Source organism: Desulfobacter curvatus DSM 3379, assembly GCF_000373985.1.
GTDB lineage: Bacteria > Desulfobacterota > Desulfobacteria > Desulfobacterales > Desulfobacteraceae > Desulfobacter > Desulfobacter curvatus.
The window spans coordinates 57,672-115,342 of record NZ_KB892901.1 but is presented as its reverse complement, the minus strand read 5'-3'; the positions used below and the strand labels follow the sequence as shown (position 1 = coordinate 115,342).

The following is a 57,671-nucleotide window of genomic DNA, read 5'->3' as shown; positions in this document are numbered from 1 at the left end:
CCCAAGAAATTGATTCATACCATATCAGAAAACCTGCTGTCTGCCTACTGTGCACACCCCCTAATAGACAAGTACGATGTATATCAGTATTTGATGAACTACTGGTTCAACATTATGCAGGATGATTGCTACTTGATTGCTGCTCCCATTGACTTCGGTGGCGGGTGGCAGGCCTCAACGTACCGAATACTGGTGAAAAATAATAAGGGTAATGAAGTTGATAAAGGCTGGACCTGCGATCTTATCCCCAAATATTTGGTTATCAACCGCTATTTTGCTCAAGAACAGCAGGTAATAGATGAGCTTAAAGATGAACTCGAAAATTTTCAAGGTAAATTGACCGAACTGGAAGAGGAACACAGTAGTGAAGACGGCCCTTTGAATGGTGTGGGCAACAAGTCAGAAGCAACGATGTCCTTACAAGAATATATTGATTTGGCCTGGGAAGCGTTAGATCCTACAAGTTCATCAGCATATAAAACCCTTAACAAAAGCTTGATTCGGGAAATAGAACATCTGGCCGACCTGGCAGAAAAGGACGGTATTTCATCCCTGAAAAATGCCAAAGGAAATGTCACATTAACAGCTGTAAAAAACCGGTTGAAAAAGGCCTTTGACGAAGAAAAGCCTCTTTTAAACAACTATCTTGAATGCGATAAAGCCATTAAAGACAGTAAGAAAAAAATAATAAAGCTACAGCAGAAAGCATTGGAGCAAATTGATAAAGCACTCACTAAACACAGCGACGGTGAATTCCTGGCTGAAATAAGAGTACTCAAACAGTACCTGAGCCTATTTGAAGATATTGCTGCTCTCAAAAAACAGATCAAAGAAAAAGAGGCTGAGCTGGATGAAACCCTGTTAGCTTTTTACCCAACACTCACTGAAGAGCAAATCAAACAATTGGTGGTGGACGATAAGTGGTTGGGAACCATTGAAAAAGATATTCATTCTGAACTCGATCGAATTAGTCAGCGACTGACATCCAGGATTAAAGACCTGGCAGAACGTTATGAGATGCCATTGCCTGAACAGACTCAAAGAGTTAGCATGCTGGAAGATGCTGTAGCAGTTCATTTGAAAAAGATGGGGTTCCTATGGAGCTAATAGATGGTTACAAACAGACTGAGGTGGGTGTGATTCCCGATGATTGGGATGTATGTGAATTACAGGACGCTGTCGAATTTTTAGATAGTCAGCGTCGGCCTATAAAATCTTCAGAGCGAGCAAAAATGAAGGGAGAATACCCCTATTATGGAGCATCTGGAATTGTTGATTTTGTTAACAGCTATATTTTCGATGAGGAATTAATTTTACTTGGTGAAGATGGAGAAAATATTTTAAGCCGCACTCTTCCTTTAGCGTTTAAAGTGAGTGGTAAAATTTGGGTAAACAATCACGCACATGTATTAAGGCCAAATACTAATTTTGATATCAAATATTTGACAGAGTTTTTAGAAAGTCGGGATTATACTTTGCTAAACTCTGGTACAGCTCAACCAAAATTAAATAAGCAGGCTTGTAGTGGTTTAAAAATAGCTAGACCATCTAAAAAGGAACAATCCACAATCGCAAAGGCCTTAAGCGATGCCGATGCGCTGATATCCCAACTTGAAAAACTCATCATAAAAAAACGTCTTATCAAACAAGGGGCAATGCAAAAGCTACTCGATCCTTTTGATGAAAATGAAAAACTGAAAAACGGATGGGTTGAAAAACGTTTGGGCGATACTGCTGTTCTAAAAGCAAGAATCGGCTGGCAGGGTTTAACCACAGCCGAATATAAAACATCAGGGGATTATTGTCTGATCACCGGTACTGAATTTAAGGATGGGTTTATTGATTGGGACAAATGTTTTTTTGTGGAATACGAGAGATACAAACAGGATAGAAATATCCAGGTTAAACAGTTCGATGTGCTGGTAACAAAAGATGGAACAATTGGGAAAGTAGCGTTTATTCGTGATGTGCCAAAACTTGCAACGTTGAATAGTGGTGTTTTCGTTATAAGGCCCATTGATGATGCTTTTGACCCTGAATTTTTCTTTTACGTGCTCAAGTCAAATATATTTTCAGAGTTTTTGGCTCAATTGAGTGCAGGATCAACCATTAACCACCTATATCAAAAAGACTTTGTTCATTTTAAGTATTATGTGCCTTCAGATAACCAGGTTCAAAAAGAACTGGCAAAAATATTTTCTGATATGGATAAAGATATTGATCACTTAACAATCAAACTTTCCAAAATCAAACAACTTAAACAAGGTATGATGCAGTCTCTCCTAACCGGAAAAATTCGTTTAGTTGAAAAACAAAGGTCGAAGCCATGAGCATTCAGATAGATCAAGTTCGTATCGCAAATTTTAGAGGCATATCAAATATAGAACTGGTTCTGCCGAGAGTGACGCTGTTGATAGGTCAAAACAATTCCGGCAAGACATCAGTGATTAAGGCACTTCAACTGGCCCTTGGTGATTATGGCCGTTTCTTATCTGATGAGGATTTCCACATTAACAGTGATGAAAAACGGCAGAATAAAATTCTTGTGGATCTGCGATTTATTTCTATTGATGACCAAGGTATACGGGAGCAGGAATTTTCTGAAGAGTGGCAACAGGAATTCGGTGACAAGATTCAGCAGGAAGCGGATGGGTATCAATTTGTTGCGTTGAGGGCAATGGCGACCCCAGATAAAATAAAGGGAGGATATCTTCTTGAAAGGTTTTCTCTGGATTACTGGCCTGAATTTAATAACTGGCAAAATGAAAGCCCGAAGAAGAAAAACAAGCTGAAGGGCCGAATTGAATCGGTCCCCTTTATTTCTATAGATGCTCAACGGGATATACATAATGAGTTGAAAGAAAAATCGTCTTTTATTGGCAGGGTATTATCAAGCGTTGAATACGATGAGAAAGATGTAACCGTACTGGAAAAAATGGTGGCCGATGTTAATAAGGAAGCCATCGATAAAAGTGAGCCGTTAAAGAAACTCAAACAGCATTTAGACTATCTCAACCAATCCTTTGAAGGCTCCGGACAAACAGAACTAACTCCCTTCCCCAAAAAAATACGGGATCTGTCTAAGCGATTTAGTGTAAATTTTGGAGAATCAGAGAAAAGCTCATTTTCAATGGAATATCATGGAATGGGTACACGAAGTTGGGCCTCAATGCTTACTGTAAAAGCATTCACTGAATTAATGGCTAAAAACCATGAAGAAGAAGCTCAACCGTTTTTCCCGATTATGGCTGCTGAAGAACCGGAAGCGCATTTACATCCTAATGCCCAGCGGACATTATACAGACAGCTGATAGATTCATCCGGCCAAATAATTATCAGCACCCATTCACCTTACTTGGCTGGACTGGCTGAAATTCATGAAATCAGTGTGCTCAGTAAAGCAGGAAATGAGGTTCAGGCAAACAGGTTGAGGGAAACATTTGAAAATGATGATTTGCGCAAAATTCAAAGAGAGGTTGTACATTCCAGGGGAGAACTTTTGTTTGCAAAGGCGATTGTTCTTTCTGAAGGTGAAACTGAAGAGCAGGCACTTCCAGCGTTGTTTCAGGCATTCACTGGCTGTTCCCCTTTCTCCATAGGAGTTAATTTTGTAGGTGTGAATGGGTCAGGCGCAAAATATCGTCCCTTCCTGATATTTGGAAAGGATTTAAATATCCCCGTGTTTATATTCAGCGATGGAGAAGAAAAAATAGTCGAACAGCTTAAAAAGAATTACGAGAAGGTTTTCGGTGAAACAGATATACATTCATCAGAGCAAGTTACCATTCTGGATGGGACCGATTTTGAAGGCTACCTTTTAGCCAATGGATATAAAGACATTATTGAGCAGACAATAGATGAAATAAATGGTGCAGGATATATTGATTCTCAGATATCAAAGAAAGACGGCACACCTTTGAAGTCAAAAAAGACTGACAAACCGCCTTGTGAGACCTGTAACCAGCCTATATTTGAATCTGAATTGAGAGATTACAGCGGAGATGAAGGTAGGAAAAGAGCAATTTCTGAGATCTTAGACTCACAGAAACCGATGTATGCAAAAGCACTGACTGATAAATTTGTTAAACTTGATAAAGAGAAACTGCCTCCAAAAATCATTGAATTTATTAAAAAAATAATAGCGGGAGTCTGATATGAGATTGTCCAAAGCCCAGGAAGATATAGTTCGGTCACCAATTGATAAGGCTATTCAGGTATTGGCCTCAGCAGGGTCCGGTAAAACAAGAGTTTTAACTGAACGGGTTCGATATATTCTCAGTTCAACAAAAAAAAATGGGATTATTGCTCTAACCTTTACAAATAAGGCTGCAGAAGAAATGCAAACAAGGTTAGAAGACTCCGATGAAGTCGAAGACCGTGCCTGGATTGCCACGATACACTCAGTAGCGCAGCGAATTCTTGAAAAGTACGGACATACTATCGGACTTCCCTCCGAGTTGCATATTTATGACAGAGATCAGGACAGGATGGAGGTGTTTCTTCAATCTCTTCGAGAAGATGGTGTCGATATAGACGAGTATCTCAATATAAAAAATCAAAGGGAGCAAAAAAATAGAGAACGAAATCTCCAAAATTATATGGATGGTTTTTCACTGATTAAACGAGAGCTATTAACATCTGATGGTATAGAAGAAAAGTTCCCGGACAACGAAGGCCTGTGGAAAATCTATGAGGATTATCAGCAGGCATTGATTAATAGCGGTGGAATTGATTATGACGACATTTTGGTTTACGCTCATAAGATTTTATTGACACATGATTGGATAGCAAAAATATATCGTGCACAGTATAAACATGTATGTGTTGATGAAGCCCAAGATTTAAATAAAGCACAATATGAGTTTATTAGGGTTCTTTGCGGTGATGCCATTAAAAGTGTTCTGATGGTTGGAGATCCCAATCAGATGATTTATGGATTTAATGGTTCCTCTACGCAATATCTTTGTAATGATTTTCTTTCAGACTTTTCTCCTATTCAGTTTTCACTGAAAGAAAATTATAGAAGTACGAAAGCCGTTATCCGTACTGCCAACAAACTGAAACCACATTCACAAAAAGAGCATGAATATGCTTTAGAAGGATTTATTAAAATAGAGTCCTTTGATAATGAACAGTCGGAAGCTAACTGGATCGTTTCAACCATAAATGATCTTCTTAAACTGAAAAATCACGATGATATTGAAAATGAAATTTCCCTGGTAAAAATGGTGGTTATCGCCAGAACTCGCTTCGTGTTTTCTTCCCTTGAAAAAGAACTTGAATCGGCAGGGATTCCATACACTATCAGAAAAGGCGAGCGACAGGCAGAACCAAATTCTTTTTTTGGTAAAATCCTTGATTATGGGATTAGGTTAAGACTGAACCCAAAAGATTGGGTAGATGGGAAAAAGCTCTGTTCTTTGCTTAAAATCGATGCACCTCTGTCATGGGGAAATGACGATTTACTGACTGTATGGGCAGAAAAGGTCAAGGGGGGGGCATTACCGAACGCCTTTTTATTTTCAGACCTTTTAAAGCATATTGATCAGTTGGAATTGTCAAACCCCAATATGCCTAAGCTTGTCCGAGATTTTAAGAAAAAGCTTAATGATTTAGCGAGCGGTTCTTTAGCTGATGGTGTAAATAATGATGAATTTTTAGAAGAAATCAAACTCAGCTTAGATGAACTTAATGAATTTTCCACTTGCTGGACCAAATTTAAACGAAAAGGGCTGGGGGAGTCCCTATCGACGTTCAGAAACGCAATGGCCTTAGGACAGCTAACGGAACAATCTGTTGAAAATGGATTAACCCTGAGTACAGTTCACACCATGAAAGGATTGGAAAAAGATATCGTTTTTTTAATGGGTATGTGTGAAGGAGTGTTCCCTGATTACAGAGCTAATTCTAAGAAAAAAATCAGTGAGGAGCGAAATAATGCTTTTGTAGCTGTGACAAGGGCAAAAAGGTGGCTTTATATATCTTACCCAAAACAAAGAATGATGCCATGGGGGGATTTGAGGTTTCAGCAAAAATCAAGATTTATAGAGGAAATTGAGAAATGAGCGGAGCCATCAATAAACCAGAACGTGCCACCCAAGATCGGGTGATTAAATTATTTCAGAATACGCTGGATTACAAATATCTGGGTAACTATAAGGATCAAGATGGCAACAGTAATATTGAAGAAGGGTTGCTCAGAAAGTTCTTAATGGACCAGTCTTTCAGTACTGAACAGATTAATAGAGTTGTCTATGAATTGACCAATGCTGCAAATAATCACGGGCAGAGCCTTTATCAGAACAATAAGACGGTTTACGAGTTTTTACGCTTTGGAGTGCCGGTTAAAGTCGAGGCAGGAGTGCCAACAGAAACCATTCAGATAATTAACTGGCAGGAACCTCTAAAAAACGATTTTTATATTGCGGAAGAAGTTACTATTCATGGAGAAAAAGAGAAACGTCCCGATATCGTCCTCTATGTAAACGGTATTGCAGTAGCTGTATTGGAACTCAAAAACAGCCGTAAGGATTTGTCTGAAGGCATTCGTCAGAATATTACAAATCAGCAGGAAACATTTATTGAACAATTTTTTACAACCATACAATTTATATTCGCAGGAAACGATACTCAGGGGCTTCGATACGGTACTATCAAAACCGGTGAAAAGTATTATTTGAGTTGGAAAGAAGATGAAGCGGACAATGAAGGGTACAAACTTGACAAGTATCTAATTAAGATGTGTTGCAAAGAACGTTTGATCGAGTTGATGTTTGATTTTGTTGTGTTTGACGGTGGAATCAAGAAACTCCCCCGTGTCCACCAGTACTTCGGTGTTAAGGCCGCACAAAGGCATATCCAAAAAAGAGAGGGTGGTATTATCTGGCACACCCAGGGCAGTGGAAAAAGTATCACCATGGTCATATTGGCTAAATGGATTCTTGAAAACAACCCTAATGCCAGAGTGCTGGTGATAACAGATCGAGATGAGCTGGATAAACAGATAGAAAGGGTTTTCAAGGAATCGGGAGAGTCTATTTACAGGACCAGAAGTGGACGGGATCTAATGACCCAGTTGGGGGAAGCCAAACCCCGGCTATTGTGTTCTCTTGTTCACAAATTTGGCCCCAAAGATACCGGCCTAAAAAGCAAAAAACAGTTTGAAGCGTTCATCAGACAGCTTGAAAATTCCCCCAGTCATGCAGTCGGTGAATTGTTTGTATTTGTTGATGAATGTCACAGAACCCAGAGCGGCAAACTACACAAAGTGATGAAAGCAATACTTCCCGGGGCGTTGTTCATCGGTTTTACCGGGACTCCACTGCTTAAAAGGGATAAAGCAACCAGTCTGGAGGTATTTGGAAAGTATATCCATACATATAAGTTTAATGAAGCCGTGAATGATGGTGTTGTTCTGGATCTGGTCTACGAGGCCAGAGATATTGATCAACGTCTTAGTTCCCAGACAAAAATTGATGAGTGGTTTGAAGCAAAAACAAAGGGGTTGAATGAATTCCAGCAGGCAGAATTGAAGAAAAAATGGGGGACAATGCAACGTGTGTTAAGCTCGCGTTCCAGAATGAACAATGTTGCAGCCGACATTATCTTTGATTTCAGTGTCAAACCTCGGTTAAATTCCCAATCCGGTAATGCTATTCTGGTTGCATCCAGTATATATGAAGCCTGCCGGTACTTTGAAATTTTTCAAGATACCGAGTTCAAAGGGAAATGTGCCGTTGTAACATCATATAATCCTCAAACAAAAGATATCACAACCGAAGATACAGGAGCCAATACAGAAACCGACAAGGAATATATTTATAAAATATATAATGATTTATTGTCAGATATTAGTCCGAGACCTGGTATGAGCAAAACAGAGACTTATGAAGAAAAGGTCAAACAGAAGTTTACCGATGAACCGGCTAATATGAAGTTGTTGATAGTTGTGGATAAGCTGCTAACCGGTTTTGATGCTCCAAGTTGCACATACCTGTATATTGACAAATCCATGCAGGATCATGGTTTGTTTCAGGCAATTTGTCGTGTCAACCGTTTGGATGGAGATGATAAAGAGTTCGGCTATATTATTGATTATATGGATTTGTTTAAGAAGGTCGAAAATGCAGTGGCTGTCTACACAAGCGAGCTTGATTATGATGAGTTTAATGCTGAAGATTGTGATGTCCTTTTAAAGGATCGCTTGGAAGCAGGCCGGGAAAAACTTGATACCGCGCTTGAGGAATTGGAGTTGTTGTGTGAACCGGTTGAACCACCAAAAGGTGATTTGGAGCATATTCATTATTTTTGCGGTAATACGGAGGTTCCTGAAGAGATTAAGGTCAGGGAAATTGTCAGAAATACCCTGTACAAAATGACGATAGCATTTGTCAGAGCCTATGCCAATATTGCAGATGAAATGGCAGAAGCAGGATATAGCGAGTCGAGTATTGAACATATCAAAAAACGCATGGATCATTTCCTTAAGTTGCGTGATATCATTAAAAATGCCAGTGGCGAAACCATTGATTTAAAAGCATATGAAGCGGATATGCGACACCTGATCGACAATTATATTCAGGCTGACGATTCGAAGGTAATTTCACCATTTGGCGATATGTCGCTGATTGATGTTATTGTTAAAAGCGGAATTAGTGAGGCGATTAATAGTCTGCCTGGCGGTATAAAGAAAAATCGAGACGCTGTGGCAGAGACAATTGAGAATAACGTTCGAAGCAAAATCATTAAAGACCATCTGCTTGACCCTGCTTATTTCGATGCAATGTCAAAATTGCTGGATGAAATTATCAAACAGCGCAAACAAAATGCCATTGATTATGAAGTATATCTTAAAAAAGTCGCAGCATTGGCCCAAAAGGTGGCCGAAGGCAAGGAGGAGAATACTCCGGATAGCTTAGATACTCCGGCAAAACGTGCTCTATGGAATAATCTTAATAGAAATGAGACTCTTGCGAATCAAGTTGATGCTGCTGTCTTGGTTAGCAGGAGTGATGGTTGGCGGGGTAATCCTGCAAAAGAAAATTTGATAAAACAGGCAATTTATAAAGTTTTAGATGACGTCGATGAGTCCAACAGAGTGGATGAAGCAATAAGAGTTTTTAATATCGTAAAACAGCAGCAAAGTTATTAAGTATGGCAACTTTCCAATTAGGTGATCTACCAGTTGAGGTGGTTCATAAAAATATAAAGAATGTTCATTTAAGTGTATATCCACCCAGTGGTAAGGTAAAAGTATCTGCACCGCTGCACATGGAATTGGAGACGATCCGTGTGTTTGTTATTTCCAAGTTATCTTGGATAAAAAAACAACAAAAAAAGTTAAAGAACCAAAAACGGGAAGCCCCGAGAGACTATATCGAAAGAGAAAGTCATTATTATCAGGGCAAACGATATCAGCTCAAAGTGATCGAAAACCAGAACAAATCTCGTGTCGAGCTGAATCACAAATATTTAACTTTGTATGTCCGCCCTGAAAGTGATCTGCAAAAACGTCAGGACATTTTAAATCAGTGGTACAGAGAACAACTGAAGCAGCAAATTCCCAAATTGATAGATCAATACGAAAAATTGATGGATGTTGACGTGGCAGAATTCGGTGTGAAGCGGATGAAAACCAAATGGGGGACCTGCAATCCAGAAGCCAGACGAATCTGGGTAAATCTTGAGTTAGCCAAAAAACCTCCAGAATGTCTTGAATATATTGTAGTCCATGAAATGCTTCATCTGCTCGAAGCCAGTCATAACAATCGTTTTACAAACTTAATGGATTTGTTCTTACCTAAGTGGAGATTATATAAAGACGAATTAAATCGGCTTCCTGTAAGGCATGAACTTTGGAGATATTAGCGATAAATAGACAAATATATAACACCAGGCGCATTTTAATTTAATGCTCAATTTTAGTCTTGATTTTGATTAGCCACATTAAAAATAATTTTATATTTATAGCGAGGACTACGTCCAAGGGCACCTCGATTTTCGGAACGGATGCCCACCCCGGACTCTCCCTGTGATTCTAATCAGAAAAATTATCAGGATCTTGAGTGTAACGAGGGAGATAGGCATCTTGTGTAGTCGCCTACTAAGCATCGTTTGGTTTATAGGCGACAATATTAACAGTGCCTTTACCTTTAAATTTCGTTGTCTTGAAATAATTTTTCAGGCTATTTTCAATAATCTCCGGTAATTTGGTGGCACCATAGGTCCTTGGGTCAAAATCTGGGTTGGACCTTTTAATTAAAGATCCGGCTGAGGATACATTCGCCCACCCATTATCATCTTGATACTGCTCCCATGCTTTTTTCAACAATGGGATAAGTTTGGTTGGATTTTCTTTGTTTTTTTGTGACGAATCATGTTTAGATTTTTTGATATTATCCTTAGTGCTATCATCTATTTCTTCTAATTCAAGGTTCTCTGTAAAGATAAAATCGTCGCAGGCATTCCTAAAAGATATTGGAGTTTTCATTTCACCAACACCAAAGACAAATATTTCAGATTCTCTGAGCCTGGATGCAAGCTTAGTGAAGTCACTGTCACTCGAAACTAAAGCAAACGCATCAAATTTTTTAGAGTATAACAAATCCATTGCATCTATTATCATTGACGCATCGGTCGAATTCTTACCTGTTGTATAGGCAAATTGCTGAACTGGTTGAATTGCTAACTCATTTAGAGAGCGTTTCCAATTTTTTAAGTGCTCAGTAGACCAATCACCGTAAGCTCTCTTAATTAAAACATGACCATGAGCAGATATTTCATCAAGGATTGCTTTCATTTTTGTATGCTGAGCATTATCTGCGTCAATCAATACGGCGATTTTTTTATGATCATCTAAGTCTTTCATTCAAATTCCAGTTCTATGTTTGGGTTTTCATGGCAAGAAGGGAAATATAGAAAAGAACAATTTAATTGAAGGATATCCTGATTGCCACCTTAATGGCAAGGGTGGATTTTACCCCTTTTATTTCGGATCGTTATAAGCTCTGATACATAGGTGCTGGCTGGTTAAGCCAAGGCTCTATTCTGGATTCCTGCTTCCGCTCAACCAAATACAAAAGTCTAAATTGAGATAGCGAATTCTTAACGTGATTTTCGAAAATATTCAAGTATATATTATCCTTTTGAAACAAGATAATTAATCGTTAAAAACAACAATGTTACAGCCCTTGTCCTGCCATCGAGCAGGACAAGGGCTGTGTTATTTTGAAAGGAGGATAATATGGAAATCACCCTTTGTTCAGACAAAATTACCGATTTGGCAAAAACCATGATCCAGGTGCAACAGGCCCTGACCCCCGCATTAAAAGACAGTATCAACGATTACACCAATAGCAGTTATGCGTCTTTAAAATCCGTAATGGATGTCTGCTGGGCGGCATTATTAGAGCATGGCATTTGGATGACCCAATATCCGGTGTCAGTCGAAAAAGGACACCTTGGTCTGGTCACCAAAGTTGTTCATGTGGCTACCGGCCAATGGCAATGCTCTTTAATAGAGATGCCTCTGTCTAAAAACGATCCACAAGGCTATGGCTCAGCCATAACTTACGCAAGGCGCTACGGCCTGTCAGCTCTGCTCGGAATCATAACTGAAGACGATGATGCCGAATCTGCCATGCAAAGACAGCAAACGAAAAACCATGAAATCAAACCCGCTAATAGCGGGGGTAACAATCAGCAAAAACCCTCAAATAGACCACCCCAGTATAGTGATACAGTACCTAATTCTTTACCCCAATTGGATGGCGTCAAATACAGAAAACAAAAGGCCCAGAATGGCAAGCTTTGTATACTGGCAACCGGGAATACCCATTCTAAAAAAGAATTCCTGAAAAGTGCCGGGTTCCGTTGGGACGGTGAAAAGAAAGTCTGGTGGAGGTACGACAATGCAGCATGAAAATAAAAAAGATGGCCTTCTCCAGTTCTTAACCATGGGAATTTTGAAACATACCCATGAAGACACGGCCAGCCAACTTGGAGACAGAAGCCGGTACATAGGCTTATCTGACATTGGCAAGGGTATGGAATGCCTCAGATCAGCCGTCGCCGAAAAAGCCGGGTTGATCCAACATCTTCATTATAACGACGTTCTGGGGTTGAATCAAAAAGATTTAATCGCAGTGCTTGAAAAACAGATCGTCCTTCAGCGTGGTCATTGGCAGGAATACGGCATCCAAAATGCGATTATGGCAACCGGCGTAAAAATGATTCCACAATTTGAAATCAGTATCGAGTACAACGGCATACCTATTAAAGCTCATCTTGATTTTACGCTTGTATGGGGAGGTCAGAAACCTGCTGTACGAATTATAGAACTGAAAAGTAACGAACTGATTCCGGACAACCTGTATGCATCTTACGAAGCCCAGGTATACGGCCAGGTAAGTCTATTGAAAGAATGCTGGAACAAACCTTGTTTTGGATTATTTTCAGAAAACGCCACAACTGGTTTTAGTGGCGTAAATTTTCCTGAAGCTGTTTATCGTTTGTTTGGAATCAACATGCCGGACACACCGGATCAAATTGACATCGAGGCGTGGGTACTGTCGATTTCCATGACCCAGGTGAAGCCGTTTGGTCCGTATGTACCGGACAAAGACATGCTCAACGCCTGTCTTCAGGTTGCAGAACGCATTTGGAATGAGAAAAAAGAGATCCTTTCCGGCAATATCACTTTGAACGATGTCCAATACTGTTCCGGTTTTCATCCTTTGTGTGACTACTGCAATGTTAATGAAGACTGCCCTAAATTTCAAGATCAGGAGGTCCTGGAGCATGACCCCATTTTTGATGTTGAACTTGAAAAGCTGGCGGATTTGAAAGTTCAGGAATCAGCCATCCAGAAGAAAAAGAAGGATATCGAACAGCGGATTAAAAATACATATCACCGGATCAATGGTGAAAACACTGGCTGGCTTAATACATCCGGATATCGGTTCAAGGTATCACAGATGCCTGGTCGTAAATCCCTTGACCGAGAGACGTTGCATCAAAAGATGTCTGAACAAATCCATGACGGGCAATCTGTTGATGACATGATAGAGCAATGCCAGAAAACAAGCTCACCATATGAACGATTGTATGTAAGCAAAATCAACAAAAAGCTGACTTCAGCAGCATAAAAAGTCATTTCATCAATTTAACTGAGCCTACCCTCCTTAACCGGAGGGTGGGCTTTCTATTTTAAGGAGAATACCAATGGCAGACACAATCACTGAACTTGAAACGTTGATGCCCAAAGACCTGGACGCTGGGCTCATCTTCAGCGGAACATCTTCGGGTAAAAAGATCAAAGGTTTTGAATCACCTTGTTCTTTCACACCATCAATAAACTCGGATTATCTTTACCATGAATCCAGCCGGGATGTGATCGTCTGGTTTATGAACAGCGCTGACCCTTTTTATTTATTCGGGCCAGCGGGCAGCGGTAAGACCAGCCTGATCAAGCAGCTTGCCGCCAAACTCAATTATCCAGTCTTTTCTGTTACAGGTCATAGCCGGTTAGAATTCCCTGATATGGTCGGCCACCTGACGGTACAAAATGGCAACATGATTTTCCAGCATGGCCCCCTGGCACTTGCCATGAAATATGGTGGTGTATTTTTGCTTGATGAGATTGATCTACTTGACCCGGCAACAGCAGCAGGTCTTAACGGTATGCTGGACGGTGAACCTTTATGTATCCCTGAAAATGGCAGTGAAATCATTACACCACATCCTTTATTCAGGTTTGCAGCGACCGCGAATACTAATGGTGGATCAGATGAAACTGGTTTATATCAAGGAACTCTCAGGCAGAACCTTGCATTTATGGACCGGTTCTGGCTCTGTGAAATCAATTATCCAACCGCAGAAGCTGAAGAAAATCTTTTGGCTTTCAAGGCAAAGAATCTACCTGAAGAGTTACGAAAAAAGATGGTGGAATTCGCCAATGAGGTTCGTAAACTATTCATGGGTGAAAGCACCGACTTCAACGATACTATCGAAGTGACATTTTCAACCCGAACCCTTATCCGGTGGGCTGATTTGACCGTTCGGTTTCAGCCTTTAGCTAACCAAGGTGTTCAGCCGATTACATATGCTCTGGATCGAGCCCTTGGATATCGTGCAACCAGGGAAACTCGGTCGTTTCTGAATGAACTGGCCCAGCGTATATTTCCTGTAACAGACACTTAAATTCCGAAACTCTCAGCTCTGCTGAGACGCAGTCACATAAATTTAAAAACAGAATTTGACGGGAAGAAGCATGAAGGCTTCTATCCCGTTTTGTATTTTGGGAAAGGAGAAAATATGGACTCAACGACAGATGCAAAACTATTCAAACACCTGATGGTACTGAACCTTGATGTCAGTATCTGGTCTGCCAGGAAAAAATTAAATCCTTCCGATTTTGGAGGAGCCAAACTGCCTCCAGAAGATTTGGCTTCACTTGGCAGCAAAAAGATCTGTAACCCTGAAGATCTGCGTATTTTCGGCACACTCAAATCCCGTGCAGTCAACATGCTGGATCGTATCGGTGTCAGGTTCCTTGCTGGATGGGGCATACCTGAAAGTTCTGCGGATTCAGTTATCAAAGAGCTAAAGGTCATACATGACGAGTTCATGGATGCTAAACAAAATTTTCTGTCAACTTATGATCAAAGCGTTCTGACCTGGATCAACCAGCATCCTGAGTGGGAAAGTATCATCAAAAATTCAACCGTTGATGCAGGATATGTCAGCAGCAGGATTGGCTTCAAGTGGCAATTATTCCAGCTTGTACCGCCCAAACAAAAGTTCATCCATGATGGTTTGAAGGACGAGGTCTCCAAGCTAGGCAATACTCTTTACGATGAAATAGCCAAGGCTGCCGAAGATGCTTGGAACAAGTGTTATTCAGGTAAAGACAAGGTATCCCATAAAGCCATATCTCCGTTGAGATCCATGTATGAAAAACTTAACGGTCTGAGTTTTGTGGAGCCGTGTGCAGCGCCTATTGCCAGTCTTTTGAAAACAGCATTTGAGCAGATACCGAAAAGGGGATTCATCCAGGGAGCCGACCTGTTAATGCTTCAGGGTGTGTTGGCGCTTCTGCGTGATCCCAAAACAATTGTTGAACATGGCAAGAAGATAATCAAGGGTAGAACACCCGAAGCTATCCTGAAAAACCTTGTCCAAAAAGACGATACTGCCTGTCCCGTTTCAGTGGATTCCATAGACCTGTCAGAACCGATTCCCGTTAACAATTTCAACCAACAGCAATCCACACAGCCCATTGACAGCTTCGGGCTTTGGTAAAGGAAAATTCCATGAACAATAAGTTGATCATGCAGTCGCTGCCTTTGGTGGCGGCTGTGCTTGGCAATAAATACGGCGTTAAAGTAAACATCGGTGGGACCGAAGCTTTTACGGATGGAAATACCATCAACTTGCCTGCCTTGCCAATGGATTGCGATCAAAAGTTTATCGGCCTTGCCAGGGGGTATATAGATCATGAATCCGCCCACATAAGGGACACAGACTTTGATGCGCTTCAAAAAGCCAATCTCACTCCGCTTGAGATGAACATATGGAATTCTATTGAGGACTGGCGGGTAGAAGAAAAGCTGGCGGTTATCTTTCCTGGATGCCGTGGAAATTTTCATTGGTTGATCAAGCATATCTTCTGCAGATCTAAAGTTGATGATGGCAGCCCTCCGGTAAAGCTTATCCCGGATTGGATTCTTTTATCTGTCAGGTCCTGGAATGTACCGGATCTGTCTGGTCCACGGAATCAGGAGGAGACCATCATTGAAAGTCGTTATCCCGGTTTACCAGGAAAGATAAATTCGGTCCTTCAGGAAGTACGGTCTAACTGCGTAACAACCAGTGAAAGTATCCTCTACGCCAAAAAGATCGTTGCGTTGCTTAAATCTGAAGTAAATGAAAATAATCGTTCCCAAAGCCCTCGCAGTAAGACTTTTGGCAAGCCGAAAAACAGTTTTAAAGCCTCCCCTGGCCCTATACCCACGAGCGATCAAAATCAGAGTGATGAGCCTAAAACTCAGTTAGAAAAATTGATCCATGCTAAGGCCGATCAGTTGCCCAAAGCGATGGGAGAGATACTCCAGGAACATTTAGCGAAAGAGTCACCGACTGGTGCTCAGGATAAAGTCAGTGTTGCTGTCGTTGGTAAACGAGATTTCAACATCCTTGATACCGGTAATTCCCATGAACTTAGTAAATCGACAACAGCACTAAAAACGCGACTTCAAAGCACGTTGCAGTCAATCCTATTAAAACGAAGCCATATTTCCCGTAAAGGCAGGCTTGACAACAGGCAGTTGCATAAAGTTGCGATCTCTGATCCACGGATGTTCATCAAACCGGAAGAAAGGCAAGGATTCAATACCGCAGTTCATATACTGATTGATTGTTCCAGTAGCATGCGAAGACGAATGGCTTTGACCACACAGTCCTGTTACGCCCTGGCAAAGGCTCTTGGTTCTATCAAAGACGTTAATGTCGGGGTTACCGCCTTTCCCGCAGATCCGCCCAAGATACATGGTTGCAGAAATTTTGAAATTCCGGCTGTATGCCCTGTCATCAAGCACGGTGCACGTATCCATTCAAGATTTCATACCAGAGCGTCTGGATGCACACCCATGGGGGAAGCTATCTGGTGGGTTCTTCAACAAATGGTTCCGCTGACTGAATCCCGAAAGATCATACTAATCCTGAGTGATGGCTCCCCAGATTACCTTTCCAATACGGTTGAAGCCATTAACCAAGGCAAAAAACTTGGGTTTGAATTTTATGGGATCGGTATTGATGCCAGAAGCATTGAAAGCATTCTACCCAATAGTAGCCGCAGTATTAACAATTTATCTGAACTGGCACCGGCCATGTTTAGAATTATGAAAACTGTATTTAGCAAAAATAAATAATGAGGAGAAAATTATGTCTGAAGTTGAAACTCCGGTCTGTCCGGAATGTAAAAATGCAAATCATGTCGTGCTAGTAAGCACAGCCAAAAAAGCAGGCACTGCGGTAGGTGGTGTAGCAGGAGCAGCCTCCGGGTACATAGGCACTGAGTCAGGTGCCATAGCCGGAGGAGCCATAGGTTCCGTTGTTCCTGTGGTGGGAACTGGTTTAGGGGCGCTTGCTGGTGGAGTTGCAGGTGCTTTGGCTGGTTTCTTTACCGGTGCAGCGGTGGGGAACAAGGTTGGTGAGCATATCGACCGTCATGTGATCCGTAAATATCGCTGCAATAAATGCGGCACTGAGTTCGAAATATAATAGCTCACCAGGGTAATATTTACATGGGCTTCGTTTGATTGTTCAACCGGGCTCTAAACATTTTAGGAGGACTTTATGAGTACAGTAAAAACTATTTTGACGTTTGTTGGTGGTGTTGCTGCTGCTGGCATCCTTGCTGCGGCAGGGATTCAAGCACTTGATGACGACGGAGCTAAAAACAACATTGACGAGTTAGATGAGCTTGAAGAAGAAAAAGACGCAGAGCAAGAAGAACACAATGAGATCATAGAATAAAATTAAAAATTGTTGCGTTAAAACAGAATTACAAAAACAGGGTCTCCTTGTGTAATACAAGGAGGCTTTTGTTGTTTTAGGAGAACATTATGGATATCAATCAAACCTATGAACCATCCCAATTTGGGGAAGAACTGAGATCCGGGAAGTTCCCTTCGATGATAAAAGAAACAGCAAAGGGTAATAACCTGTTTATTGAATCTGACCGAGAGAATCACCCCGAGTATTTCAAAGGCAGATTATGGGTGAATGATGGATTTACACCGAATGATCGTCTTGATCCTTGGGGGATTAGCAATTGGAGAATTGCTGGGTGGTGTATTCTTAATTCCATTTAAGCTTGGAATTTAGGAGAAGTTCGATATATTATTGATACAATTTTTGAATTTCAAAAAGGATTTGTTTCGGATGGATAAAAAAGATGAATTTTATGACCGATTAAGATCTTGGTATTTTTTAAGCGTCTGCTATCAGCAAAGGATGCTTCGTAATGATAATGTGGCGAGTCTCAAAAAAGTTACAAAAGCAATAGAAGATATTTACCGAATTATAGATGAATATTTCAAAACTGCTCAAGATGACATTAAATTACGATTTCATGATTCAGATGAGTCATTTGATTTTTTTAAAAGATTAATATTTTCAATATCTATTTATGGCACTGATAGTAAAGACTTTTTCGAAAAATACACACCACGCCATGATATGATTGAGGGTATAAAAGACCTGATATTTAGTGAACATAAAGATGAGCTGAACTTAATTCAAAAAATCTCGTTAGCGTATGGGGAATTTGACGCTTACTCATTAACAACGTTTGAAGATATCGATTTTTATATCGATGAACTTCTTGAGCTTAAAAGCAGTAATGAGACAAGCTTGATACGTGAGGATGGGAGTTCATTATTCCCTAAATGTTATCATTTGTTCATGGCAAGAGAATTCGAGTTTGAGTATGATAATCGTAATCTGGACACAACTAAAGACCTTGTTTTGAAAATTAATCCATGTGATTCTGAATTTAATATAGACTCATTTATATATCGAACACTTCGAACCATAAAAGCATATCAATCTCAAGGCTCTGACCTTCTTAAACGAATGGCAGCTGAAATAGGGACTCCTGCAACTAATCGTTTTATAGAAACGTATTGGAGGCTCCCTGATAAATTAAGTGCGAATGATTTGTTTGGACGATTTGTTGGGCTCAAAATTTGGGATTTGAAGGTGGAGCATGCATTGTCCCGAGACGCTGCAATAAATTGTTTTACCGATTGGTATAATGATAAGTATCCGTATCAAGAAGATGAAATACCCTATGATAGTTTGACGCGTTATTATAGAGTAGCAAAACACGCAATTGAAGATAATGATTATTGTAGATTACAACGAGAAAAAAGAGAGAGAGAGCACGAGAAAAAAGTTGTCTATTCCAGGCCCCCAAAATTCTCATTTATAATGAAAAAAGAATGATGCTTACCAATTCTAATCCCCTATCCACGTATCCCCATGTCCTGCCTTTTTAGTTTTTAAGATAAAAATATGGCTCTTGTTGTGTTTAAGGGTTGTATTGGTCCGGCAATTAAATAGCTGATTGTAATCGTGGTCATATTTCTCATGATTTAAGGATCTTTCTATTTATGATAGGTCCTGTAGATAGTTGCCGGATTAATATATGCTCAATTTGGCTATAACTATATGAAATCATACTAAATTCACTTGGGCCTTCGAGAGATTAAGATCTGTGCGAATTGTCATTAAATTCAAATAGTTAAAGCTATAGAAAAAAATAAGATCCCGAGACGCAAAAAAAAATGATCTAAAAACGTTTATTATATCACAAATATTTTTATTTTCAATACCACGTACTCCAATAATAAAGTTCAATTCCAGAATTCTTATAAAATCCCCATAGTCAAGCCAGGCTATTTGGAAGACTCTGATTTTTTTGCTCGGAGCCCAGGCACTAACAAGAGGTCAAAAGCTTGATTAATGGAAAACTAAATGACAGTAACACCTGAAAATAAACAAGTATTTGAAGTCCTGCTTCTTGACGAATACGCCAAAAGGCTGAAGGTCGGAAAGTCAACAATATATGACTGGAAAAGCAATGGAATTCTCATCTCTGGCAGGCACTATTTGCAGGTCGGGAAAGTCCTCCGGTTTATTTGGGCACGAGACCTTATTCTCGACATCAACAAAAAGGATACGATATCTGGAGATGGCGAGACTATTGATTCATCTGGAGATCAAAAAAACTGCTTGTCTGCCAAATCAAGGTCGAAAGCTAAGCCCCACAACCCTGCGATAAACTTCGAATATTGAAAATGCCTTTCACTTTTAGTATTGTCCAATGACGGACCACCAGAGTGAAAGGAGGTGAAAGGGAGGTCGTCGTGACAGCGATTTTAAAGCTTGATTACTACCGAAAGGAAAAACCGAAAAAAGAAACGGGAATCATTAAGAAACCCGGGTCAAATAAGTTGTATGTTGACCTTAGACCGAACGGAATAAGAGTGCAGAGGTCATCTGGATTGGATGATACCACGGAAAATAGAGAAAAGTTACGTGACTGGGTCAACAGACAGCAAGCCCGAATTAAGGCTGGGACGTTTGAATTTGGCAAAGCTTTCCCCAATGCGCCTGAAAAAGAAAAAGCCAAACATGCCTCATTAGAGGGGAGAGCCTACAAGCTCGACAGCAGCAAAGTGCTTTTTGGAGACTATTGCGATGTCTGGGTCGATAAAAATTTGGCTGCGTTCACCCCAGGCAAGCGAAGGGATTATGAAAATGCTATCTATCCTTGGATTAAACCCTTCTTTGCCGATAAATCGTTTGGCCAGATTACCGGAGTCACTGTTAAAGATTTTATCAAGACACTTAACCACAGGCAAGGTAGGAAGAAGGGCCAACCCTTGTCCAAATCAAGGGTGAATAATCTGCTGATTGTTTTGAGAGCAATCTGGTACGATGCTGTTGAAGAGCACCAGTGGGAGAAATCAGATCCTTTCTCGTTCTGCAAGCGGTTCCTCAAAGAAGAGTTGAAGAAGCGGCCACAAAAGGCAGAACCGGAAGTGCTCTTGTTTTCAGAGTGGCTTGAGATTCTTGATCATATGGACCCTCATTACAAGCCAGCGGCTGAAACAATGATAATGACAGGTATGATCGGATCTGAGATAGCTGGCCTTAAAAAAACTGCCGTTAAAAGCGACCGCATCCTTGTGGAAAATTCTATTGTGAAAGGTCATGAGAAAGCCCAGTTGAAAACTAATTACAGGAAAAGGGAACTTCCCTTAACCCAACACTTAAAAAAGGCTCTCAACCAGGCAATGGCTCAGACGGATTCTGAATATGTTTTTTCCTCAATAACAGGCTTGCGGTTCAGCACCGAAAACTTTGGAAGGTATACTTGGCCACAAGCCCTTAAAAAAGCCAAAGTTAAATATCGGGTTCCGTATACTTTGAGGCATAGTTTTGCAGCCTGGTCCTTAGTCCTTGATGTTCATCCCAATAGACTTGTGAAATTGATGGGGCATGGCTCCAAAAAAATGGTTTATGAAGTTTACGGTCAGTACGTTGACGGTTTAGAACAGGACATGGGAGAAATTCGGGAGTATTACGGCTATGATTTCAGGTAGTTGCTTGTGAGAATCCCTTTATTTTCACCTAAGTGTACTGGTGAAAGTGTGGTGAAAGTAGAGGGTGATTTCTTAGTAGTTATTTGAAATTAAAGGATAAAATTGGCGGAAGCACATGGGAATCGAACCCACCCGCGAGGGTATTAGCCCCGCACATCGGATTTGAAGTCCGAGGGCCCCACCAGTGAGCCGCGTGCTTCCGTACTATAAGCAAAATATACTTTTAGCTGGTTGCTTGTCAATTTGTTTCGTAAGGCCCAACAACTATTCGTTTTTGGCTCCAGCACTAAATAATTTACTTGTTTTCTTCAAGTGCCGGTTCCTTGATCATGCGGTGAATTTCATCCCAGGATGTACACCGAACCAGGTTGTCATGTATGGTGCACTTCCGGTTCCAGGGCCGGTGGATCAATGCCGTGGGTACCCCCATGGCCCGGGCCAGGAACAAAGCCATTTCTGGGGAATCTTCCACTGCCAGATCGTAATCCATCATGGATAACTCCTTTTTTGAAATGGCCAGAGACATATCATTGCCGGGACGGTTGTATTTATCCACCATGATAAATCCCCTGAAAGGCACACCATTACTTTTAAGCCAGGCCAGGGTCGCATCCTGGGCCGAGGTCGGACGTCCCGTTACAATATCAATGATGTGTCCCATATCAGCCCAGGCCTTCAGGGTCTCAACCGCCCCTTCCACCGGATCAAACCCCAAAAGGAAATCAGACTGATGAACCAGGTCAAAAAAATATTGAAACTCATTATCCGTCAACTGAAAACAACGTTTCAAATCAAAACCGGTCAGGTCTTCAAACGATACAGTCTTTCCGAACTCCTGGGCCACAACATCCGGATAAGTTTCTGTGGTTCTGGTCACGACATCATCCACATCGACATATATTGTTTTGGCTTGAAAACCGGTCACTTGTCTGCCCTCTTCTGTTGCGCGTTCAACGCGGTATTATTTTTCACTCAAGGCTTTTATCAGAATATCAGGCGTTTTGCAAAACCAATTGTTTAAATACAGACAAAGCAGCACTGGCCCCTTCTTTCAATAGAAAATTCGGGCTTGCCGAAATGCCGTAAAACTGGTTGAATACAGCCATGAAAATTGAAAATATCAAAACATCTGATTTAAATATCCCTTTGTTTGAAGCGTCGCCTGATCAGTTTTGGTGCATTCTAGGCCAAAACCGGTCTGGAATTGATTCTTTTTTCAGTCTGTTGTCCCCAGACCACCCAAAAATTCCAGGTGCCGAAATCTGCTTGCCCAAAGATATGGGCATCTTTTCCTTTGCCGGGCAGCAGGCGGTTTTTGAGCAGGAAATCAAAAATGACGATACCGATTTTATGGATCGTCTGGATCCCGGCACATTGGCCCGGGCCTTTATCCATAATCCGGATCAATACACAGAAATGATCCGCGCCTTTGGTATGGATCAGGTCCTGGACCAGGGCTATCGGCAGTTGTCCACGGGTCAGACCAGAAAACTACTGCTGCTGTCCAGGATCTCTTCTGGCAGTCAATGGCTGTTGATACAGAGCCCCTTTGACGGCCTGGACAAAGCAGGGTGTGGGCAGCTTGACCTGGCACTGGATCATTGCCGGGGTTGCGGGATGGGGATTCTGGCGTTTGTTTATGATCCAGTGGACATCCCCTCAAGTGCCACCCATATCGCGGTGATTGAAAATGGGCGCATGTCCCTTAAAGGGTCTCGGCAGGACATTTTACCCAGATTGGCTGAATTGCAGGGGCACGCAAGTTTTTCAGCGGACGTGGCTGATTTAAAGTCAGCGGAAAGTGCTGTTTCCCCGGGCGTGGAATCCGATGAGACGCCGCATTCAGAGGAGCTGGTCAGGCTTGAAGACGGACATGCGGGATATTCGGGCAAGCCGGTTTTTTCCCATCTTAATCTGTGCATACATCCGGGCGACCACACCTTGGTATCAGGTCCCAACGGCTGCGGTAAATCGACCCTGCTGCAGGTGATTACCGGTGACCATCCGGCCTGTTACCGGAACCGGTTGTGGATATTCGGCACCCGACGGGGCACCGGGGAGTCTATCTGGGAGTTGAAAAAAGGGATGGGCATTGTCAGCACGGATTTTCACCGCAACTATCGGGTGGCCGGCGGTGTCCTGGACTGCGTGATGTCCGGTCTTTATGACACCATTGGCCTGTATCAGCGCCCAGCACCTGAAGACGAAAAAAAAGCCATGGCCTGGCTGACGCGCATCAGCCTGGCAGATAAGGCCGACGCTCCTTTTCGCAGCCTTTCCTATGCAGACCAGCGGCTGGCGCTTATTGCCAGGGCCCTGATAAAACTGCCTGACCTTCTGGTCCTGGACGAACCCACCCATGGCCTGGACCGGGCCAACCGCAATGCCGTTCTGGATTTTTTAGGTCAGGTGGCAACGGAAAAATTAAGTACCATTTTATACGTCAGCCATAGGGAAGATGAATTTAGGGATTTTTTTGTATCCCACATTCGCATGGGAAATTAGTGTTTGAACAAAAAGTCACCCATCTGCGGCATTGCATATGGGTATTTTTTTGTCCAAACACGGGTTTTCGTTTAGGCCGGGATTAGGTGTACAACCGTCAGGGGCCAAGAATCCTCGCTAACCACATGGTCAAAGGCGGATAGAACGTTATCAGGATAAGATCCGCAATGAGCACCAGTAAGAACGGCACAATACGACGACTTACCGCCCCGATACTTTGCCCGGAAATGGAGGCGGAAACAATCAGACAGATGCCCATGGGCGGGGTGAGCATGCCGATGGCAAGATTGGCCACCACAATCACACCCAGTTGAACCGGATCAATGCCCAGGTTGGGAACCATGGCGGTGATCATGGGTACCAACAGGATCAAGGATGCCGTGGTTTCCACGAAAACACCGGTGACCAGGAGCACAAGGTTGATCAGCAGCAGCAGGTATACGGGATTGTCCGTTATGCTTAAAAGTCCGCCTGCCAGGGCATCGGGAATATTCTCAATGGCGGCAATCCAGGAAAACACATAGGCCGTGGAAATAATGAACATGACAATGGCAGAGGTAATGCCGGCTTGGCCGAATATCAAAAAAATATCTTTGAAGCGGATCTGCCTGTATACGGCCATGGAGACGAACAGGGCATAAACAACCGCCACGGCCGCAGACTCTGTTGCCGTGAACACACCGGAAAGGATACCGCCTAGGATAATAACCGGGGCACCCAGGGCAAGCAGTGCATCTTTGGCTGTACGTCCCAGGCGTTGCCGGGAAAATCGGTTCTCCGGAGCAAATCCGTTTTTCCAGGAGATAAATGTGGCAACGGATATCAGGGAGATTGCGATGAGCAGGCCGGGCAGGATGCCTGCGGCAAAGAGCCGGGAAATGGACGCACCGGTGAGAAACCCGAAAATAATCATGGGAATGGACGGCGGAATCACTACGCCAAGCGATCCACCGGCGGCCTGGACCGCTGCGGAGAAATCCGAAGGATACCCCGAACGTTTCATGGCCGGAATCAAGATCGCACCCACGGCAGCCGCATCGGCCGCAGCCGAGCCTGAAATTCCGGCAAAAAACATGGCGGAAACAATGGAAACCGCGGCCAGTCCGCCGGGCAGCCAGCCGGTGAGTGCATTGGCAAAGTCAATGAGCCGCTGGGACATCCCGCCTTTTTCCATGATGGTTCCGGCATACATGAACAGCGGCACAGCCATGAGATGAAAGGAGTCGGTACCTGCCACCATGCGCTGGATCACCACCATCAGGGAAAAATCTCCCTGTATTGCAATGGCAGCCAGGGAGGCGGTGCCGATGGCAATGGCAATGGGGGTGTTGATCACGAACAGAAAAAATAGAGACAGGATCAGGATTTCAGTGATCATAGGTGTTACACGCTTTGCAAAAACCTGCCAGGGCATGAATTAAAAAAATAATGCCGCACACCGGTACCACGGCCATGACAATCCATTTGGGAAGATTCAGGGCCGGGGTGATCTGGAGCTTGACAAACCAGGCAAACTTTGCACCCCAGATTACCATCACGGTAAAAAGCACCATACCCGCCAGGTAGGACATCAGCGCCATTGCCTGTTTAAGGTTTTCCGGCAGGCGCTTGAAAACGGTGTCAACGCCTGGATGAAGCTTATGGTAATAGGCCACGGTAGAACCGAAAAATGTCAGCCAGACCAAAATGATCCGGGCCAGTTCCTCGGACCAGAACAAAGAGTGATTCAACGCATACCTGGAAAACACTTGGGAGACCACAACGATGGTCATGATAATGCCCATGATGCTGACCAGAAACTGAATATAATCGTTCAGACGTCGGCTTAAAAAAATCAGAGCTTTCATATCATTCTTTTATCAGACGTTTTTTTTATAACAGCCACGGGCTGATCTGACATATCAGCACAGAGGTGCAGCCCACAACAAAGTAAGAAAGTAATTCAACAACTTATTGGAACTTTCTTATAAACGGCCACAGGCCGTTAGTTAGTGCTCAAAAAATGAGTTCGAAGTAATTTGACCTACCCCTACCAGGTGTAGCAAAATGGGTGACGTTTTGTTCAAACACTATTTAACGGCATCAAGCATTTTATTCAACAACGCCTGGACCCGCTTGTCAGCGTACAGATCCATATCCTTTAACGCCGCAACCTTATGCCTGAACCCATCAATATCCGGATGTTCATTGATCTGCATACCCTTTTCCCTGAGCAGTGCCAGACGGGCCGCGTTTTTGTTGCGGTTATCCGCGCGCTGGAATCTGGCCGCTTCGATCATGGATGAGGTTATCAGCCCCTGGTCATCGGCGGAAAGGCTGTTAAACCAGGCAAGGCTGGCCACATCAATATGGGGAGAGTAGACATGGCGGGTCAGGGTCATATATTTCTGAATTTCATAAAATTTATAGACTTCCATGACCCATAATGGATTTTCCTGTCCGTCAATGACGCCCTGTTCCAGTTCCGTATATATGGGCCAGGGCATGGGGGTCGGGTTGGCACCAAGGGCCTGCCAAACCGCCTTGTGCAGGGCAGAGGACATGACCCTGATTTTCAGCCCCTTGATATCTTCGGGGGTATTGACGGGTCTTTTATTGTTGGTCAGATTCCTGAAGCCGTTTTCGGAAAAGCAGATCCCTTTAAATCCGGAAGTTTCAAGACTTTTTAATATTTGTTGACCCAAAGGGCCGTCCAGAATTTCATCTGCCTGGGCATGATCTTTAAATATAAAAGGATAGTTGATCACCCTGACGATGGGGTCAAAGGTATCAAAGGGACCGCCCGTTATAACGCCCATCTGGATGGTACCCATCTGGATCTGCTGAAGGATTTCGGTTTCATTGCCCACGGATGCGGAGTGATACATTTTTACCGCCCAGGCATCCCCGGCCTTCTCTTCAATCAATTCTTTAAATTTTTCGGCAGCAATATACTGGGCTGATTCAGGTTTGGTGACCAGTGCAAGTTTTATGGTTTTAGGGCCTGCCGCCCCCAAAGATGTCCAGGACAGCAGGATCACGATTGCCAGCGTTACAATTCCCGTGTTTCTCATGCCCACTCCTTGAAATTTTATGATTGAGTTTGCGCTAATCTATTTAAAACACACGGTGAAGTCAAGTATTGAGAAATGCTTAGAGTGTTCACGAAGTTCCCTTTTCTTGTTTTTTCCCAAGCATCTATGGTAATAATTTGGTCAGATTTTTCCGAGTCCCTTATTCGGTAACATTAAAAAAAGGATAAAAAAATGAACAAAAAAGTGATCACAATCTGTTTTGCCGCCTGCAGTATCGTTGTAGGATTGTCGTTAATCCCGGTTTCCGGCATAATGGCCCAGGATCCCGGCCGACCTGAACTGACCCTTAACGGCGGCAGCAAAGGCCCGGTCTTCTTTAAACATCAACTTCACCAGACCGTTGTTGAGGATTGCGCCGTTTGTCATAAAGATTTTGAAAAAAAACCGGGCGCTTTGGATGAAGCAAAGAAGACTGGTGTGCTTAAAGCAAAACAGGTGATGAATAAAACCTGTCTTGCCTGTCATAGAGCAAAAAGGAGAGCCGGGGAAAAATCCGGACCTACCAGTTGCAGTGCCTGTCACTCCTGATGGGATTGCCGGATATACCACCCCATCCTTTAAAGGAGAGTTACTAATGAAATCCTCAAAATTTTCTATTATTATGCTGACAGTTCTTTTCGCTCTTTTTTGTACAGTTCCGGCGTTTGCGGATTCATGCACCAGTGCGATTAATGTGTTTAAGAGGGCCGAGGCGGTCCGGCCTTTTTTTGAAGATTGCTATGGATATGCCGTATTTCCCATTGTGGGCAAGGGCGGCTTCGTTGTTGGAGGTGCCTATGGCCAGGGCCGGGTTTATCAGGCCGGTCTGATCACCGGTACTGCCACCATTACCAAAATCACCGTTGGGTTTCAGTTGGGCGGACAGGCGTTCTCCGAAATCATTTTTTTCCAGGACAAGCGGGCCTATGATGAATTTACCGCAGGGTCCTATGAATTTGATGCCTCGATTTCAGCCGTAGTGGTTACTGCCGGGATCCAGGCCAAGGCCGGCAGTGACGGCGGAACCGCCGGAGCCAGTGCCGGGCCGGCCACGGGAATACAGGCGCCAACTGGATATTACAAGGGTATGGCTGTATTTATCCATGCCAAAGGCGGCCTGATGTATGAAGCAGCCATTGGTGGGCAGAAATTTGACGTCAATCTTTTTAGATAAATTTTTGTCTGCGTAAACATACAAACAAAAACAGCCCAAGGGATGAGCCTTCATTTCTTGGGCTGTTTTATTTTAAAATCTATTCTCCTAAATAGTGTTTAACTTTAGCTCGCAAGCATTTACAATAAGGCTTACATTTGCATTGACATTAAGTGCGGCGTCTGACATATTGATTAAAAATCAACGGGCAAGAATCACAGGAAAAATGAGACCAAAACTCACAGAAAAGCAAAAAAAAGTCATGCTCTTTCTGAAGTCCAAACTTGGACGATCCGGAGAGACCCCAAGTCTTAGAGAGATGGCCAAAAGCCTTGCCATTAGCCATGCAGCCGTGGCACAGACCTTGAAGCTGCTTGAAACCAAGGGGTATATCCGCAGGCTGGGCCGGTACAGCAGAAATATCGTTATCCTGGATGAAACCGGCGCCACGGACGCGGATCATCGCAAAAAGGTTGTCCCCATTGTGGGGCGGATCACCGCCGGACTTCCCATCTATGCCGGCCAGGAGTGGGACGGCAGTGTGGTGGTGGACGACACCCTGTATCCCGGCGATAACCTGTTTGCCCTGAAGGTCCAGGGCCAGTCTATGAAAAACGCGGGGATCCTTGACCGGGACATCGCCATCTGCAGACCCCGGCAATACGCCCAGGACCGGGAAATTGTGGTGGCCCTGATCAACGGAGAGGAAGCCACGATCAAGCGTTTTTTTCTCCATGCCGACCACATTGAATTACGTCCGGAAAATTCTGCTTTCAGTGCCCAGACCTACGGGTTTGACGATATCATGATCCAGGGCAAGGTGATCGGCATTATCCGCTCCGCCCAGGTTATGGAAGGGGAATAAGCCGGTGGACATGTTGTGCGCAGGCACAAGCGGCTATTCATATGCGGAGTGGGTGGACGCAGGGGTTTACCCGCCCGGCACCCATGCGGCCGGTATGCTGCCGGCCTATGCCCGAATGTTTAAGGCCACGGAGCTTAACTATACCTGGTACCAGATGCCCAAGGCCCGGTCCCTGGAACGGATGGCAACCCAGGTGCCCGAAGGATTCAAGTTCAGTGTTAAGCTCACCCGCACCATGACCCATGAAGTGGACAAAGCAGAATGGATCCGGGAGGTGCTGATGTTCCGCCAGGGCATTTCGCCCCTGGAAACCACCGGCTGCCTTTTGTGCATACTGATACAGTTGCCGCCTTATTTCACGCGCACCCCGGAACGCAGATTCTACCTGGCAGCCTTGCTGGATGAGCTTTCAGGCCTGCCCGTGGCCGTTGAATTCCGGCATCCTTCCTGGGTCCATGACAAAGTCTTTTATGAATTCGAACGGCGGGCAGTCACCCTGGTGACCGTGGATGCCCCGGATCTGCCCAGCCTGTTCCCAAGACTGGACATTGTTACCAATCCACAGCTTTTCTATCTGCGGCTGCACGGCAGAAACAGCCAGGGATGGCGCTCCGGCAACATGCAGAAACAATTTGACTACAATTACAGCGAAACCGAACTCAAAGCCCTTGCCGAAACTATTTCCAATACCCTTGGCCCGGCTGCAGATACAGGTGCTGTATTTTTTAACAACCACGTCAGGGGGCAGGCGCCCAATAACTGCCGGCGGCTGATGAACATGCTCAATGCCCACCCATGAGGCCCCGCTCCATCATCCATCTGAATATTGCGGATTTTGCCGCCTGTCTGGAAACCATGACGTCGGCTGCGTTAAAAGACAGCCCTGTGGTTATTGCGCCCTTAGGCGCCCCCAGGGCTGTGGTGTATGATATGAATGAACCGGCGTTCCGGGAGGGTATCCGAAAACGCATGCCCCTGTCGCTTGTCTTGTCCCGGCACCGGCGCATCCGGGTTTTGCCGCCCCATTTCAACCGGTATGTCCAGGCCATGAAAGAGATTACCAAGCAGGGTCTGGCATTTACCCCGGCAGTGGAGTCCGGCATGGGAGACGGCCATCTGTTCCTGGATATCACCGGTACGGCAAGACTTTACGGCCCGGGCCCGGATGTGGCCTTCCGGCTGAAAAAATCAATCAAAAAACAGATGGGCCTAGACCCTGTCTGGTCCCTTGCCACCAATAAACTGGTGGCCAAGGCCGCTACCCGGCTGGTTAAACCCCTGGGGGAGTATATTGTGGGACCTGGCGAGGAAGCTGATTTCCTTACAGCCTTTCCCCTTAAACTGCTGCCCGGCATAAGCCGCCATGAAGCGCAGACCGCCGCCCGTTTCAATCTTGAAACCGTGTGTCATCTGCGCCGGCTGACCCCGGCCCAGCTGGCCATTCCCTTTGCGGACAGGGCGTATGTTATTCACCGGATCATCCAGGGTATAGACACCAATCCTGTCAGGCCGGGTCCTGCCCCGAATCGGACATCAGATCTGATGGTTGATCATGAATTTGCCACAGATACCAACGATCAAGACGAATTGAAAGCCTGCATTGCCCTGTTAAGCGGTCAAATCAGCCGGGATCTTGCGCGCAGCCGGGCATACCCCAGGGACTTAAGTATCTGCCTGTCCTACGCCGACGGAATCCGGCACCATGGGAGATGCACCCGGATACGAGGCGACACTCTTTTCATGTTCCGCCAGATATGGGGACTGTTTGCCCGCACCTGGAAGCGCAGAATCCGCATCCGGCATATCGGCCTTGCCTGCAGCACAGTTCCTGTCCGGACGAATCAATCCTTTTTACCCATTCAAGCTGATCTGTTCCGGGCGTCGGACAGGGACCCCAAAAAAGATAAGATGCGTATGGTTCAACGGGCAGCCGTCCAGGTCAGTGAACGGTTCGGCCCTGGGGCAATCACCCTTGGGGCCGCTTTAAGAATGCCGGGTGAATCTGCTGTGCCATGATTCCACTGGCAGTTCACTCCCACTATTCGTTGATGCGGGGTGTCCCAGGTATCCGGGATCTGTGCGCCCGGGCAAAGGCGCTGGGATATAAGGCCCTGGCCCTGACAGACACCAATAATTTTTACGGTCTGTGGCCGTTTCTTGATGCCTGTGCCGAGTTTGATTTACGACCCTTGGTGGGTGCTGAAATCACTGACCCGAATACAGGTACAAAAGTGGTGGCCCTGGTAAAAAACAGTACGGGCTACGCCAATTTGTGCAGGCTTCTTACTCGACGTCACAGGGCCCCGGATTTTAATCTGGCGCAAGCCGTACCGCCCCTTGGAAAGGGCCTGATTTTTTTGACCCCGTCTGTCCAGTGCCTGACCTACTGGCATAGGCTTTCCCGCCAGGGCATGAATCTGGATATCGCAGCCTTTATCGGACGCACACCGGTTTCCCGCAGCCGCCCCCTGTGCCGGGCGGCCCGGGCAGCAAAACTCCCCTTGGTGGCTGCCCCGGACAGTTATTTTCTATCCCCCGGCGATCACGGCCTCCATGCCCTGTTGCGGGCCATTGAGACCAAGACCAGCCTGTCTCAACTCTCTCCTGAACAGATGGCACCGGCGGGCGCTTTTTTAGGCAGCCCTGATTACTATTTGCAAAAATTTGCCGCCATGCCCGAAGCACTGACGTCCACCCAAGTCCTGGCAGAACGTCTTGAATTTACCGGTCCTGACTTTGGTATTGTCATGCCCCCGTACACCCCGCCTTTGGGGCAAACATGCACGGGGCTGCTCCGGGAAAAAACCATGGCCGGCGCCATAAAACGCTATGGGCCTAACCTTTCGGGACGGGTGCTCAAACGCATTGACCATGAATTGGCCATTATTGAGCAGACACGTTTTTCCGCCTATTTCCTGGTGGTGGCCGATATTGTAGCGCAAGCTTCGCGCACCTGCGGCAGGGGCTCGGGTGCCGCGTCCATCGTGGCATACTGTCTGGGCATCACCAATGTCTGCCCCATCAAGCATAACCTTTATTTTGAACGGTTTCTCAACCCGGAACGCCGGGATCCCCCGGATATTGATGTGGATTTTGCATGGGATGAACGGGACATCGTCCTTAGCCATGTGTTGAACCGGTTTAAAGGCCGGTCTGCCATGGTGTCAAGTCACATCCTGTTCCAGCCCCGGATGGCGGTACGGGAAACCGCCCGGGTATTTGGTCTGCCCGAAGCTGAAATAAAGCGGGGGATTTCCCGGCTGTGCCGGGATGCGCCATTTTTAAGGGGCGCCAATGCATTGAATTCTGAACATCCCGGGAAAACATCCCGGTGGGCTGATCCCTGGCCAAGGATCATCTCTCTTGCAAACAGACTTATCGAAACCCCCAGGCATCTGTCGGTTCATCCCGGGGGCGTTGTCATCACCCCAGCCCCCATTGACACCTATGTCCCTGTGGAAGATGCTGCCAAGGGGGTTCCTGTCATCCAATGGGAAAAAGAGGGCACAGAGGCGGCAGGCCTTGTCAAAATTGATCTTTTAGGCAACCGCAGCCTGGGTGTCATCAGGGACTGTATTGCCTCAATCCGGGATACCCAGGGGGGATTTACGGATTTCCAAAACATTGATCCGGAAGATGATCCGGCCACCCAGCAGCAGGTGGCCCAGGGCCGGACCATGGGCTGTTTTTACATTGAAAGTCCTGCCATGCGCCTGCTCCAGAAAAAATCCGGCCAGGGTGATTTCCGGCACCTGGTCATTCATTCCAGCATTATCCGGCCTGCTGCCAATGAATTTATAAACGCGTACCTCAAACGCCTGCATTCAGGGGTATGGGAGCCCCTTCACCCTTTAATGGAAGGGCTTTTGAGCGAAACCTTCGGTATTATGGTGTTTCAGGAGGATGTATCCAAGGCTGCAGTCCGGTTGGCCGGCTTTACCCATGCCCGGGCGGATGAACTGCGCAAGGTCATGTCCAAGAAGGACAGACACAAAAAACTTGAGGTGTTCCGGACCGAGTTTTTTGATGGTGCCCGCAGCAAAGGCGTTTCTTTGGATGCTGTGGAGCGGATCTGGCATATGATCCTCTCGTTTTCAGGCTACTCCTTTTGCAAGCCCCATTCGGCGTCCTATGCCCGGGTCTCATTCCAGGTCGCGTATCTTAAAACCCATTACCCGGCGCAATTCATGGCAGCCGTAATATCCAACCAGGGCGGCTTTTATTCCACATTTGCCTATGTGTCCGAAGCCCGGCGTATGGGGGTAACGATTCTAGGGCCGGATGTCCGGCACAGCCGGGTGTGCTGGGCCGGATTTAAAAATGAGATCCGAGTCGGGCTCATGGCCATCAAATCCTTAAGCCGGGCAACCATGAACAGAATTGTTCTGGAACGGGAAAAGGCTATGTTTTCCGGCTGCTTTGATTTTTTTAACCGTATCGCTCCCAGGGAGGATGAGGCCCGGGCGCTCACGGACAGCGGCAGCCTTGACTCTTTTTTGCCGGGCACAAGCCGTGCGGCTTTAGCCTGGGCATATTGTGTCTGGCAGGCAGGTCAAAGGGCCGTGGCGGACCGGATAGATCTGTTTGGACCCGGCATGCATGAAATTCCGAATTTGCCTCCGGACCCTCCCCTTCAACGGCTTCGCCGGGAATTTGCCATGCTGGGTTTTTTACCGGCCTGTCACCCCATGACGCTGATAAGGGAAAGATATCAAGATCTCAATGCGATTAAGGCTGTAGATCTGCCCAACAGGGTTGGCCGGAAAGTCTGTTTTGCAGGCTGGCTGATTACAGGCAAGCTTGTGCGGACCAGACAGGGTGACCCCATGAAATTTCTTACCTTTGAAGATGATACCGGATTGGTGGAGACCGTTTTGTTTCCCAAAACATACACCAGATTCTTCTGTATCCTTGATCATGGGTATCCATATTTACTCTCCGGCCAGGTGGAAAATGAATGGGGCGCTATCACATTGACCGTCAGTCAGGTGTGCCGCCTCTGATATAAAATTTCAATTGTGTAATTTCATATCAAGCCAACCTACCTTTACACTTAAAATCATTCCTTTATTTGACTTGAAATCCAAGATCTATAGTGATATTTAAGGCATGTCAATGGAAAGAGACATTTTTGTATTCTATTTGGGGGGTTGGTTTTACGTTTTTGTAGATTAAAAAAAATATTCTATTTTTCGAGATAATCTATTGCTGGGGTTTTAGGTTGCTTTTGTTGTGTAATTTAAATGTGTTGTGCTTGTATTATTCGGAAATAGGGTGCCTTTGGTATAACATTTGCTAAAATGCAAGCACAAATTTGTTAATTAATTTGTGCTTGCAATAATTTTAATTTTTTTTTGCAGGTTAACCGCATTAACCTGAGAAGAGGAAGATATGATGCTAAAACACTTTGCACTTGTCGTTGGCTTGATCCTGTTAAATGTATGTCCGGCCCTGGCCGGAGAAGGCACCATTGATACCGGAGACACTGCATGGGTAACCATGTCCACGGCCCTTGTCATGATGATGACGCCGGCCGGCCTGGCCCTGTTCTATGGTGGTTTGTCCCGATACAAAAATTTGCTGAACACCATTGCCATGACGCTTGTGGCCTATTGTCTGGCATCGGTGGTCTGGGTGGCTTGGGGATATTCACTCGCCTTTGGAGAAAGCAACTCTCTTTTCATCGGCAATCTGAATCATCTGTTTTTGTCCGGCATTGACATTCATTCGGTATCCGGCTCCATTCCGACCTTAATTTTTGTTCTATTCCAGCTGACCTTTGCCTGTATTTCCGTTGCCATTGTTTTGGGCTCTGTTGTGGATAGAATGAAGTTTTCCTCCTGGATATTATTCACCATCCTGTGGGTTACATTTGTTTATGCACCTGTATGCAACTGGGCATGGGGCGGGGGATGGATGCATCACCTCGGTGCCCTGGATTTTGCCGGCGGCAACGTTGTCCACATCAATGCCGGTGTATCAGGCCTGGTACTGGCTTTGGTGTTAGGCAAACGCAACGGCTACGGAAAAGAGGCTATGATCCCGTCCTCTGTTGCGTTTACCGCCCTGGGTGCAGGGCTTCTGTGGTTTGGCTGGTTCGGCTTCAATGCAGGCAGTGAGCTGGCAGCCGACGGCGTGGCCGCATCTGCATTCATGGTAACCAACACGGCCGCTTCCATTGCAGGACTTGCCTGGTTGTTCGTTGAGTGGAAAATTTCAGGAAAGCCCACGGTTCTCGGACTTGCCTCCGGCGCGGTTGCCGGTTTGGTGGGTATCACCCCGGCAGCAGGTTTTGTTTCCCTTGCAGGTGCCTTTGCCATTGGCGCAGTTGCCGGTGTTTTAGGGTATCTGGGCGTTGCCGTAATTAAGCATAAGTTGGGATACGACGACTCCCTCGACGCCTTTGGTATCCATGGACTTTGCGGCATCTGGGGTGCCTTGGCCACGGGTCTTTTTGCCACACCCACAGTGACGGAAGGGGCGGTTGGTCTTTTTTACGGCAATACAAAACAATTGGGTATTCAGTTTCTTTCCGTCATCGGCACCGCCGCCTTTGCCGCCATTGCCACACTGATCATCATTTATGTTACCAAAGCACTTACCGGCGGAATTAGGGTGAATCCGGACGAGGAACGATCCGGTCTTGATAATGCCATCCACGGCGAACGCGGTTTTGAAATTGAATAGGAAATAGGGTCACGGTGAGACCATAATATCGTCTCAGGTCCGCGTCCCGAATATGCAAAAGCCCCGGATAGTTTTATCCGGGGCTTTTGCTATTAAACAATTTTAAAAAACTATTGACAGTAACTCAAAATTCGATTAGTTTCATCTGCTCATGGGCCCAGGTAGCTCAGTCGGTAGAGCAGGGGACTGAAAATCCCCGTGTCAGCAGTTCAATTCTGTTCCTGGGCACCATTTACATTGCATTTACTTAAAGTACGTCCCCATCGTCTAGCCCGGTCCAGGACACAGGCCTTTCACGCCTGCGACAGGGGTTCGAATCCCCTTGGGGACGCCATTTAAAAATAAAGGCCCTCGGCATTTTGCCCAGGGCCTTTTGCTTTTATTGCTCTCCAATGAAAAAAGGCCGGAATTGAGATTCGGGTAACTGACGTGCTGCTTTAATCTGCTCTATAATTGGCTTTTGTGATTCAGGCAGTTTGCCGTGAACATCAATATAATTTGTGTAATGATCACTGGCTAAATACGACGTTACATTTAATTGTCTGATCAATCGTTCGGTTTCTTTTAAAATACCATGTGGCCCCAGCATTTTAAATTTTCCGGACTCAACTTCATCCAAGATTGGTGTGTTGATTTTCGGTACAAAGGTTCTAAGCCTGATGAAGTCAGGATTAATTCGGTTGAGCGCATTTGCCGTTGCGTCTGCATGGGGCTCTGTCAACCCCACGCCGCCTAACCCCAATACAACATAGAGACTTAACTCTAGTCCAGCAGCAACGACCCATTGACCTGCTTCAATCTGACGTTTGGCATCCACACCTTTTTTCACATGGCGCAGCACATCATCATTGCCGGATTCAAGACCCACATGGATACGATTTAACCCGGCATCTGCCAATTGTTTTAGACCACTTTGCCCTTTTTTATGGATATATTGGGACGAGCCGTAGACCGTTATCCGTTCCAAATCAGGAAAAACTTTGCGGGCATAGATACAGATTTCAGCCAAGTCATCCGTTTTCATTGCAATGGTATTTCCTGCCGGGAAAAACAGCGTTTTGACATTCGATCCATAAATTTTGGATGCAGAATCCATGTCCTCCATAATATCTTTAACCGGTCTGATCCTGAAACGTGTACCATTTTTATAAATCGTACAAAACGTGCATTTATTGTGAGGGCATCCGACCGTGGCTTGAATTAAAAGGGAATCTGCTTCACTGGGTGGACGATATATGGGGCCTTCATATCTCATATTATTTTTTGACATTTTATCAGCGAAATTACAACAGTGAACCTATAATCATTCATTTTTAAGGGATTCTTGCACTTCCAAGGTGATTTGTGTATATATCTATAATACTTATCCGCTATATATCAGTTGCATTTAAGACCATTACGCTGACATCTCTCTGGTGTTGGGTAAAATTATAATCAAAAATACGAAACACAACTTGTAATCAACCTTCGTGATGAATTTCTTCCCGTCGCGGATTTGAGGTTAAAATTTTATTTAACATTAACCAGGCTTATCTGGACAGAGAGTCACGGCAATGGAAAAAATATTAGAATATCAACAATATTAAATAGCTAAAGCGTGATTAGTCAAAGGAGGAAGTATGAACTGGAAGCAATTGACCATAGGAAAAAAGATATCCATTGGTTTTGGAATTGTCATTATTCTTCTGGTCGTACTGGGGGGATTGAGTTTCACCGGTGTCGGCGGAATTGTCAAAAATGCATCCGAGGTCATTGACGGCAAAGCCCTGGACGGGGAACTGGCCCAGAAAGAGGTGGATCACCTGAACTGGATCGGGGAGGTCAACAAACTCTTAACCGATGAGAACGTTACAAAACTGACCATACAGACCGATCATACACAATGCGGGTTTGGTAAATGGCTTTATGGTAAAGGCAGGAAAGAAGCTGAAGCCCAGGTGCCTTCCCTGGCTCCCCTGTTCAAGGAGATAGAAGAACCACATCGTCTGCTTCATGAATCAGCCATTGATATTGACAAGGCGTTTACCGCAGCAGATCCGGCCCTTCCGGGCTTTATCGCAAATAAACTGATTGATCATCTGGAATGGACTGCAAAAATCCAGGAGGCCCTCCTGGAAAATGCTTCGGCTATTGAGGTGCAGACTGACCACACCCTGTGTGCATTCGGCAAATGGCTTTACAGTGATGCGGCAGCCAAAACAGCTGCATCGGATGTGACCCTGGAAGATCTCATGGAACAGATCAAGGCCTCCCATAAACAACTCCACGATTCGGCAAAAAAAATCATTAAATTCTACCGCCAGGTTCACACGGGGCTGCGCAACACCCTTCGCCTGAGGCTGGACGACCACAGGAGGTGGGCTGCAGAGGTCAGCAAAGGCATAATAACCCAGACTCCCTTTCATGTAGAACTCAATCCTGAAAAATGCAATTTTGGAAAATGGCTGACATCTAACGGAACCGCTCGTATTAATGCTGAAGATGAGCGATTAAAAGATATCTTCAATCAGGTAAAGCAGCCCCACAAAAAATTGCATGAGAGTGCCCTCACAATCAAGAATTTGATAAACTCAGGAAATATACAGGCTGCCGCGTCTGTCTTTAATTCGGAAACACAGGGTTGTCTTAAGGCCGTTTCTGATTTTTTTGAACAGGCCATTGGTTACGAAGAAAAGTTGATGAAAGGCAGGGAGAAAGCCATTGAAATATTTCAGACCGAGTCACTTCCGGCTTTGAATGAAACCAAAGAATTGCTGAACAAATTTCAAAATCAGGCCCAGACCCTTCTGGAAGGGCAGTACAAGGCTTTTGCCATTTATGGCAACCAGACCGCGCCCAATTTGAAAAAAGTCCAACATCTTTTAGGGGAACTCAGACAAGAGGTAAAGAAAAATATGCTTACGGACAAGGCCATGCTGGATGCTGCCACAGCTACCAAGAGAAATGTAGCTATTATAGCGGTGGTTGCCATTGTTGCCGGTGTTTTACTGGCCTTTGTCATTGCCAGGGGGATTATCAGCGTTTTGACCCGAATCAGCAACGGGTTGGGTGAAGGCGCGGATCAGGTAGCCGCGGCAGCCTCCGAGGTTTCTTCTTCCAGTCAGTCCATGGCTGAAGGTTCTTCCCAGCAGGCCGCTTCCATTGAGGAGACTTCATCTTCCATGGAGGAGATGGCTTCCATGACAAAAAGAAATGCGGAAAACGCCACCCATGCGGATACTTTAATGAAAGAGTCCAATGGCGTTGTGGCCGGCGCCAATAAATCCATGGCGCAGTTGACCCAGTCCATGGAAGATATCTCCAAAGCCAGTGAGGAGACATCCAAGATCATCAAAACCATTGACGAGATCGCTTTCCAGACCAACCTGCTTGCCCTGAACGCCGCAGTGGAGGCCGCCCGGGCCGGAGAGGCCGGTGCCGGATTCGCCGTTGTGGCCGATGAGGTCAGAAATCTTGCCATGCGGGCGGCTGATGCGGCTAAGGACACGGCGGAGCTGATTGGAGGTACAGTGAAAAAAGTCAATGAGGGGTCAAGCATTGCTGTCGCCACCAACGAGGCGTTCAACCATGTAACAGAAAGTTCCCAAAAAGTGGCCCGCCTGGTGGCTGAGATCTCTGAGGCCTCAAAAGAGCAGTCCAGGGGGATCTCCCAAGTAAACACGGCCATTGCTGAAATGGATTGCGTGGTTCAGAAGAATGCAGCCAATGCAGAAGAATCCGCATCCGCTGCAGAGGAATTGAGTGCACAGGCAGAACAACTCAAAAACTTTGTTGATGATCTTGTGGTACTGGTAACCGGAAATAAAAATTCAAATCGCAGCTTTGAGGCTGATCCGCCGGTCAAAAAATTTTCAGCAAAGCCAAAATCTCTGTCATCAAATTTAAAAAAGTTAATGAACCCGTAAAAAATCCAATCGATGGATAAGTAAAAATATTCGTCTGCAAGGTATGGTGGCCGGCCAAATTTACGTTTTTCGGCCGGCCACTAAGTATGTCAAGCGTTTGGCCAGGCGCCATAACGCAGCAGGCGATAGGCTTTTTACGCAGCCTTTATTCTTGGCGGTACGTGCTGAGGAAATCACCTATCTGCTGCATTGCGTTTGACAGAATTTTTGGTTCCGGTAACATGACTATCCTGAAATGATCCGGCTCCGGCCAGTCAAATCCACTTCCCGCAACAAGCAAGATATGCTTGCTTTCCAGTAAATCCAGTACAAATTTTTTGTCATTTGTAATATTAAATTTTTTGACATCAATTTTGGGGAAAAGATAAAATGCTGCTGAGTTTTTAACGTATGTAATTCCATCAATTTGATCTAACGCATTGATCGTCGCTTCTCTTTGCTCATAAATTCTTCCACCGGGAGAAATCAACGTTTTTGTGCTTTGCGCATCCCCCATTGCCGCCGGAATCACAAGTTGCGTTAATGCATTGCCACACAAGCGCATGGCAGCCAGTTTTGTAATGGACGCGATTAAATCACCAATTTGCCGGCGCGGCCCGCTAATTGCGAGCCATCCACAACGAAACCCACATACGATGTGCGATTTGGATAATCCGTTGAAGGTGAAGACCGGTATATCAGGCGCAAGTGCCGCTGTCGAAACATGTTCTAACCCATCCATCACCAACCGGTCATAAATTTCATCCGAACAGATAAGCAACTTGTGTTCTCTTGCGATTTGAATGATCTGTTCTAAAATTTCTTTTGAATATAATGAACCCGTCGGATTGTTGGGGTTAATAATGAGTATGGCGCGTGTTTTTGGTGTGATCTTCTTAAGAATATCAGCCACATCAGGATACCAACCGGAAGCCTCATCACAGCGATAAAGCACTGGTGTTGCGCCTACGATATACGCCATATTCGTCCAAAGTGAATAACTTGGAGATGGAATAAGAATCTCATCACCGGGATTCAAAAATGAGGTCATCGCCATATTAACAAGCTCACTGACACCATTGCCAATGAATATATCATCCGGGGTAAGGTCCAAAATACCTTTAACAACGTGATAGTCACATATTGCGTTTCTCGCTTCCGGCATGCCTTTTAAGTCACAATATCCCACGGCCTTGTCTACATTATTAATTAAAGCCGTGCGTACACTATCAGGCATCGTGAACCCAAACGTATCTGGATTTCCCGTATTGAGTCTCAATACATCAATGCCGGATGAAACCATTTTCATGGCCTTTTCAAAAACAGGACCGCGTATATCTGAGTGGACATTTGCCATCCTGTCTGAAGGTGCTATGGAATTCATTCTTTAATGCCTCTTTATGCCTTCTATAATCGTCTTGCACCAGAAATATTATTGTTTGAAGCTAATATGAGCTTTCCATTATCGGCTTAATAAAAATTTCTACACGGCGATTCATTGCGTCATTGGAAGAGATTGGCTGAGACTCCCCATAGCCCACTGCTGTGACCCTTTGGGCAGAAACCCCATTGTAAATTAATTGATTTGCGACAACTTCAGCTCTTCGTTCTGACAGTTTTTGGTTATATTCTTCCGAGCCTTTGGTGTCTGTATGTCCGGCCACTTCAATCCGGGAATGGGGGTACTTGATTAAAATATCCGAAATTCTTCTCAACTCTGGATATGCCCCTGGTTTCAAATTGCTTGAGTCATAATCAAAATAAGCTTCTGATTTAAAGGTTGCCTTCAAAATATCCTGCTCACGTTGTATACTTGCCGATTCGGACGCTGCCATTGCATTTCTCAACTCCTGCTCCTGCAGATCCATATATTTGCCTACCTGATTACCGGCAAGTCCACCGAGGGCGGCCCCGATGCCTGCTCCAATAAGCGTTGATTCCGTGTCTCTGCCGATGACCTGGCCTAGAATGGCTCCGACGGCTGCGCCTGTACCGGCTCCCACAGCCGTTCCCTTTCCCTGACTCGTCTGCATGGTTGCGCATGAAAAAAGAGTGGCCGATAAAACAATAACAACGCCTGTCACAATCAATTTTTTCATTTTATTTCCTCCGTAACATTTTTTATCTCATAAAAAATAATAATACTTAAAATTGGAAAAACATCATTAAATATTTAGTTTTTAATATGAATAGAGATAGACTTTAATAATATACACCTGTCGGACAGAACTTTCAAAGTTTAAGATGTTTTCTTTTTTTATTTTCAGCATTGAAAAAACAAGTGTTCCAGTGTCGCAAATAAAAAAGAGGGCTGGTCAAAAACCAGCCCTCTTTTAATGATATAGCTTAAAAGCTATCTATTTTCTATTGGCATATTGTGCATAGCCCATGGCAACCGTACGGTATACAATGTGGGCCATTTTTGAAAATGGCAGGAATGCAAACAAGTTGAAGATGGCAATCAGATGAATCCAGTAAAAGAAGTAAGAAAGCCATGCAATTTCAGCCAGGCGGGCCATTTCCGTGAGCATACCGGAAAGGCCTAGGGTGAAGACAACACCAAGAATGAACCAGTCTTTATAGGCTGTGACCTGGTCTTTGTTGGTCAGTCTGTTTTTGATCATTATTCCTGAACCAATGACCAAAGAGACACCTGCGATATTGGCCAGCCATTTAATGGGGTTAAGCTGGGGATAAGGACCGGCATAACCGCCCACGTAAAGCATAATGCCGCATACTGCAGTTACAATGAAAAGACCGATAAAGGCAAAAAGCACCATCATATGTGGGGTGGCACGATCTTTATTGGATCCGCATTGATTGAACTTATCATGTTTCAACACCATGGGGATAATATCTTTAATAGACATTAAAAGGGCTTTGTAATCAAGGCTGGTTTTGTCTGTTTTGCCTTCAAGAACCGCATTATCATGAATGTCTACAATGAAGCGTTTCAGTGCAAGAAAGAAAACAGCTGTGGCAAAAATAGCCGTGGGTACAAAGGTCATGTCCACAAACCAGGTGGATACAAAGTTAGAATGAGCAATAACGTGCTCAGCACCTGGGTGGGCATGTGACCAGTGAAGGCGTCCGCCAAGGGCATCGCCGAACAGGGTATGGAAAATTTTTTCCATGATACCCCCAAAGCCCATGGTGATAATGGCAAGCAGGGCAAACCAGGCCGCCGGGATTCCGATCAGAAGCGGCAGTTTGGATGGATCGTTTACTGCCTTGGCAAGGGGTTTTGGGGTTGCATACTCAGTGATGGCAGCAGAACGGATCGCTGCCAGCACATCACCAGGGGCAGCGCCACGGGGACACATATCCGTGCAGTCACCGCACTGGTGGCATAGCCAGATATCACCATTGCTGATCAGTTTGTCTTTAAGGCCCCATGAGGCAGCGATCATCTCCTTTCTGGGAAAGGGGCTGTCTTCAGGTGCAATGGGGCAGGCCACGGAACAAGTGGCGCATTGGTAACATTTTTTCAGGGTTTCTCCGCCAAGACCTCTAATCTCGGCAATAAATCCCAGATCTGGTTGGGCAATATAATTGGCACTCATAGTAGTAGATACCTCCATTAAGTTTGTATGCCGTCGTTAGAATCCTTTGAACGGGTTCGGGCCAAGTGCGTCCACTTCTTCAACAAAGTCGTTGATGATCTTGGGCAGTTTGTCATATTCATCAATGGCGACTTCCTCAAACGCTACGCGCTCATTTTCAAGGGCCAGTGAAGCAAGGGCATCACCAATCTTTTTCACGCGGATCTCAGCAAGTTCGGAACCCTTGACAAAATGGCACTGGTAATCATCCCCATGCTTGCAGCCGATGAGAATAACACCGTCGATACCCTGGGCAAGTGCGTCCTTGATCCAGATGGTGTTGACGGAACCTAGGCAGCGAACCGGAATCACGCGAACATCCGGAGAGTAGTCCACACGGTTCATGCCAACCATATCCAATGCAGGTAATGCATCGTTTTCACATACCAGGGCCAGAAAACGCAGGGGCGGTTCACTATAATCATCCTCGGACGGAACGCTGATGGCCTTGACCTGGGAACCGATACTGTCAATGGTGTAGTCGGCAAAGGAGATAATACGTTCCGGACAGGCACCCATGCAGGTACCGCAGCGGCGGCATCGGGTAGGATTGGCTTTTGGGGTTCCTCTGGCATCATCATCCAGAGCGCCGAAGGGGCATTCAACCGTGCAGCGTTTGCACTGGGTGCATCTCTGGAAGAAGAAGTCCGGGTAAGTCATGTCACCGGAACGGGGGTGAACGGCCATGCCGCGGTTGGCACTTTCAATACACTGAATCGCTTTCAGTGCGGCGCCTGCTGCGTCTTCCATGGACTCTTCTATGGTCATTGCCCGGCGGATGGTACCGGCTGCGTAAATACCGGTTCTCTGGGTCTCATAGGGGAAGCAGATATAGTTTGAATCCGCATACTGGCCAAAAATATCATTATCCCTGAAGCCGGGACCCTGGCGATAGGCCAAATTGATGACCGGATTATCTTTGGTGGCTGGAACCATGCCGCTTGCCACAACAACCATGTCAGCTTTGATCACCAGGTTTTCACCCAGCAGTGTGTTTTGGGCAGTCACCATCACTTCACTGCTTGTAGCCGTAACATCGGTCACCGCTCCCTTGGTCAGGAAAATACCGTCATCCTGCTGCATGGCTTTGTAGAAATATTCCTGCAGGCCAGGGGTCCTCATGTGCTGATAAATCACATAGGCTTTGCCGTCAGCATAGTCTTCCCTGACATAACGGGCTTGTTTCAGTGCGACCATAGAAGTTACGGAGCCGGTGTATTCAAAATCGCTGTCGTCTTCATCTTTGCCGGCGGACTGGATAAATACAACGTTTTTGGCTTCCTTGCCATTGGAGGGACGAAGGATTTTTCCCTTGGCTGCAATCATTTCAAATTCGTCATTGGTGACCACATCGGGATTATCTATAGAAAGGTGAGCGTATGCTTCGCCTTCAAGGACGTCAGGCCGCCAGCCGGCAGCCAGAACAACAGCACCGTAAAGCTCGCCGTTCGGGTCAAGAGAAAGGATATCTTCTCTGCCTTCATTGTATTTCAGGTATTTTTCATGGGCAGCGTCCGCATCCAGTTCTTTGCCGTTTTCATCCAGCAGCTCTTCGGGAGGCAGCGGATAGGGTACGTCAAAGGGGATTTTTTCACCGGGTTTTTTCATGGTTACGGTGAATTCACCCGGCTGGCCGGCAATACGTGCCACAATGGTGCTGGTCCGAACATCTATGTTGGTGTTGCCTTCAACTTCCTGAATCAGTGCGTCAACCACAGGTGCCTGAAGCGTCTCAAAGGGAGATTGAACAGGCATCTGGCTGCGCAGCTTGGCTGCATAACCGCCAAGGGCAGCCTCTTTTTCTACGATGGTAACCTCATAACCGGCTTTGGCAGCATCAAGGGCTGCAGACATACCGGTTACACCGCCACCGAGAACAAGTACCTTTTTGGAAAAAGACTGTGTCTGGTAGGGTTCGGGCAGGTTGACCTTTTCCAACCGGATCATACCCATTTTGATATAATCCTGGGCCTTCATCTGGATCCGGTCAAAGCTCTCTCCGTCATCCTTCTGTTCTTCGGTCAGGGCAGGATAGGTTTCCCTGGAATGGGGCCATACAACACCTTCTCTTAAATTGGACCGTTCAATGATGCATCCGGGGAAATTAAATACATCAAAGTTCACCCGGCGGGAGCAAGCGCCGATAACCATGGCGTTTACTTTGCCCTCGTCAATGTCTTTTTGAATGAGTTCAACACCTGCCTTAGAGCACAGGAAGGGATGGGTGGTGCAGTTGACACCCTCGTCATCGGGGATGCTTTTCAGCGATTCTATGTCAAGTGTGTCACCGATACCACAGCCTGTGCAGATATATACGCCGTATTTTTTATCCATGGTTCGTTACCTCCTCAGAGTCTGAATGGCTTTAAGGGCCATGCCGGTTGCATTCTGGTTGGATGTCACAACATCGGCCGGTTTATTGGCACACCCTGCTGCAAACAGGCCGCCTTTGGAAAAGTCATTGATAATAAAGCCTTCGTCATCAAAGGTCAGATCCGCTGCAGGCTTATCAATGGCGCAGGTGGGCTGCATGCCGGTAGCCAGCACCAGCATATCAACGGTCTGTCTGATTTTTTCTCCGGAGATGGTATCTTCCGCCACAAGGTTAATGTTGCCGGTGCCGCTCTCTTCACTGACTTCAGCGACCTTGCCTTTTACGAAAAATACGTTTTCATCTTCTTTGAGTTTGGCATAGAAGTTTTCGTATTTTCTGCCTGGGGTCCGAAGATCAATATAATAGATGTAGATTTTTGCATCAGGATACTGGGCTCTGATGTATGTGGCATGTTTTAAGGATGCCAGGCAGCATATATAAGAGCAGTAGGGCAGATGATTTTCATCCCTGGAGCCTGCACACTGGGCAAAGGCGATGGTTTCCGGTGCCTTGTCGTCGGACGGACGGATGATTTTACCTTCGGTGGGGCCGTTGGAAGAGGCCAAACGTTCCAGCATCATGTTGGTAATAATGTTCTGGTACCGGCCAAACCCAAGATTGTCAATGCGGGTAGCATCATAGGGCTGCCAGCCGGTGGTAAATACAACAGCACCGACTTTCAGGTCAAATGTGCTTTCTTCCATGGTAAAATCAATGGCGTCATATTTGCAGGCTTCTTTAACCTTATCCCGGTCTTCTTTGCCCATGGCCGAATCCATGACATATCTTTGGGGAAAGGCCATGTTGTGGGGCAGGTATGCCGCTTTACGGCGATCCATGCCGAAGTTGAATTCATTGCTGATTTCAGTTTCGCACACTTTTTCACATTCACCGCAGCAGGTGCAGTTGCTGTTTACATACCGTGGTGCGGTTTTAACGGTCACGGTGTAATCTCCAGGCTTGCCGTCAACGTTCTGTACCTCGGAAAGCGTATACACCTTGATGTTCTTGTTGTCTTTGAGACGTCTGTAATTGATTTCAAGACCGCAGGTAGGCGGGCAGAGTTTGGGGAAGTAGTGTTTGAGCTGGGTGACTCTTCCACCAAGGGAAGCTTCCTTTTCTATAAGGAAGACTTCGTAGCCCACTTCGGCAGCTTCCAAAGCGGTTGTCAGGCCACTGATTCCACCGCCAACCACCATAATGCTTCCACTTACCGGGGCTGAATTTTCTGTAGTCATGCTGTCCCTCCGTGCATTTGAGTTGTGTAGTTGTGTTGTGTATGAGTTCCAAATTTTGTATGCCGGATCCTGGCAAAACCAATTATGTCCGGTTTAAGCCCGGGGTCGGCATCCTGATCTCCTTATTTGTAAGACTGCAAAGTAGTACCCTATAAACGGTTTGTTTGCAAGCTTACAAAGAAGGAGACAGGGCCGTGCAGGCATAATCTGAAAAACCTCCAGGCACCGGTAAGCCGGCACCTGGAGGTTCATATCAAGACATCCTTAGGTTAAAACGTCTTACCGCACTAGTCGGAGATAATTTTAACGTAGGGTTCTTTTTTCAGAGTCCACTCGTTAGTCTTCTTGTCATAAGAAGAGTTAACAAAGCAGAACCATTCTTCGTCATTCTGGCCCATGAAGTCGCCTCTGTAGTAGAAACCAGGGAAGCGGGATTCTTCACGGAACTGGATGTGACGGGTGTGAGCCTGAACTGTGTAGAGACGATGGATAATTTCCCAAGCTCTGAGCAGTTCATGAAGATCGCCGGCAGCAATTTTCTCAAGGTCTTCACGGAACATTTCGAACAGGTCCATGAGAACTTCGAGGGATTTGCCGTTGGTCATGTAGAATGTAGCTGTACCAGCACCATACTCATTGGTCATTTTCATCAGACGCATTGCCATACCGGCAGGTTTGCAGTAGTTGGGGTTAACGTCTGTAGCTGTGGTGTATTCACAGTTATCCAGGTAGTTGTATACCGGATAGTAAATCATGTCGACCAGTTCCTGATCAGTTTCAGCAAAACCGGAAACCTTGTCGCCTTCGGCTTTCAGGTACTGAAGCATGGACTTGGCAATGATACGGCCTTCAGCATGGGAACCAGAAGAGAATTTATGACCGGAGCATCCAACGCCGTCACCGGCAGTGAACAGACCTTTACATGTGGTCATTCTGTTGTAACCCCATTTGTAGGAATCGGGTACCCAGTCTTCTTCGGGACCGGAACACCAGATGCCGCAGCAACCGGAATGAGAACCCAGCAGGTACGGTTCGGTGGGCATAATCTCAGAGTCTTTTTTCTCGGGCTCTGTATTGGTTGCACACCACAGACCAGCCTGACCAACGGACATGTCAAGGAAATCTTCCCAAGCTTCTGACTCAAGATGTTTCAGCTCTTTTTTGTCCATGGTTTCGCCAAGAGCAGCGAGTGCTTTGGTGGTTTCCATGATGATGGGACCACGGCCTTCTTTGTATTCTTTCATCATCAGATGGTTACGCAGACAGGTCGGTGTTACGGCAGCAGTTCCATAAGGAGCATATTTTTCAAGCTCAGCTTTGGCATCGTCGGAACCGGCATAGTTTTCACCAAGGCCGTTAACGGTTTTTGCTTTGAACAGCAGGAACCAAGCACCAACAGGGCCGTAACCGTCTTTAAAACGGGCCGGGGTGAAACGGTTTTCCATCATGGAGAGTTCAGCACCAGCTCTAAGAGCCATGGTGTAAGTGGAACCGGCATTCCATACAGGATACCATGCACGGCCTTTACCTTCAGCAACGGAACGGGGCTGGTAGATGTTAACCGCGCCACCGCAGGCAACCATCATAACCTTTGCGCTGATGATGTAAACTTTGTTTTCACGTACGGAAAAACCAACTGCGCCGGCAGCTCTTGTGGGATCATCTTTGTCGTTGAGGATTTCAACGATGAAAACTCTTTCAAGGATGTTTTCGTCGCCAAGGGCTTTTTTGCCGGCTTCAGCAACGATTCTCTTGTAAGATTCACCGTTGATCATGATCTGCCATTTACCTGTACGAACCGGAGTTGCTCCAGCTTTAAGGGTACCGGCTTTCTGGCCTTTTTTACCGTCGAGGTTTTTACCGTCGTCGGTTTTTTTCCAGATGGGAAGTCCCCATTCTTCGAACAGATGTACGGAGTCGTCAACGTGACGGCCAAGGTCAAAGATCAAGTCTTCGCGAACAATACCCATCAGGTCGTTACGAACCATGCGGACATAATCTTCAGGTTTGTTGTCACCAATGTAAGTGTTGATGGCGGACAGACCTTGAGCAACAGCGCCGGACCGTTCAAGGGCAGCTTTGTCGACGAGCAGGATTTTTGTGTCGTCGTCAGCCCATTTTTTGATCTCAAATGCAGTACCGCAAGCAGCCATACCACCGCCGACGATCAGAACATCAACGTCTCTTTTTTCTACCTCTGGCTCTCTAACGGTTTTAATTTCACCAGCAGGTTTGTTAGGTAATGCCATTATATACCTCCAAAAATTTTATAAGTATCAGAATTAAATTTAAGCAACCTATGCCAGTTCGGTAGGAGCAACCAGTGTCATACCGTCAGCTTCTTCAGTGGACAGCAGGCCTGAAGAAAGGTCTTTACCCTTCAGATCATCATAGGAGTTGGCTTCGCCTTCGGGAGTGGTTCTGATGGGGAACTTAAAGCGTTTTACAACGCCGTTTCTGAACTTACAGGTCCACATAATGTCCTCGGTACCCATCATGGGCTGTACAGCAGCGCCCATGGGCACGAAGTCAGAGTAACCTCTTACTTCGATGGCTTGGGAGGGGCAGATTTTTACGCAAGAGTAGCATTCCCAGCACTGATCCGGTTCTTGGTTGTAAGCTTTCATTGCATTTGCATCCAGAACCATCAGGTCATTGGGGCAGATGTACATGCATGCGGTTTTATCTCCGCCTTTACAGCCGTCACATTTTTCTGCGATTACAAAAGATGGCATTTAAAATACCTCCATTAATGTAGGTTAATCAAAATTGCACAAATACCGTTGTGCGACAATTTATTTCTATCTAGATTAAGGCCTGCCGAAAATTTCGAAAGACCTGTAATTTAAAACGTTTAGCTCTTGAGGGTAGTGGCTTGGACCTGTTTGAAATTTCATCCAATAAGCCTTCATCCTCCAAACAAATGATATGGGAATAACACCCTGACAAGGTCTGTGTCAAGAAAATTCAAAAAAAATGATTTAATGAATTCTTCAATTTTTTTGAATGATTATTGCTTTGACAATATATATGTTTTTGGGGCAGGTAAGCCACTATATCTTGTGAATGCATACATTAAAATCATCTGGAAAAAACAGTTGGATCCTGGTAGGTTATCCGCCGGTTATTGATGACCCTTTCTATAGCATAATTTTAAAATAATAAAGGAAAAAAAATGAACGATGAAATGTTGCCTGTGGGCTTGGATGACCCTATGCAATTTAATTGCAGTTCGGATAATCCTTGTTTTAATCAGTGCTGCCGGGACCTGAATCAGGCACTGACCCCCTATGATATTCTGAGAATGAAACATGCAGTAAGTTTGCTGTCCGGGCAATTTTTGCAAAAATATACATCCCGGCACACAGGGCCCGGTTCCGGTTTACCGGTGCTTACCTTTAAGGCCAATCCTGCCACCGGCCATGCCTGCCCTTTTGTTACAGATTCAGGATGTTCCATATATAATGACCGCCCGGGATCATGCCGCATGTACCCCTTGGCCCGGGCCATTGTAAAGGACAGGGGAACCGGGAAGAATGTCGAGTATTTTGCTTTAATTGAAGAAGCGCATTGCAAAGGCTTTGGCGTTCAGGGTGACAGAACCGTAGCCCAGTGGCTCAAAGGCCAGGATGTGCTCGACCACAACACGGAAAATGATAAACTTCTTGAACTGATCAGCCTTAAAAATCAGATTAGGCCGGGAAAACTTGAAGGTGCTGAAGAAGATATTTTTTATATGGCTTTATATGATCTGGATAATTTTAGAATTCAAATTCAAGAAAAAGGGCTTCTTGCGTCACTGGAGCTGCCCAAGGAATATGTGGCAAAGATTATGTCCGATGACTTGAGTCTGCTTAATTTCGGTATTGCCTGGATAAAATACCAGTTGTTTGGCAAAGATTTGGAAATTCAGGGCTGAAACTTATGGAAATCAAAGGAAAGGTGGCGCTGGTGCTTGGGGCAGTCAAGGGAATTGGCAAGGGCATTGGCCTGGATCTTGCCCGGCAGGGGGCAAGCCTTGTCCTCACCCGCCATGACTGGCCGGATGCCTTCTGTGATATGGAAGCGGACTTTGAAAAAACAGGTGCCCAACACCATATAATTAATGCAGATTTGCGTAAAACCGATGATATAGCCGGTTTGGCAGAATTTATAAAAGACCGGTATGGACGCCTGGACATCCTTGTGAATAATATAGAGCGCGGTGGGTGGCCTACGGTCCATGGGGCATATGTTGAAGCGCAGTGGGATTTGGAGATTGAAACAACGCTTAAAGCCAAGCGCTGGGTTTTTGAAGCGATGTTTCCTTTGCTGAAGGCCGCCGATGACGCTGTTGTCATTAATATTTCTTCTATTGCCGCCATCACCGGAAGATCAGGCCCTGCTGCCTTGGTCTTCAACGAGGGCTACTCAGCCGCCAACCGGGGGGTTGGCGTACTCACCGAAACATGGGCCAGGATGGGGGCGCCTTTGGTGCGGGTGAACGAATTAATGCTGGGAATATTTGAAACCCGCCATGCCCAGGGGACCCGGGGCTGGCGGGAAGTGTTGACGGATGCGGAAAAGCGTTCCCTGATAGACCATACCCTGGTCGGTCGGACCGGCCAAGTTTCCGATGTTGTCAAAGCCGTTAATTTTATGATCAAGGATGCCCCGTATATGACCGGTGCCACCTTGCGTATAGACGGCGGTTTTGCGCTGGGTGGGGCGCTTGTGCCACCCATGCCCCGGGGTATTGTTTGATTGGCTGGGCGGTGTATTTAAAAAACTGAATAAAACAATCAATTTTTTTTAATATCCTCTTTGGGGGGAGTCCGCCGGCGTGATATAGTCGTTCCTGTATGGCAAACAACCAATGCAATTTGTTTATGTTTCAACATTTAAGGGCGTGCGCGTAATGCCTTTGCCAAACAGGTCCATGGAGGTATGCGATTGACATTAAGGCAACTTGAACTATTTCTTGCGCTTGTGAAGACACCCCATTTAAGTCAGGTGGCTAAGGATTTCGGACTTACCCAGTCGGCCGTATCCATGGCCATAAAATCACTTGAAGAGACCTTGGGAAAATTATTGTTCGACCGTATCCACAAAAGGCTGGTGGTCAATGAAAACGGGCGCTATTTTTTTAGAATGATGGAGCCCCTTGTGTTTGGGCTGCGGGAGAGCGAGTCCATGTTCAGGGATCAGGATTTGGTTGGGGATATCAAGGTGGGTGCCAGTTCATCCATTGCCAACTATATCCTGCCTCAGATTATCTATGAGTTTGCCGAGTTGTATGAAGGGGTTCGGGTGGAAAAAATAACCGGCAATACCATAGAGATCGGCAGGCTTATTGAAGACGGTGATGTGGATATCGGGTTTGTTGAAGCAGACTACAACAGTACCGAGATCGAGCGGGAGGTGCTTGGTCTTGATGAACTTTATGTGGTGACTGGTGATTCGGATCTAGTTCGCAACGAAGATTATTGCATGGACGAGCTTCTGTCGAAGCGCTGGATTTTCCGAGAGGAGGGGTCCGGCACCCGGGAGGTCTTCCTGTATCATATAGAAAAGTATAAAAAACGGTTTAAGCCCTTCCTGGAAGTAGGGCATACGGAAGCTGTGAAATCGGTACTTGGAAACAAGGGTGCGCTAAGCTGTTTGTCTAGAATTTCCGTAATGAATGAACTTTTGTCCGGGCAGCTGTTTCGTCTTAAAATAAAAGATTTTAAATTTTCCCGTTCCTTTTATACGATCTGGCATAAGGATAAATATTTTTCATCCGTTCTTCAGGAGTTTATTTATTATACAAAGGAACGTTATAAGGCAGTGTATGAAAACCAGGCCCATGTCCATTAGCTCTTACTTTTCCAATCCTGTTCTGCGGCCTGGATGGCTGTGATAGCCACTGTGTTGATAATGTCGGTTACAAGACACCCCCGGCTTAAGTCATTCACCGGCTTGTTCAAGCCCTGCAGGGTTGGGCCGATTGCCACGGCGTTCGAGGATCGCTGGACAGCCTTGTAAGTATTGTTTCCGGTGTTAAGATCCGGAAAAATAAAAACCGTAGCCCTGCCTGCCACAGGAGAGTTGGGCATTTTGGTTTTTGCGACAGCTGGTTCTATGGCGGCATCATACTGGATGGGACCTTCAATGAGCAGATTCGGGCATTTTTGCTGGACGATTCTTGTGGCTTCCCTGACCTTGTCAACATCCTTGCCTTTGCCCGAGGTGCCCGTGGAGTATGATAGCATGGCGATTCTTGGTTCGATATCGAACATTTTCACCGTTTCTGCCGAGGTAATGGCGATCTCTGCAAGTTGTTCCGCATTGGGGTCCGGATTGATGGCGCAGTCCCCGTAGGCCAGGACCCTGTGTGGCAGGCACATGAAAAAAAGTCCGGATACCGGGGTCTGGGGGTTTTTAGCTTTGATGATTTCAAATGAGGGGATAATGGTTGCGGCTGTACTGTGGACAGAGCCCGATACCATGCCGTCCACATCACCCATGTGTACCATCATGGTGCCGAAATAGTTGACGTCCGTCACTCGGTCCCGGGCATTTTCAATGGTCATGCCTTTGTGTTTTCTTAACTCGCAATAGACTTGGGCATAAGTCTCGAGCCGTTCAGATTTTTCGGGATTGATGATTTCAAATCCTGCCATGCGCAGGCCAAGCTTCCTGATTTTATGACGGATCTTTTTTTCATCACCAAGAAGGGTAATGTCCACAATTTCACGCCGTAGAATGGTTTCCACGGCACGCAATATCCGCTCTTCATCTCCTTCGGGAAGAACGATCCGTTTTTTGAACATCCGGGCTTTACGGATAAGTTCGTATTCGAACATTTTCGGTGTCATGATGGTGGCGTCCGTGGTGATGACTTTATCCATCATCCGGTCAATGTCCACGTGCTGTTCAAATAAAGCCAGCGCCCGGGTGATTTTTCTGTCATCATACGGTGAAATCGAACCTTTGATTTTTTCCACGGCCAGGGCGGTGGGAAATGTATTTTCGGTGACGCTGATCACGGGTACGGCATCGGGAATACCTTTGATAAGTTCCCATACCGGACCTTCAGGAACAAGACCTCCGGTCAAAATGATGCCGGAAACATTTTCGATGGAATCCGAAGACTGGGCTGCCATGCACGCCACGATTACATCGGCCCGGTCTCCCGGGGTGATAATCAGGGTGCCGTGGTCAATTCTGCACAACAGGTTGGTCAACTGCATGGCTGCAACGGTAAAACCCCGGGCATGGCGATAGAGCAGGTTGCTTCCAATCAGTACTTTTGCACCCAGTGCACTTGCAACTTCCGCAATGGTTGGGTTGGCCAGTGCATCCTCCTCGGGCACGGCATATATCAGTTGATTTGGGAACAATCCGGTTTTTTTGAAATAATCAACAATGTCGGACAGGTCGGCGGGCGTCACCCGGTTGATAATGGTACCCAGGATATGACACCCCTTGCTTTCCAGGGAATCTAGAGTCATGCCGGTGAGCGTGGCTGCCTCTTCCATGGATTTATTGTGGGCATCCGCCACCAGGAGTACAGGGCAGTTCAGATTCTGGATAATCGTTGCATTGATATCAAATTCCACACCCGTGGTGGACGATACGAAATCTGTTCCCTCGCAAAGAATGAAGGAGCACTTTTCCCTGGCATCATTGTATTTTTCGATGATTTTTTCAAGCAGTTCATCTTTTTTCCCATGGCTTAAAAGCTGGTCCGCCTCATTCTGGGTGACGCCGTACATGGTGGCATAGGGCCGGTCAAGATGGTACTGGCTGGACATCAGTTCTATATCCAGATCCCAGGCATCTTCAGGGTCCTTGGTGATGATGGGTCTGAAAAAGCCCACACGCTCCAGTTTTCGAAAAAGCATTTCCATTACGCCCAACGCAATGGCAGATTTGCCCGCGCCCGCCTGGGTGGCGGTGATATATAAACCGCTTGACATTAAATTTTCTCCAAAAGTGCTGGTTTGTTATTCTGGTGGAACGGAACATTTTATAGAAAATACAAGACATTAACTTTACGATAATTATAGGATTGTTTTGGCACTGTCAAGGTATCTTTGTGTCTCTTTTTTGTCCCGGCGTTGAATCTGAAAGAATCTGGGCGATGGTTTGTTTTATTTTTCCGGTTTTGCCTGTCAGTTGCCTGAAATTCATTTCTATGACAGCCATCTGTTTGTAAAACGGGGTCCGGTCAAAAGGGATGTATGTACGGTCGTCAAATTTTCCGGCATCACAGCCGGGTCCTTTAATGACATTAAATCCGGGTTTGTGAAGCTCGTGGGGCAGTCCATGCATTCGGCAGATCATTGGTCGAAATTCGTAAAGGCTGCACCTGTCCATCTTGAGCAACGGGCAGGGGATTTTTTGGGATACCGGCGGGTTGTGGTTCTCCGCATTCTTGGAAAAGGTTCGACGGCAATAGTCCCGGCTAAGGGTTAATATCTGCTTTTGGTCTTTAGGGGGCAATGTCTGGAATCCATATTGCAAAAAAGATGCTTCTGCATGGGTGTGATGAAAAAATAGAGACAGGCAGCAGTTGTCTTCACAACCGTTGCACTGAAATCCATATTCCTGTGCAACCTGATTCCATCGTTTATCCATTTCATGGTAGAGCCGGACCAAGGGTGAAAAATATTCCGGGATATGTATCATAGCCATCTTTCGTGTGCGTTTTAAACCAGTGGGTTAGGGAAGAACAGACGCGCGTACAATTCAAGTGCGTACCGGTCTGTCATGGAGGCAATGACATCACACACCGAGCGCTTCAGTTTATTTTTTGCTGAATCCCATGGGGCCATCTCCATTTTTTCCAACTCTTTTTGCATCTCGTCGGGATTCTCCATGAAATATTTATAAAGGCCGATGATTACTTTTTTGGCCTTTACAAACTCTCCGTGAACCGCCGGGGACCGATACACCTTTTCAAAGAGGAATTTTCTTAGGATTGTCATGGCTTCCATGGTCTCCTCACCCATGCTCAAAATGAATTCTCCATTTTGGGGACCGCTGTTGTAAACCAGCTGCTCCATCATTGTAGATGCGCGGGCGGAGTGGGTTGTGCCAAGCTTTCGGATGCAGATTTCGGGTACTTCATCCCAGGATATTACCTTGCCCCGCAACGCATCATCAAGGTCATGGTTCAGGTACGCAATGATATCGGCAACACGTACGATCCGTCCTTCAATGGTGGATGCGGTTTCACCGGGTGTCGCCGGTATGATGTTGCCGAATCCTTTGGAATGCTTAAGGATGCCGTCTCTGACCTGGGTGGTGAGATTCAGGCCTTTTCCTTTATTCTCCAATACATCCACCACCCTTAAGCTCTGATCGGAATGGGTAAAATGCGCAGAGTGTATCTGGATTAGGGCCGTCTCTCCGCCATGGCCAAAAGGTGTATGTCCTAAATCGTGGCCAAGGGCAACCGCTTCGGCAAGGTCCTCATTCAAGCGCATGGCCCGGGCAATATTTCTTGCTGTTTCAGAAACCTCTAGGGTGTGGGTAAGCCGGGTTCGGTAATGGTCCCCCAACGGCGATAGGAAAACTTGGGTTTTGTATTTCAACCGCCTGAAGGCATTGGAGTATACGATTCGGTCCCGGTCCAGCTGAAAAGGGGTTCTGATGTTGCCGGGGGCAATATCGGGGTGTCGGCGTTCAGCACTGGTGCTGGGGGTGCCGTATCTTGACAGGAAATTGTGCTCCCGTTGCTGGAAGATTTCCCGGATACTGGGTTTTTGTTCTATGTTGGAGTTTAATGTATTCATCAAAACAGTATTGAAATAAAATAAAAATAAAATTAAATACAGCATTTAATAAAAAAATCAAGAAAAGGAGTATTTTTGGACTACGAGTTTTTTATGGAGCAGGCCCTTGGGCAGGCCCGTAACGCTTTCGATAGAGGGCAGTTTCCTGTTGGGTGTGTCATTGTTCAAGATGATCGGGTGATTGCCTCGGGTGCCAGGAGCGGCACGTCGGGGAAGCTATCTTTTTTCAGTGAAATTGACCATGCAGAAATACGTGCGATTAAAGCCCTTGAATCATCAGATGCCCGGTTTATCCCGGAACGCGCTGTGCTGTTTTGTACCATGGAACCTTGTTTGATGTGCTTTGCTGCAATTATTCTGGCTGGTATCCGGACCCTGGTATTTGCCTATGAGGATGTGATGGGAGGTGGCACCGGCCTGGACAGAGCGCATCTGAGCCCCCTATATAGAGACGCGCAAATCACGATCGTTCCCCATGTGCTGCGCAAAAAAAGCCTTGATCTTTTCCATGATTTTTTTAATAAAGATGCTAATTTATATTGGAAAGACAGCTTTCTGGAGTCATATACGCTAGATCAATGGCGTGAGTCGCAAGACATAGATGGGGATGTAATTTAAGGAATGAAATAAATAGTCCTTGATTTGTATGTATCTTCTATATATAATTCAAAGGTTATGCTTGTTGTATTGACATGATTATAATTTTGTGCTTCGGCGGGAGGTAAAAATATCTAAGCGAGTTAAGCAGGATCAGACAAGAGTGAATAAGGGGATCAGAGCCTCTGAGGTTCGGGTAATCGGTTCTGATGGTGAACAGATAGGAATTCTACCCATTTCTGAGGCGTTGCGTGTTGCCCAAAGCGAAGATTTGGATCTGGTTGAAGTGTCTCCTGATGCGAGACCTCCTGTCTGCAAAATAATGGATCATGGAAAGTATAAGTACGAGCTGACTAAGAAAAAACAAGAAGCCAAAAGGAAGCAAAAAAGTGTCCAGATCAAGGAGATCAAGGTTCGCCCTAAAACAGATGATCATGATCTTGCAACTAAGGTTCGGCACATAGAAAAATTTATTTCCAATGGTGATAAGGTAAAAATAACACTTGTTTTCAGGGGGCGCGAGTTTATGCTCAAGGAGCAGGCCAGCGTCATTCTGGAAAAAGTGGTGGAAATGACCAAAGATTTTGCCCAGGTGGAACAGCTCCCCAAGTTTGAAGGGCGGGTCATTACCATGTTGCTTGGCCCCAAATAAGGGGTGTGAAGAGAAATAAACGCTACGGATTTTGCGCCGGATTTTATTCGTATTTAAGGTGTGGGTTAATCCATAACCAAGAACACGGTTAAAAGGCAAGCAAAAAGGTGTTTTTTTTAAGCCT

The 57,671-nt window shown here is 45.7% G+C and carries 47 protein-coding genes and 3 tRNA genes (1 of these 50 only partly in view); 33 read left to right on the top strand and 17 right to left on the bottom strand.

Annotated features, from left to right (window positions below; translation table 11 throughout):
• The 6 genes in view from B147_RS0101245 to B147_RS0101220 are tightly spaced (at most 2 nt apart) and all read left to right on the top strand, a layout consistent with a single transcriptional unit that may run on beyond the window.
• Nucleotides 1–1,107, top strand: the end of a protein-coding gene (locus B147_RS0101245; protein WP_020585443.1) for a type I restriction-modification system subunit M. Its footprint begins 1,626 nt before the window's first position; only the last 1,107 of its 2,733 coding nucleotides appear in the window; its start codon lies off the left edge, out of view; its stop codon occupies nucleotides 1,105–1,107.
• Entirely contained in the window at nucleotides 1,098–2,330 is a 1,233-nt protein-coding gene (locus tag B147_RS0101240; RefSeq protein ID WP_020585442.1) for a restriction endonuclease subunit S, read from the top strand. The genes B147_RS0101245 and B147_RS0101240 overlap by 10 nt, the downstream gene beginning before the upstream one ends.
• Complete coding sequence (locus B147_RS0101235; RefSeq protein ID WP_020585441.1) at nucleotides 2,327–4,153, top strand: ATP-dependent nuclease; 1,827 nt, start codon at nucleotides 2,327–2,329, stop codon at nucleotides 4,151–4,153. The genes B147_RS0101240 and B147_RS0101235 overlap by 4 nt, the downstream gene beginning before the upstream one ends.
• 1 nt (nucleotide 4,154) lies before the next feature.
• Nucleotides 4,155–6,065, top strand: coding sequence for an ATP-dependent helicase (locus B147_RS0101230; RefSeq protein ID WP_020585440.1), 1,911 nt, complete (start codon nucleotides 4,155–4,157; stop codon nucleotides 6,063–6,065).
• Nucleotides 6,062–9,151: a type I restriction endonuclease subunit R gene (locus B147_RS0101225; RefSeq protein WP_020585439.1), complete on the top strand. Its 3,090-nt coding sequence runs from the start codon at nucleotides 6,062–6,064 to the stop codon at nucleotides 9,149–9,151. The genes B147_RS0101230 and B147_RS0101225 overlap by 4 nt, the downstream gene beginning before the upstream one ends.
• A gap of 2 nt (nucleotides 9,152–9,153) precedes the next feature.
• A complete protein-coding gene (locus B147_RS0101220) occupies nucleotides 9,154–9,867 on the top strand; it encodes a M48 family metallopeptidase (protein ID WP_020585438.1) in 714 nt (237 codons plus the stop codon).
• A gap of 235 nt (nucleotides 9,868–10,102) precedes the next feature.
• On the opposite strand, the gene B147_RS0101215 is transcribed toward B147_RS0101220, so the two are convergent.
• The gene (locus B147_RS0101215; RefSeq protein WP_020585437.1) at nucleotides 10,103–10,867 is read right to left on the bottom strand and encodes an NYN domain-containing protein; all 765 of its coding nucleotides are present in this window, start codon (nucleotides 10,865–10,867) and stop codon (nucleotides 10,103–10,105) included.
• Nucleotides 10,868–11,242: 375 nt separating this feature from the next.
• Between B147_RS0101215 and B147_RS0101210 the strand changes: the two genes are divergently transcribed.
• The 11 genes from B147_RS0101210 to B147_RS27060 all read left to right on the top strand — a co-directional run bounded on the left by B147_RS0101210 (nucleotide 11,243) and on the right by B147_RS27060 (nucleotide 21,173).
• Nucleotides 11,243–11,920: an ERF family protein gene (locus B147_RS0101210; protein ID WP_020585436.1), complete on the top strand. Its 678-nt coding sequence runs from the start codon at nucleotides 11,243–11,245 to the stop codon at nucleotides 11,918–11,920.
• Nucleotides 11,910–13,145: a hypothetical protein gene (locus B147_RS27065; RefSeq protein WP_020585435.1), complete on the top strand. Its 1,236-nt coding sequence runs from the start codon at nucleotides 11,910–11,912 to the stop codon at nucleotides 13,143–13,145. Before B147_RS0101210 ends, B147_RS27065 begins: the two co-directional genes overlap by 11 nt.
• Nucleotides 13,146–13,221: 76 nt before the next feature.
• The gene (locus B147_RS0101200; protein ID WP_020585434.1) at nucleotides 13,222–14,199 is read left to right on the top strand and encodes an AAA family ATPase; all 978 of its coding nucleotides are present in this window, start codon (nucleotides 13,222–13,224) and stop codon (nucleotides 14,197–14,199) included.
• 114 nt (nucleotides 14,200–14,313) lie between these two features.
• Nucleotides 14,314–15,300, top strand: a complete 987-nt coding sequence (locus B147_RS0101195; protein ID WP_020585433.1) for a DUF3150 domain-containing protein — start codon at nucleotides 14,314–14,316, stop codon at nucleotides 15,298–15,300.
• Between the two features lie 11 nt (nucleotides 15,301–15,311).
• The gene (locus B147_RS0101190; protein WP_020585432.1) at nucleotides 15,312–16,928 is read left to right on the top strand and encodes a VWA domain-containing protein; all 1,617 of its coding nucleotides are present in this window, start codon (nucleotides 15,312–15,314) and stop codon (nucleotides 16,926–16,928) included.
• A gap of 13 nt (nucleotides 16,929–16,941) precedes the next feature.
• On the top strand, nucleotides 16,942–17,280 hold the full coding sequence (locus B147_RS0101185) for a hypothetical protein (protein WP_020585431.1): 339 nt from the start codon (nucleotides 16,942–16,944) through the stop codon (nucleotides 17,278–17,280).
• 75 nt (nucleotides 17,281–17,355) lie between these two features.
• Nucleotides 17,356–17,535: a hypothetical protein gene (locus B147_RS0101180; protein WP_020585430.1), complete on the top strand. Its 180-nt coding sequence runs from the start codon at nucleotides 17,356–17,358 to the stop codon at nucleotides 17,533–17,535.
• An 89-nt stretch (nucleotides 17,536–17,624) separates the two neighbouring features.
• Nucleotides 17,625–17,873 carry a hypothetical protein gene (locus B147_RS0101175; RefSeq protein WP_020585429.1) on the top strand — a complete coding sequence of 83 codons (249 nt, stop codon included), beginning with the start codon at nucleotides 17,625–17,627 and terminating at the stop codon, nucleotides 17,871–17,873.
• Nucleotides 17,874–17,943: 70 nt separating this feature from the next.
• Nucleotides 17,944–19,008 carry a hypothetical protein gene (locus B147_RS0101170; protein ID WP_020585428.1) on the top strand — a complete coding sequence of 355 codons (1,065 nt, stop codon included), beginning with the start codon at nucleotides 17,944–17,946 and terminating at the stop codon, nucleotides 19,006–19,008.
• Nucleotides 19,009–19,539: 531 nt separating this feature from the next.
• On the top strand, nucleotides 19,540–19,860 hold the full coding sequence (locus B147_RS0101165) for a hypothetical protein (protein WP_020585427.1): 321 nt from the start codon (nucleotides 19,540–19,542) through the stop codon (nucleotides 19,858–19,860).
• 71 nt (nucleotides 19,861–19,931) lie between these two features.
• On the top strand, nucleotides 19,932–21,173 hold the full coding sequence (locus tag B147_RS27060; protein ID WP_169400691.1) for a tyrosine-type recombinase/integrase: 1,242 nt from the start codon (nucleotides 19,932–19,934) through the stop codon (nucleotides 21,171–21,173).
• Nucleotides 21,174–21,276: 103 nt separating this feature from the next.
• Here the strand turns inward: B147_RS27060 and B147_RS0101155 are convergent.
• Nucleotides 21,277–21,374: transfer RNA gene (locus tag B147_RS0101155), tRNA-Sec, on the bottom strand.
• Between the two features lie 94 nt (nucleotides 21,375–21,468).
• Nucleotides 21,469–22,098: a 5' nucleotidase, NT5C type gene (locus tag B147_RS0101150; protein ID WP_020585425.1), complete on the bottom strand. Its 630-nt coding sequence runs from the start codon at nucleotides 22,096–22,098 to the stop codon at nucleotides 21,469–21,471.
• Between the two features lie 179 nt (nucleotides 22,099–22,277).
• Between B147_RS0101150 and B147_RS0101140 the strand changes: the two genes are divergently transcribed.
• Nucleotides 22,278–23,678: an ATP-binding cassette domain-containing protein gene (locus B147_RS0101140; protein WP_020585423.1), complete on the top strand. Its 1,401-nt coding sequence runs from the start codon at nucleotides 22,278–22,280 to the stop codon at nucleotides 23,676–23,678.
• A gap of 97 nt (nucleotides 23,679–23,775) precedes the next feature.
• Here B147_RS0101140 and B147_RS0101135 read toward each other — a convergent pair whose 3' ends face one another.
• From B147_RS0101135 to B147_RS0101125, 3 genes are all read right to left on the bottom strand, one after another.
• Complete coding sequence (locus B147_RS0101135) at nucleotides 23,776–25,056, bottom strand: TRAP transporter large permease (RefSeq protein ID WP_020585422.1); 1,281 nt, start codon at nucleotides 25,054–25,056, stop codon at nucleotides 23,776–23,778.
• Nucleotides 25,046–25,525, bottom strand: a complete 480-nt coding sequence (locus B147_RS0101130; protein WP_020585421.1) for a TRAP transporter small permease — start codon at nucleotides 25,523–25,525, stop codon at nucleotides 25,046–25,048. The genes B147_RS0101135 and B147_RS0101130 overlap by 11 nt, the downstream gene beginning before the upstream one ends.
• Before the next feature lie 222 nt (nucleotides 25,526–25,747).
• Nucleotides 25,748–26,731: a TRAP transporter substrate-binding protein gene (locus tag B147_RS0101125; RefSeq protein WP_020585420.1), complete on the bottom strand. Its 984-nt coding sequence runs from the start codon at nucleotides 26,729–26,731 to the stop codon at nucleotides 25,748–25,750.
• A 192-nt stretch (nucleotides 26,732–26,923) separates the two neighbouring features.
• Between B147_RS0101125 and B147_RS0101120 the strand changes: the two genes are divergently transcribed.
• The 9 genes from B147_RS0101120 (at nucleotide 26,924) to B147_RS0101080 (ending at nucleotide 35,770) form a co-directional block, all read left to right on the top strand.
• Nucleotides 26,924–27,280, top strand: a complete 357-nt coding sequence (locus tag B147_RS0101120; RefSeq protein WP_020585419.1) for a cytochrome c3 family protein — start codon at nucleotides 26,924–26,926, stop codon at nucleotides 27,278–27,280.
• 46 nt (nucleotides 27,281–27,326) lie between these two features.
• Nucleotides 27,327–27,905: a lipid-binding SYLF domain-containing protein gene (locus B147_RS0101115; RefSeq protein WP_020585418.1), complete on the top strand. Its 579-nt coding sequence runs from the start codon at nucleotides 27,327–27,329 to the stop codon at nucleotides 27,903–27,905.
• A gap of 205 nt (nucleotides 27,906–28,110) precedes the next feature.
• Nucleotides 28,111–28,749: a transcriptional repressor LexA gene (gene lexA / locus B147_RS0101110; RefSeq protein ID WP_020585417.1), complete on the top strand. Its 639-nt coding sequence runs from the start codon at nucleotides 28,111–28,113 to the stop codon at nucleotides 28,747–28,749.
• Nucleotides 28,750–28,759: 10 nt separating this feature from the next.
• Nucleotides 28,760–29,548, top strand: coding sequence for a DUF72 domain-containing protein (locus B147_RS0101105; protein ID WP_020585416.1), 789 nt, complete (start codon nucleotides 28,760–28,762; stop codon nucleotides 29,546–29,548).
• A complete protein-coding gene (locus B147_RS0101100; RefSeq protein WP_020585415.1) occupies nucleotides 29,545–30,765 on the top strand; it encodes a DNA polymerase Y family protein in 1,221 nt (406 codons plus the stop codon). Before B147_RS0101105 ends, B147_RS0101100 begins: the two co-directional genes overlap by 4 nt.
• Nucleotides 30,762–33,752 carry a DNA polymerase III subunit alpha gene (locus B147_RS0101095; protein WP_020585414.1) on the top strand — a complete coding sequence of 997 codons (2,991 nt, stop codon included), beginning with the start codon at nucleotides 30,762–30,764 and terminating at the stop codon, nucleotides 33,750–33,752. The genes B147_RS0101100 and B147_RS0101095 overlap by 4 nt, the downstream gene beginning before the upstream one ends.
• A 391-nt stretch (nucleotides 33,753–34,143) precedes the next feature.
• Nucleotides 34,144–35,436, top strand: coding sequence for an ammonium transporter (locus B147_RS0101090; protein WP_020585413.1), 1,293 nt, complete (start codon nucleotides 34,144–34,146; stop codon nucleotides 35,434–35,436).
• 155 nt (nucleotides 35,437–35,591) lie between these two features.
• Nucleotides 35,592–35,667: transfer RNA gene (locus B147_RS0101085), tRNA-Phe, on the top strand.
• A 25-nt stretch (nucleotides 35,668–35,692) separates the two neighbouring features.
• Nucleotides 35,693–35,770, top strand: a tRNA-Glu gene (locus B147_RS0101080).
• 45 nt (nucleotides 35,771–35,815) lie between these two features.
• Here B147_RS0101080 and B147_RS0101075 read toward each other — a convergent pair.
• Nucleotides 35,816–36,691 (bottom strand): radical SAM protein, encoded by an 876-nt coding sequence (locus B147_RS0101075; protein ID WP_026259461.1) that lies wholly within the window; start codon nucleotides 36,689–36,691, stop codon nucleotides 35,816–35,818.
• Between the two features lie 364 nt (nucleotides 36,692–37,055).
• On the opposite strand from B147_RS0101075, the gene B147_RS0101070 reads away from it, so the two are divergent.
• Complete coding sequence (locus B147_RS0101070; RefSeq protein ID WP_020585411.1) at nucleotides 37,056–39,341, top strand: methyl-accepting chemotaxis protein; 2,286 nt, start codon at nucleotides 37,056–37,058, stop codon at nucleotides 39,339–39,341.
• 145 nt (nucleotides 39,342–39,486) lie between these two features.
• Here B147_RS0101070 and B147_RS0101065 read toward each other — a convergent pair whose 3' ends face one another.
• The 7 genes from B147_RS0101065 to aprB form a co-directional block, all read right to left on the bottom strand.
• Nucleotides 39,487–40,704: an aminotransferase class I/II-fold pyridoxal phosphate-dependent enzyme gene (locus B147_RS0101065; protein WP_020585410.1), complete on the bottom strand. Its 1,218-nt coding sequence runs from the start codon at nucleotides 40,702–40,704 to the stop codon at nucleotides 39,487–39,489.
• Between the two features lie 61 nt (nucleotides 40,705–40,765).
• The gene (locus B147_RS33070) at nucleotides 40,766–41,419 is read right to left on the bottom strand and encodes a YiaD family glycine zipper/OmpA-like lipoprotein (protein WP_020585409.1); all 654 of its coding nucleotides are present in this window, start codon (nucleotides 41,417–41,419) and stop codon (nucleotides 40,766–40,768) included.
• Nucleotides 41,420–41,677: 258 nt separating this feature from the next.
• The gene (gene qmoC / locus B147_RS0101055) at nucleotides 41,678–42,883 is read right to left on the bottom strand and encodes a quinone-interacting membrane-bound oxidoreductase complex subunit QmoC (RefSeq protein WP_020585408.1); all 1,206 of its coding nucleotides are present in this window, start codon (nucleotides 42,881–42,883) and stop codon (nucleotides 41,678–41,680) included.
• A gap of 36 nt (nucleotides 42,884–42,919) precedes the next feature.
• Nucleotides 42,920–45,256 (bottom strand): FAD-dependent oxidoreductase, encoded by a 2,337-nt coding sequence (locus tag B147_RS0101050; protein ID WP_020585407.1) that lies wholly within the window; start codon nucleotides 45,254–45,256, stop codon nucleotides 42,920–42,922.
• 6 nt (nucleotides 45,257–45,262) lie between these two features.
• The gene (locus tag B147_RS0101045) at nucleotides 45,263–46,534 is read right to left on the bottom strand and encodes a CoB--CoM heterodisulfide reductase iron-sulfur subunit A family protein (protein ID WP_020585406.1); all 1,272 of its coding nucleotides are present in this window, start codon (nucleotides 46,532–46,534) and stop codon (nucleotides 45,263–45,265) included.
• A gap of 287 nt (nucleotides 46,535–46,821) precedes the next feature.
• Nucleotides 46,822–48,783, bottom strand: coding sequence for an adenylyl-sulfate reductase subunit alpha (gene aprA, locus B147_RS0101040; RefSeq protein WP_020585405.1), 1,962 nt, complete (start codon nucleotides 48,781–48,783; stop codon nucleotides 46,822–46,824).
• A 48-nt stretch (nucleotides 48,784–48,831) separates the two neighbouring features.
• On the bottom strand, nucleotides 48,832–49,269 hold the full coding sequence (gene aprB, locus B147_RS0101035; RefSeq protein WP_020585404.1) for an adenylyl-sulfate reductase subunit beta: 438 nt from the start codon (nucleotides 49,267–49,269) through the stop codon (nucleotides 48,832–48,834).
• A 440-nt stretch (nucleotides 49,270–49,709) separates the two neighbouring features.
• On the opposite strand from aprB, the gene B147_RS0101025 reads away from it, so the two are divergent.
• The 3 genes from B147_RS0101025 to B147_RS0101015 all read left to right on the top strand — a co-directional run bounded on the left by B147_RS0101025 (nucleotide 49,710) and on the right by B147_RS0101015 (nucleotide 52,372).
• Nucleotides 49,710–50,453 carry a YkgJ family cysteine cluster protein gene (locus B147_RS0101025; RefSeq protein ID WP_020585402.1) on the top strand — a complete coding sequence of 248 codons (744 nt, stop codon included), beginning with the start codon at nucleotides 49,710–49,712 and terminating at the stop codon, nucleotides 50,451–50,453.
• A 65-nt stretch (nucleotides 50,454–50,518) separates the two neighbouring features.
• Nucleotides 50,519–51,277, top strand: a complete 759-nt coding sequence (locus B147_RS0101020; protein ID WP_425386991.1) for an SDR family NAD(P)-dependent oxidoreductase — start codon at nucleotides 50,519–50,521, stop codon at nucleotides 51,275–51,277.
• 183 nt (nucleotides 51,278–51,460) lie between these two features.
• Nucleotides 51,461–52,372: a LysR substrate-binding domain-containing protein gene (locus tag B147_RS0101015; RefSeq protein WP_245568880.1), complete on the top strand. Its 912-nt coding sequence runs from the start codon at nucleotides 51,461–51,463 to the stop codon at nucleotides 52,370–52,372.
• Here B147_RS0101015 and pta read toward each other — a convergent pair.
• The 3 genes from pta to B147_RS0101000 form a co-directional block, all read right to left on the bottom strand.
• A complete protein-coding gene (gene pta / locus B147_RS0101010; RefSeq protein ID WP_020585399.1) occupies nucleotides 52,369–54,477 on the bottom strand; it encodes a phosphate acetyltransferase in 2,109 nt (702 codons plus the stop codon). The two genes, B147_RS0101015 and pta, sit on opposite strands and share 4 nt — an antisense overlap.
• 106 nt (nucleotides 54,478–54,583) lie before the next feature.
• Nucleotides 54,584–55,189, bottom strand: coding sequence for a YkgJ family cysteine cluster protein (locus tag B147_RS0101005; protein WP_020585398.1), 606 nt, complete (start codon nucleotides 55,187–55,189; stop codon nucleotides 54,584–54,586).
• Nucleotides 55,190–55,209: 20 nt separating this feature from the next.
• Nucleotides 55,210–56,298 carry a deoxyguanosinetriphosphate triphosphohydrolase gene (locus B147_RS0101000; protein WP_033396670.1) on the bottom strand — a complete coding sequence of 363 codons (1,089 nt, stop codon included), beginning with the start codon at nucleotides 56,296–56,298 and terminating at the stop codon, nucleotides 55,210–55,212.
• Nucleotides 56,299–56,373: 75 nt separating this feature from the next.
• Between B147_RS0101000 and B147_RS0100995 the strand changes: the two genes are divergently transcribed.
• Nucleotides 56,374–56,916 (top strand): nucleoside deaminase, encoded by a 543-nt coding sequence (locus B147_RS0100995; RefSeq protein ID WP_020585396.1) that lies wholly within the window; start codon nucleotides 56,374–56,376, stop codon nucleotides 56,914–56,916.
• Nucleotides 56,917–57,004: 88 nt separating this feature from the next.
• Complete coding sequence (gene infC / locus B147_RS0100990; protein ID WP_083927780.1) at nucleotides 57,005–57,547, top strand: translation initiation factor IF-3; 543 nt, start codon at nucleotides 57,005–57,007, stop codon at nucleotides 57,545–57,547.
• Nucleotides 57,548–57,671: the final 124 nt, after the last annotated feature.

Excerpts from the sequence above, each read along its gene's own strand:
- B147_RS0101240 (WP_020585442.1), top strand. The coding sequence starts at position 1,098 with ATGGAGCTAATAGATGGTTACAAACAGACTGAGGTGGGTGTGATTCCC.
- B147_RS0101120 (WP_020585419.1), top strand. The coding sequence starts at position 26,924 with ATGAACAAAAAAGTGATCACAATCTGTTTTGCCGCCTGCAGTATCGTT.
- B147_RS0101165 (WP_020585427.1), top strand. The coding sequence starts at position 19,540 with ATGACAGTAACACCTGAAAATAAACAAGTATTTGAAGTCCTGCTTCTT.
- B147_RS0101225 (WP_020585439.1), top strand. The coding sequence starts at position 6,062 with ATGAGCGGAGCCATCAATAAACCAGAACGTGCCACCCAAGATCGGGTG.
- B147_RS0101215 (WP_020585437.1), bottom strand. The coding sequence starts at position 10,867 with ATGAAAGACTTAGATGATCATAAAAAAATCGCCGTATTGATTGACGCA.
- B147_RS0101070 (WP_020585411.1), top strand. The coding sequence starts at position 37,056 with ATGAACTGGAAGCAATTGACCATAGGAAAAAAGATATCCATTGGTTTT.
- B147_RS0101005 (WP_020585398.1), bottom strand. The coding sequence starts at position 55,189 with ATGATACATATCCCGGAATATTTTTCACCCTTGGTCCGGCTCTACCAT.
- lexA (WP_020585417.1), top strand. The coding sequence starts at position 28,111 with ATGAGACCAAAACTCACAGAAAAGCAAAAAAAAGTCATGCTCTTTCTG.
- B147_RS0101065 (WP_020585410.1), bottom strand. The coding sequence starts at position 40,704 with ATGAATTCCATAGCACCTTCAGACAGGATGGCAAATGTCCACTCAGAT.
- B147_RS0101075 (WP_026259461.1), bottom strand. The coding sequence starts at position 36,691 with ATGAGATATGAAGGCCCCATATATCGTCCACCCAGTGAAGCAGATTCC.
- B147_RS0101090 (WP_020585413.1), top strand. The coding sequence starts at position 34,144 with ATGCTAAAACACTTTGCACTTGTCGTTGGCTTGATCCTGTTAAATGTA.
- B147_RS0101050 (WP_020585407.1), bottom strand. The coding sequence starts at position 45,256 with ATGGATAAAAAATACGGCGTATATATCTGCACAGGCTGTGGTATCGGT.
- B147_RS0101190 (WP_020585432.1), top strand. The coding sequence starts at position 15,312 with ATGAACAATAAGTTGATCATGCAGTCGCTGCCTTTGGTGGCGGCTGTG.
- B147_RS0101125 (WP_020585420.1), bottom strand. The coding sequence starts at position 26,731 with ATGAGAAACACGGGAATTGTAACGCTGGCAATCGTGATCCTGCTGTCC.
- B147_RS0101095 (WP_020585414.1), top strand. The coding sequence starts at position 30,762 with ATGATTCCACTGGCAGTTCACTCCCACTATTCGTTGATGCGGGGTGTC.
- qmoC (WP_020585408.1), bottom strand. The coding sequence starts at position 42,883 with ATGAGTGCCAATTATATTGCCCAACCAGATCTGGGATTTATTGCCGAG.
- B147_RS0101100 (WP_020585415.1), top strand. The coding sequence starts at position 29,545 with ATGAGGCCCCGCTCCATCATCCATCTGAATATTGCGGATTTTGCCGCC.
- B147_RS0101230 (WP_020585440.1), top strand. The coding sequence starts at position 4,155 with ATGAGATTGTCCAAAGCCCAGGAAGATATAGTTCGGTCACCAATTGAT.
- B147_RS27065 (WP_020585435.1), top strand. The coding sequence starts at position 11,910 with ATGCAGCATGAAAATAAAAAAGATGGCCTTCTCCAGTTCTTAACCATG.
- pta (WP_020585399.1), bottom strand. The coding sequence starts at position 54,477 with ATGTCAAGCGGTTTATATATCACCGCCACCCAGGCGGGCGCGGGCAAA.
- B147_RS0101180 (WP_020585430.1), top strand. The coding sequence starts at position 17,356 with ATGAGTACAGTAAAAACTATTTTGACGTTTGTTGGTGGTGTTGCTGCT.
- B147_RS33070 (WP_020585409.1), bottom strand. The coding sequence starts at position 41,419 with ATGAAAAAATTGATTGTGACAGGCGTTGTTATTGTTTTATCGGCCACT.
- B147_RS0101105 (WP_020585416.1), top strand. The coding sequence starts at position 28,760 with ATGTTGTGCGCAGGCACAAGCGGCTATTCATATGCGGAGTGGGTGGAC.
- aprA (WP_020585405.1), bottom strand. The coding sequence starts at position 48,783 with ATGGCATTACCTAACAAACCTGCTGGTGAAATTAAAACCGTTAGAGAG.
- B147_RS0101045 (WP_020585406.1), bottom strand. The coding sequence starts at position 46,534 with ATGACTACAGAAAATTCAGCCCCGGTAAGTGGAAGCATTATGGTGGTT.
- B147_RS0101175 (WP_020585429.1), top strand. The coding sequence starts at position 17,625 with ATGGATATCAATCAAACCTATGAACCATCCCAATTTGGGGAAGAACTG.
- B147_RS0101025 (WP_020585402.1), top strand. The coding sequence starts at position 49,710 with ATGAACGATGAAATGTTGCCTGTGGGCTTGGATGACCCTATGCAATTT.
- B147_RS0101195 (WP_020585433.1), top strand. The coding sequence starts at position 14,314 with ATGGACTCAACGACAGATGCAAAACTATTCAAACACCTGATGGTACTG.
- B147_RS0101235 (WP_020585441.1), top strand. The coding sequence starts at position 2,327 with ATGAGCATTCAGATAGATCAAGTTCGTATCGCAAATTTTAGAGGCATA.
- B147_RS0101210 (WP_020585436.1), top strand. The coding sequence starts at position 11,243 with ATGGAAATCACCCTTTGTTCAGACAAAATTACCGATTTGGCAAAAACC.
- B147_RS0101015 (WP_245568880.1), top strand. The coding sequence starts at position 51,461 with ATGCGATTGACATTAAGGCAACTTGAACTATTTCTTGCGCTTGTGAAG.
- B147_RS0101200 (WP_020585434.1), top strand. The coding sequence starts at position 13,222 with ATGGCAGACACAATCACTGAACTTGAAACGTTGATGCCCAAAGACCTG.
- B147_RS0101185 (WP_020585431.1), top strand. The coding sequence starts at position 16,942 with ATGTCTGAAGTTGAAACTCCGGTCTGTCCGGAATGTAAAAATGCAAAT.
- B147_RS0101170 (WP_020585428.1), top strand. The coding sequence starts at position 17,944 with ATGGATAAAAAAGATGAATTTTATGACCGATTAAGATCTTGGTATTTT.
- aprB (WP_020585404.1), bottom strand. The coding sequence starts at position 49,269 with ATGCCATCTTTTGTAATCGCAGAAAAATGTGACGGCTGTAAAGGCGGA.
- B147_RS0101140 (WP_020585423.1), top strand. The coding sequence starts at position 22,278 with ATGAAAATTGAAAATATCAAAACATCTGATTTAAATATCCCTTTGTTT.
- B147_RS0101220 (WP_020585438.1), top strand. The coding sequence starts at position 9,154 with ATGGCAACTTTCCAATTAGGTGATCTACCAGTTGAGGTGGTTCATAAA.
- B147_RS0101000 (WP_033396670.1), bottom strand. The coding sequence starts at position 56,298 with ATGAATACATTAAACTCCAACATAGAACAAAAACCCAGTATCCGGGAA.
- B147_RS0101115 (WP_020585418.1), top strand. The coding sequence starts at position 27,327 with ATGAAATCCTCAAAATTTTCTATTATTATGCTGACAGTTCTTTTCGCT.
- B147_RS0101130 (WP_020585421.1), bottom strand. The coding sequence starts at position 25,525 with ATGAAAGCTCTGATTTTTTTAAGCCGACGTCTGAACGATTATATTCAG.
- B147_RS0101135 (WP_020585422.1), bottom strand. The coding sequence starts at position 25,056 with ATGATCACTGAAATCCTGATCCTGTCTCTATTTTTTCTGTTCGTGATC.